Annotated in this window: 41 protein-coding genes and 1 tRNA gene (1 of these 42 running past the window's edge); 16 read left to right on the top strand and 26 right to left on the bottom strand. The window is 36.2% G+C overall.

Annotation, left to right across the window (positions count from 1 at the left end):
* From CCAND38_RS00210 to porG, 5 genes are all read right to left on the bottom strand, one after another.
* A protein-coding gene (locus CCAND38_RS00210) for an OmpH/Skp family outer membrane protein (protein ID WP_042008760.1) crosses the window boundary here: on the bottom strand, nt 1-233 show its beginning. 301 nt of this gene lie to the left of the window's left edge; 233 of the gene's 534 nt are visible here — the first part of the coding sequence; it begins with the start codon at nt 231-233; the stop codon falls past the left edge of the window.
* A 57-nt stretch (nt 234-290) separates the two neighbouring features.
* Nucleotides 291-1,109, bottom strand: a complete 819-nt coding sequence (locus CCAND38_RS00205) for an OmpH/Skp family outer membrane protein (RefSeq protein WP_042342883.1) — start codon at nt 1,107-1,109, stop codon at nt 291-293.
* Nucleotides 1,110-1,205: 96 nt separating this feature from the next.
* Entirely contained in the window at nt 1,206-3,749 is a 2,544-nt protein-coding gene (locus tag CCAND38_RS00200) for a BamA/OMP85 family outer membrane protein (RefSeq protein ID WP_042342881.1), read from the bottom strand.
* 1 nt (nt 3,750) lies between these two features.
* On the bottom strand, nt 3,751-4,479 hold the full coding sequence (gene uppS / locus CCAND38_RS00195) for an undecaprenyl pyrophosphate synthase (protein WP_042342879.1): 729 nt from the start codon (nt 4,477-4,479) through the stop codon (nt 3,751-3,753).
* A 4-nt stretch (nt 4,480-4,483) separates the two neighbouring features.
* Nucleotides 4,484-5,179, bottom strand: a complete 696-nt coding sequence (gene porG, locus CCAND38_RS00190) for a type IX secretion system protein PorG (RefSeq protein WP_042008747.1) — start codon at nt 5,177-5,179, stop codon at nt 4,484-4,486.
* Nucleotides 5,180-5,557: 378 nt separating this feature from the next.
* Here porG and rpe point away from each other — a divergent pair, with 378 nt between their 5' ends.
* Both rpe and CCAND38_RS00180 read left to right on the top strand, forming a co-directional pair.
* Complete coding sequence (gene rpe / locus CCAND38_RS00185; protein ID WP_042342877.1) at nt 5,558-6,202, top strand: ribulose-phosphate 3-epimerase; 645 nt, start codon at nt 5,558-5,560, stop codon at nt 6,200-6,202.
* A 46-nt stretch (nt 6,203-6,248) separates the two neighbouring features.
* A complete protein-coding gene (locus CCAND38_RS00180) occupies nt 6,249-7,031 on the top strand; it encodes a proline and serine-rich protein 1 family protein (RefSeq protein ID WP_042343004.1) in 783 nt (260 codons plus the stop codon).
* Between the two features lie 88 nt (nt 7,032-7,119).
* Here the strand turns inward: CCAND38_RS00180 and CCAND38_RS00175 are convergent, their stop codons facing one another.
* The 8 genes from CCAND38_RS00175 to ypfJ all read right to left on the bottom strand — a co-directional run bounded on the left by CCAND38_RS00175 (nt 7,120) and on the right by ypfJ (nt 21,054).
* Entirely contained in the window at nt 7,120-9,753 is a 2,634-nt protein-coding gene (locus CCAND38_RS00175) for a sodium:solute symporter family transporter (protein WP_042342874.1), read from the bottom strand.
* Between the two features lie 119 nt (nt 9,754-9,872).
* The gene (locus tag CCAND38_RS00170; protein WP_042342873.1) at nt 9,873-11,504 is read right to left on the bottom strand and encodes a RagB/SusD family nutrient uptake outer membrane protein; all 1,632 of its coding nucleotides are present in this window, start codon (nt 11,502-11,504) and stop codon (nt 9,873-9,875) included.
* 11 nt (nt 11,505-11,515) lie between these two features.
* Nucleotides 11,516-14,632 (bottom strand): SusC/RagA family TonB-linked outer membrane protein, encoded by a 3,117-nt coding sequence (locus tag CCAND38_RS00165; protein ID WP_052458036.1) that lies wholly within the window; start codon nt 14,630-14,632, stop codon nt 11,516-11,518.
* A gap of 314 nt (nt 14,633-14,946) precedes the next feature.
* On the bottom strand, nt 14,947-15,648 hold the full coding sequence (locus tag CCAND38_RS00160) for an LrgB family protein (RefSeq protein WP_042008736.1): 702 nt from the start codon (nt 15,646-15,648) through the stop codon (nt 14,947-14,949).
* Nucleotides 15,645-15,995, bottom strand: coding sequence for a CidA/LrgA family protein (locus CCAND38_RS00155; protein ID WP_042342869.1), 351 nt, complete (start codon nt 15,993-15,995; stop codon nt 15,645-15,647). Before CCAND38_RS00155 ends, CCAND38_RS00160 begins: the two co-directional genes overlap by 4 nt.
* A gap of 145 nt (nt 15,996-16,140) precedes the next feature.
* Nucleotides 16,141-18,240 (bottom strand): M3 family metallopeptidase, encoded by a 2,100-nt coding sequence (locus tag CCAND38_RS00150; RefSeq protein WP_042008731.1) that lies wholly within the window; start codon nt 18,238-18,240, stop codon nt 16,141-16,143.
* Between the two features lie 206 nt (nt 18,241-18,446).
* Complete coding sequence (pruA, locus tag CCAND38_RS00145) at nt 18,447-20,072, bottom strand: L-glutamate gamma-semialdehyde dehydrogenase (protein ID WP_042342866.1); 1,626 nt, start codon at nt 20,070-20,072, stop codon at nt 18,447-18,449.
* 121 nt (nt 20,073-20,193) lie between these two features.
* Nucleotides 20,194-21,054 (bottom strand): KPN_02809 family neutral zinc metallopeptidase, encoded by an 861-nt coding sequence (gene ypfJ / locus CCAND38_RS00140; protein WP_042008726.1) that lies wholly within the window; start codon nt 21,052-21,054, stop codon nt 20,194-20,196.
* Between the two features lie 179 nt (nt 21,055-21,233).
* Between ypfJ and ettA the strand changes: the two genes are divergently transcribed.
* Nucleotides 21,234-22,925, top strand: a complete 1,692-nt coding sequence (gene ettA, locus CCAND38_RS00135; protein ID WP_042008721.1) for an energy-dependent translational throttle protein EttA — start codon at nt 21,234-21,236, stop codon at nt 22,923-22,925.
* 113 nt (nt 22,926-23,038) lie between these two features.
* Nucleotides 23,039-23,536, top strand: coding sequence for a hypothetical protein (locus tag CCAND38_RS00130; RefSeq protein WP_042342864.1), 498 nt, complete (start codon nt 23,039-23,041; stop codon nt 23,534-23,536).
* 230 nt (nt 23,537-23,766) lie between these two features.
* Here CCAND38_RS00130 and CCAND38_RS00125 read toward each other — a convergent pair whose 3' ends face one another.
* The 4 genes from CCAND38_RS00125 to CCAND38_RS00110 all read right to left on the bottom strand — a co-directional run bounded on the left by CCAND38_RS00125 (nt 23,767) and on the right by CCAND38_RS00110 (nt 27,525).
* Nucleotides 23,767-24,792 carry a cytochrome-c peroxidase gene (locus CCAND38_RS00125; RefSeq protein ID WP_042342862.1) on the bottom strand — a complete coding sequence of 342 codons (1,026 nt, stop codon included), beginning with the start codon at nt 24,790-24,792 and terminating at the stop codon, nt 23,767-23,769.
* A gap of 356 nt (nt 24,793-25,148) precedes the next feature.
* Entirely contained in the window at nt 25,149-26,294 is a 1,146-nt protein-coding gene (gene hemW, locus CCAND38_RS00120; protein WP_082024920.1) for a radical SAM family heme chaperone HemW, read from the bottom strand.
* 11 nt (nt 26,295-26,305) lie between these two features.
* Nucleotides 26,306-26,851 (bottom strand): crossover junction endodeoxyribonuclease RuvC, encoded by a 546-nt coding sequence (gene ruvC, locus CCAND38_RS00115; RefSeq protein WP_082021472.1) that lies wholly within the window; start codon nt 26,849-26,851, stop codon nt 26,306-26,308.
* A 149-nt stretch (nt 26,852-27,000) separates the two neighbouring features.
* Nucleotides 27,001-27,525, bottom strand: coding sequence for a hypothetical protein (locus CCAND38_RS00110; protein WP_042008711.1), 525 nt, complete (start codon nt 27,523-27,525; stop codon nt 27,001-27,003).
* A gap of 343 nt (nt 27,526-27,868) precedes the next feature.
* Between CCAND38_RS00110 and pyrH the strand changes: the two genes are divergently transcribed.
* From pyrH to CCAND38_RS00065, 9 genes are all read left to right on the top strand, one after another.
* Nucleotides 27,869-28,579, top strand: a complete 711-nt coding sequence (pyrH, locus tag CCAND38_RS00105) for a UMP kinase (RefSeq protein WP_042008709.1) — start codon at nt 27,869-27,871, stop codon at nt 28,577-28,579.
* Between the two features lie 83 nt (nt 28,580-28,662).
* Nucleotides 28,663-29,217, top strand: a complete 555-nt coding sequence (gene frr / locus CCAND38_RS00100; protein WP_042008706.1) for a ribosome recycling factor — start codon at nt 28,663-28,665, stop codon at nt 29,215-29,217.
* A 221-nt stretch (nt 29,218-29,438) separates the two neighbouring features.
* Nucleotides 29,439-31,361: a DUF294 nucleotidyltransferase-like domain-containing protein gene (locus tag CCAND38_RS00095; protein ID WP_042342857.1), complete on the top strand. Its 1,923-nt coding sequence runs from the start codon at nt 29,439-29,441 to the stop codon at nt 31,359-31,361.
* Between the two features lie 66 nt (nt 31,362-31,427).
* Entirely contained in the window at nt 31,428-32,528 is a 1,101-nt protein-coding gene (gene dprA, locus CCAND38_RS00090) for a DNA-processing protein DprA (protein ID WP_042342855.1), read from the top strand.
* Nucleotides 32,529-32,771: 243 nt separating this feature from the next.
* Complete coding sequence (locus CCAND38_RS00085; protein ID WP_042342853.1) at nt 32,772-35,939, top strand: SusC/RagA family TonB-linked outer membrane protein; 3,168 nt, start codon at nt 32,772-32,774, stop codon at nt 35,937-35,939.
* 11 nt (nt 35,940-35,950) lie between these two features.
* Complete coding sequence (locus CCAND38_RS00080) at nt 35,951-37,948, top strand: RagB/SusD family nutrient uptake outer membrane protein (RefSeq protein ID WP_042343002.1); 1,998 nt, start codon at nt 35,951-35,953, stop codon at nt 37,946-37,948.
* Nucleotides 37,949-38,243: 295 nt separating this feature from the next.
* Nucleotides 38,244-39,530 carry a dicarboxylate/amino acid:cation symporter gene (locus CCAND38_RS00075; protein WP_042008698.1) on the top strand — a complete coding sequence of 429 codons (1,287 nt, stop codon included), beginning with the start codon at nt 38,244-38,246 and terminating at the stop codon, nt 39,528-39,530.
* An 80-nt stretch (nt 39,531-39,610) separates the two neighbouring features.
* A complete protein-coding gene (locus CCAND38_RS00070; RefSeq protein ID WP_042342851.1) occupies nt 39,611-40,855 on the top strand; it encodes a DUF445 domain-containing protein in 1,245 nt (414 codons plus the stop codon).
* Between the two features lie 167 nt (nt 40,856-41,022).
* Nucleotides 41,023-41,625, top strand: coding sequence for a thioredoxin family protein (locus tag CCAND38_RS00065; RefSeq protein WP_042008694.1), 603 nt, complete (start codon nt 41,023-41,025; stop codon nt 41,623-41,625).
* 171 nt (nt 41,626-41,796) lie between these two features.
* Here the strand turns inward: CCAND38_RS00065 and CCAND38_RS00060 are convergent, their stop codons facing one another.
* Both CCAND38_RS00060 and CCAND38_RS00055 read right to left on the bottom strand, forming a co-directional pair.
* Nucleotides 41,797-42,840, bottom strand: coding sequence for an isochorismate synthase (locus CCAND38_RS00060; RefSeq protein WP_042342849.1), 1,044 nt, complete (start codon nt 42,838-42,840; stop codon nt 41,797-41,799).
* Complete coding sequence (locus CCAND38_RS00055; RefSeq protein ID WP_042342847.1) at nt 42,837-43,247, bottom strand: PaaI family thioesterase; 411 nt, start codon at nt 43,245-43,247, stop codon at nt 42,837-42,839. Before CCAND38_RS00055 ends, CCAND38_RS00060 begins: the two co-directional genes overlap by 4 nt.
* A 187-nt stretch (nt 43,248-43,434) precedes the next feature.
* On the opposite strand from CCAND38_RS00055, the gene speB reads away from it, so the two are divergent.
* The gene (gene speB / locus CCAND38_RS00050; protein ID WP_042008689.1) at nt 43,435-44,298 is read left to right on the top strand and encodes an agmatinase; all 864 of its coding nucleotides are present in this window, start codon (nt 43,435-43,437) and stop codon (nt 44,296-44,298) included.
* A gap of 257 nt (nt 44,299-44,555) precedes the next feature.
* Nucleotides 44,556-45,698, top strand: coding sequence for a cysteine desulfurase family protein (locus tag CCAND38_RS00045; protein WP_042342844.1), 1,143 nt, complete (start codon nt 44,556-44,558; stop codon nt 45,696-45,698).
* Between the two features lie 5 nt (nt 45,699-45,703).
* On the opposite strand, the gene CCAND38_RS00040 is transcribed toward CCAND38_RS00045, so the two are convergent.
* The 7 genes from CCAND38_RS00040 to CCAND38_RS00010 all read right to left on the bottom strand — a co-directional run bounded on the left by CCAND38_RS00040 (nt 45,704) and on the right by CCAND38_RS00010 (nt 57,193).
* Nucleotides 45,704-47,176 (bottom strand): lipopolysaccharide biosynthesis protein, encoded by a 1,473-nt coding sequence (locus CCAND38_RS00040; protein WP_042343000.1) that lies wholly within the window; start codon nt 47,174-47,176, stop codon nt 45,704-45,706.
* 182 nt (nt 47,177-47,358) lie between these two features.
* Complete coding sequence (locus CCAND38_RS00035) at nt 47,359-49,053, bottom strand: putative transporter (protein ID WP_042342843.1); 1,695 nt, start codon at nt 49,051-49,053, stop codon at nt 47,359-47,361.
* Between the two features lie 229 nt (nt 49,054-49,282).
* A complete protein-coding gene (locus tag CCAND38_RS00030) occupies nt 49,283-51,235 on the bottom strand; it encodes a SusD/RagB family nutrient-binding outer membrane lipoprotein (RefSeq protein ID WP_172914866.1) in 1,953 nt (650 codons plus the stop codon).
* 13 nt (nt 51,236-51,248) lie between these two features.
* Nucleotides 51,249-54,350 (bottom strand): SusC/RagA family TonB-linked outer membrane protein, encoded by a 3,102-nt coding sequence (locus tag CCAND38_RS00025; protein ID WP_042342998.1) that lies wholly within the window; start codon nt 54,348-54,350, stop codon nt 51,249-51,251.
* Nucleotides 54,351-54,704: 354 nt separating this feature from the next.
* A complete protein-coding gene (gene pflA / locus CCAND38_RS00020) occupies nt 54,705-55,466 on the bottom strand; it encodes a pyruvate formate-lyase-activating protein (protein ID WP_042342838.1) in 762 nt (253 codons plus the stop codon).
* 71 nt (nt 55,467-55,537) lie between these two features.
* Complete coding sequence (locus tag CCAND38_RS00015; protein ID WP_042342836.1) at nt 55,538-56,959, bottom strand: lipopolysaccharide biosynthesis protein; 1,422 nt, start codon at nt 56,957-56,959, stop codon at nt 55,538-55,540.
* A gap of 160 nt (nt 56,960-57,119) precedes the next feature.
* Nucleotides 57,120-57,193, bottom strand: a tRNA-Ala gene (locus CCAND38_RS00010).
* A gap of 80 nt (nt 57,194-57,273) precedes the next feature.
* On the opposite strand from CCAND38_RS00010, the gene CCAND38_RS00005 reads away from it, so the two are divergent.
* The coding region (locus tag CCAND38_RS00005; RefSeq protein WP_042342834.1) for an enoyl-CoA hydratase/isomerase family protein at nt 57,274-57,671 on the top strand (398 nt) is incomplete at its 3' end.

Raw genomic sequence — 57,671 nt, 5'->3', positions numbered from 1 at the left:
TCATTTTGGTAGGTCTGAGCTTTGGTTTGAAGTTCTTTGATAGACGCTTGAATATCAGCGGTATAATTTTGCTCCAATTTTTTCAATTGAGCCTCTGCTGCTTTTCTCTCAGGCATTTCTTCAAGAAGTTTTTGTACGTCAATGTGTGCTACTTTCACTTGCGCAGTTGCCATTGATGTTGCTCCAAAAATAAGAGCTAATACTACCATAATTGTTCTAATGTTTCTCATCATCCTTAATAATTGTTAAATTAATAATTAGTCTTGTTTATTTTAAATCGTTTTTATTATTTATTTCGTTACTTGCTGTTTCCTTCTGGCTTCTCGTTCCTCTTGTTGCTTTTTGATTCGCTCCTCCCGTTCTTGCTGTTGTTGCTTCACCTTGGCTTCTCGTTCACGATCTCGCTGTGCTTTTTCTTCTGCCTTACGTTTTCGTTCTTGTTCGTACGCCTTTTGCCGTTCAGCCTGTAGCTTTGCACGTTCTTTTTCTATTTCACGTTGGCGTTTGGTTCGTTCATCGACAAACTCAAAATCGTAACTTTCTTTTAATAACTCCGTAAAATCCCGATTCCTATCCTCTGCATTATCTTTACGTTTTAAGACCCGCAACACTACGTTACTCAAATTGTGTTGATTGGCAGAGTAGAGCATCGACACTTCACTTTTTTCAAAAACCATGTCGTAATTTCTGAACTTTCCTATCTCTTGAACTATATTAAACACCTGATCTTGAATTGGTTTAGCTAACATAAACTTTTGAGTAAAGTACTCTCCTTCCTTTCCAAACTTCTGTTCCTTGTAGGCATTTAACTGATATTCTAATAAGGCGATTTCTTGCTCTTTATCCTTAATGAGTTCAGGCGTCAACAACGATTTTTCAGCGTCAAGTTTCTGTTTCTCTTTCTGAATATCGGCTTCCCGCTTTTCAATTTCAACCTGCCACTGAGCTACTTGAAGTGCAAATTGCTCACTTGCTACTTGGTATTCTTCCAAGTTGGACAGCACATAATCCATATCGACATACCCTATACGTGAACTTTTTTGTGCATAAAGCATCGTTGTTGCGATGAGCAAACCTAAACTGATTATATTTTTTACAATTTTATTCATCACTTACAAAATAGGAATGTGATAATCAAGCTAATAGTTTTGGATTATACATTTATTACGCATAACTTTTTCTACTACAGAAAATATCATGCCAAATTAGAATTGCTGTCCAAAAATAAAATGCGTTTGCCATCCCCCCACGGTATTTGACCCTAATGGTTTGTCAAATCCATATCCAAAATCAATACCCAGCATACCGAACATCGGCATAAACAAACGTAATCCTAATCCTGCCGAACGCTTCAACTGGAATGGGTTAAAATTAGAAAAACCTGTGTAGGTATTTCCTCCCTCAGCGAATGCCAGTCCATAAATAGACGCCATTGGTTTTAACGTGATTGGATAACGCAATTCTAATGAAAACTTATTGTATATATTATCTCCTCCATCGGATGAAAGCGAGTAATTAGTATATCCTCGCATCTGGATATTTTCACGCCCGTCCATCGTATAATAACCTAAACCATCTCCTCCCATAAAAAATCTTTCAAAGGGAACAATACCTCTGTTTTTGTCGTATGCTCCTAAGTATCCAAAATCTGCACCCAATTTTACGACAAATTTATCGACAATATTGGTATACCAAGTTCCTGAGGCTTTCAATTTGTAGTACTCCAACCAACGAAAACGCTCTTGGTCGATAGCTGCAACGGCTGCCATATCACCATTTGCGAACGCATTAACTCTTTGAGATGCCAAGGCTGCATAATCAACTCCATTGAAGATTGAATAAGGAGGTGTTATTTTGGCACTCACTGAGAAATTGCTTCCCGTCATTGGGTAGATTGGATTAGGGCCACTTGAGTTTCTTGAAAGGGAGATAGTGTACGAAAACGCATTCGAGTTTCCTTCTTGGAAAGAGAACAATCCTAATGAGTAATTCTTCAAATCATAGTTGTTGAAACTGAACAAATGTGAAATTTGAAAATAATCATCCGGTACTCGCAAACGCTTTGCTATTCCTAAATTAATCCCTGTAATATAAACTCGTCTACTTTTATCCACATCGTAGGTTCGATAGTCGTACCCGAACTGCTCAGTTCTGTTAAACGACAGTGAAAATTGAACTGGTTGTTTACCTCCTAACCACGGTTCCATAAAAGAAAATCCATAAGTTCTGTAGAATCTACTTGCTTGTAAATTAATTGATAAAGACTGCCCATCTCCCATCGGAAGCGGAACTTTTTGCATATACGCCTCTTTATCAAACAATTTTCTAATGGAAAAGTTATTGAATGAAAGTATCAAAGTCCCGATGAAAGAACCTCCTCCATAACCTCCTTGTAATTGTACTTGACTTCCACCTGATTCTGTTAGGTCATACTCTAAATCAACAGTCCCTTGAATTTCATCGGGATTTTTGATGTTTGGCGAAATATTTTGAGCATCAAAGATACCCAATTGACCTAATTCTCTTACAGTTCGGATAACAGCATCTTTGTTATATAAGTAGCCCGGACGCGTACGAAGTTCTCGATAAACTACGTGATCGTTGGTTCTTAAGTTACCTTTGATGGTTACCTTGTCAAAATAAGCGGGTTTACCCTCTTTAATTCTTAGCTCAAAATCAATAGTGTCATTTACTACAGAAGTTTCGACTGGAAAAACATCAGCAAACAGATAACCGCTGTTTTGATATAAATTGTAAATATCATCAGAATCAGGTTTTGAATTATCTCTAACCCGTTTTTTTAGCACCACTCCATTATAAACATCTCCTTTTTTTACACCTAAAACCTGATGTAAAGCGTGATCACTATAAATTGAGTTTCCGAGAAAACGAATATCTCCAAAATAATATCTACGACCTTCTTCCAATGCAATATTTACTTGAAGTTTTCCATCAGCATCATATCCAACGGTATCCTTGGTGATTCGTGCATCACGATATCCGTTTTCTTTATAGAAATCAATAAGCGACACCAAATCTTGATCGTATTCCTTAGCTACGTATTTAGAGCGTTTCCAAAAGCGTCCAAATAAGCGTTGTTTTGTTTTTTTCATTTTTCTTCGGAGAGTTGCATCCGAGAATTTTTCATTTCCTTCAAAATTAACGTTTGCTATTTTCACCTTGTTCCCTCTGTCAACATGGATGAGCATATTCACTCCGTTAGCATCAGTGGTATCAACCTTGGTATCAATAGTCACCTTAGTATCAAAATATCCCTCCTTTCTATACTTGGTAATAATGTAGTTTTTAGTATCAGCAATTAAACTTTCGGTCACTTTAACTCCTGGTTTGATTTTAGCATCTTCCAACAAAGTTTCGCCTTTTTTGGTTCGTACTCCCGTAACCTTAGCTGTAACTAAAGATGGTATTTCCTTGATTACCAACTCTAAAAAAGCTTTATCACCTTCCACACGTTGGATATAGATATCAATATCACTAAATAATTTATATCCCCATAATTTATGGATAATTGCACTGAATTTCTCGCTAGGGATAACTATTTCCTCCCCTACTTTCAACCCCGAGGACACTAAAATAGTCTGAGGATTATACCGCTGTGAACCAATCACTTCGACACCTCCGATAATATATTTTTTCCCTTCTTTCAACGTCAAACGCTCTTCTTCTTGTGCGTTTACTAACCCAACGATAGCTGACAGTGCTATGAATATATATTTTTTTAACGACATATTAAAGTTGTTCACTTGTTTTTCCAAATCTTCTCTCTCTCTGTTGATAATTTAAAACGGCCTCATTCAGATGTTTTTTTGAAAAATCTGGCCAAAGGACATCGGTAAAATACAGTTCTGCATACGCAATTTGCCATAGCAAAAAGTTACTTATACGACATTCTCCACTGGTTCTTATAAGTAAATCTACATCAGGCAAATCATGTGTGTAGAGATATTTCTGAATTGTTTTCTCATCAATATTTTCAATCAAAATGGCACCTTTTTTCACATCTCTTGCTATGTTTTTTATGGCAGTCTGCAACTCCTCGCGCGAACCATAGCCTAAAGCTAAAGTGAGTGTCAAACCTGTGTTATGTTCCAATTTAGCAATAGCGGTTAATAATTCTTCTTTGACTTTGGTGGGAAAACGGTCTAAATTCCCAATGGCGTTCAGACGGACATTATTTTTATTCAATTTTTCAAATTCTTTTTTCAAAAACTTGACTAACAACTCCATCAAACCATTGATCTCTTCTTTCGGACGATTCCAGTTTTCAGTTGAAAATGCATATAGCGTCAGAAATTCTATTCGATGTTCAACACAATATTCCACTGAATCACGAACGGCATCGACCGCATTTTGATGACCAAAAATACGCATCATACCTTTCTTTTTCGCCCAACGCCCATTGCCATCCATAATAATGGCTAAGTGTTTTGGATAATTTATGATTTGCTTATTTTCCATTTTGTTATTCTCTGCAATAGCAAGGTTTTCTACCGAATGTGTACGTTAGTGTAAACCCAGAAAAAGTATACCAGTCGTTGCTTGTTTTATTTCCAAATGACAAATTGCCTCCTGATGGAAGACTTCCATCCAAATTATTGGTAAACGTAAAGCGAGTGCCAATTTCAGCGGCTAAAATCCATCGAATTGCTATTTTCATTTTAAAGCCCATTACCACAGGAATCGCCCAAGCACGATGCCTATTAGGCATTTTTTGTGCTTCTAACGGACGTGTGGTTAGATTCTGAAAATATAATTCATCTCCATCAACATAAGATGCACCTGTAAAAAAATAAGGAGTCATTGGCATCTCCAACAAATTATCCATATTGAATTTGAAGAAGTTATATTCCAATCCTAACATAGTCTCCGTCAAATTATTGGAAAAAGCAAACTGTCTTTTAACCTTCGCTGCAATATCAGACTGTATATCATTGGCTCTCAAATTTGTTTTGGTTACTTGAAAACGCAACGATACTCGGTCATGAAAATTCCATTTATATATACCTCCATAAGCCAACTTATTGGGAAACACATAGTAAGTCCTACCTACATCGCTAATAGGGTTACTGCCTCCTAAAAAAACACCTATTTCGTGTCCCTGAGCATTCATTAACTGAATCCCTAAGAAAGCTAACAAACTACATAGATACTTATACATACATTAATGACAAAGTGCAAATATATGAGTTTTATAGAAAATCTACCCTTTTTTTTCGATATAATTTTTATTTAACTATTTCACTTTTGATAATATATAAAAAAACAACGCGTCAATAATCATTTAAAGTTTTGATTTTCATACATATAGAATTACATTGTAATTTAGAACGTTTATTTTTAGTTTTATTACATATTAACATTTTTTGAATCTAAGATTTTTGGCATTTTCACAAGTATCTATTACATGAAACAAAAAAACTTTACTCCCACAATTCGTAAAGAAATCAAGCGAATAAAATGCTAAAAATTTTAAAAAAGAGATGTCGATATGTTTTTATATTGTATTTTAGCCCCAAAATTAATTTAGTTACCAAAAATGATTTTAGCACCTTCAATTTTAGCAGCCGATTTTGGCAATTTACAACGAGATGTTGAAATGGTCAATCAAAGTTTAGCGGATTGGTTCCATATCGACATTATGGACGGCGTTTTTGTTCCAAATATTTCTTACGGAATGCCTGTACTTGAAGCTATTAATAAACACGCTACCAAACCTTTAGACGTGCATTTGATGATTGTTGATCCTGACAGATACATCTCAACATTTAAGAAGTTAGGAAGTCATATTTTAACAGTTCATTACGAAGCATGTACACATTTACACCGCAGTGTCCAAGCTATTAAGAATGAAGGAATGAAAGCGGGAGTGGCGTTGAATCCACACACACCTGTCAATGTTCTGGAAGACATTATCCAAGAAGTTGATTTAGTACTAATTATGAGTGTAAACCCTGGATTTGGCGGACAATCATTCATTGAAAACACCTATAAAAAGATTTATCAATTAAAAGAACTCATACTCAGAAACAAATCAGAAGCGCTGATTGAAGTGGACGGTGGCGTAACCAACAAAAATGCTCGTCAATTAATGGACGCTGGTGCAGATGCTTTAGTAGCAGGTAGTTTTGTTTTTAACTCATCGAATCCAATGCAAACGATTGAGGGAATGAAAAAACTTTAGGCTCATTTTGGCACGAATTTAGATGGCGTATAAAAAAAGAATCATCATGAGAAAGATTTTTTATGCCACTATAATCCTTCTTCCTTTTGTGGTAAAAGCACAGGAAATCGGTTCAGCTGGTCGCTGGTTACAGAATGAAAACCGAAGAAGTGAAGCTACTGATAGATACATACCCTCAAACCTGAGTTATCGATGGGAAATGACATACGATTTAGGGTATGCGGAAGTTTTTATACGCATCCCAGAATCGGGGCGTTTCACTCTGCAGTTGGGTGAACAAGAAATCACTAACAGTAATGGTATGTTCCGTTTTTTTGATGTACCTGCTATTAATCAAGAACTTAGCATATACTACGGCAGACGGTTGGTATATCGTGTAACCATCACTCCTCGCGACAATACGCGCATGGTCTTAGACTTTTTCTCTCGTCGAGGTTTATTCCTTTTGGAAGAAGTTAACTTAAACAATGTAAGGGAAATACATTATGGCAGACGATGGAACGATGTTTGGAATCATTCTTACGGAAGACGAAATAACATCTTGGATTTCAACGACTTTTTAAGAATGTTTGAACAACAAATGTTTGATAAAGATAAATTAAAATTCTTCCGTATGGAAAACGGAAATTCGTCATTTACAACAGCTCAAGTTGGAGAATTGATGAAGAGATTAAGTTTTGATGAGAATCGGCTAATTTTGGCCAAAGAGGCATATGATTGTGTAATTGACAGAGAACTTTACTACCAATTGTATGATATGTTTCAATTCCGAAGAACGGCTAATGAATTTTCTGACTTTTTAACGAATAGACGTTCTTTAAGGAGATAATAACAAAGAATGGAAGAAACCAATATAGGCTAACCTAAATTTAGGTCAGTCTATATTGGTTTTAACAAAAACAGCAACAAATTTCGTACTACTTATTTCTGTATTTCCATGTAATACCATTTACTTCTTTCTTATTCGGAATTAACATACTGATAATGAACGCTACAATGATAGACGATACCATTCCTATAAGCCCATAAAGAAGAAACGAAAGACTGGTGTATGATTTGACTCCGTAGAGAATCAAAACTCCAGAGATGAGTCCAATGAGAGCTACGGTACCATTAACTCTTGGAAAGAAAATTCCTAAAATAAACAACGCTCCCAAACCACTGGTCAACAACCCTAAAAAGGTATTGAACTGATCCCACAACGAAGCAATATTCCAAGTAGCTAACACAATTGCCATTGCTGTCCCTAACAAACCAATAACGACTCCTGACCAACGAGCTACATTCATCTGCCCTTTAAATGAAGTATTTTTAAAAATTGTTTTGTAAAAATCAGACGTAATGACAGCTGAAACCGAATTTATATTGGAAGAAAGCGTACTCATCGCTGCTGCAAAAATCGAAGCTATTAACAATCCCGACATTCCAACAGGCATCTGAGAAACAATAAACTGAGGAAAAATAGAGTCAATATTTGGGTCAGTAATCGACATCTGCTCGGGGTTCGATTTGTAGAATGCAAACAAACCTGTTCCAAGCAAGAAAAATAATATACTCACGGGAACACTCACAATTCCATTAAGCCATATGCTTTTTGCCGTCGCCTTTTCATTAACAGTAGACATGTAACGCTGTACCACCGATTGGTCACTGGTATAAGATATTAAAGTGTTTGCAAGGCCTCCGAAAACAACTACCCAAAATACAGGCTGTGAGAAATCAAATCGAAAATCAAACGTATCTAATTTATTGAAAGTAACAGTTGTATTCCAAAATTCACCAAACCCACCATCAATACCTACTACCATCACAATAAAAGCAACTATAGCTCCTCCTACCAATATAAACCCTTGGATCACATCGCCCCAAACCACAGCCTCCATACCGCCACTGGTGGAATAGATAATTGTTACAATACTCATTATCAAAATAGCATAATAAATATTGAACCCTGTTACTGCATTAAGAGCTAAAGATGGTAAAAACAATACAATAGCAATACGACTGATCATGAAAAAACTAAACAGTGCTGAAGCCACCCAGCGAACTGGTCGATTGAAACGCTTTTCCAAATATTCATAAGCTGTATCCAATTTAAATCTCAAAAAGAAAGGTAAAAAAAAGCGAATAATGAAAGGTACTGCCAAAATAATGGTCATATTAAACATTAACATACGCCAGTCAGTAGCATAGGTTTTCGCAGGAATCGAGATGAAAGTAATGGCACTGAGCATCGTAGCAAAAATACTAATCCCAGCAGCCCACCACGGAATGCGTCCTCCACCTTTGAAGTAATCATCCGTATTTTTATTATTTTTCATGAAGAAAAATCCTAACATTAACATGCCGATCAAATACAATGCTAAAACGGCATAGTTTAACCAGCCAAATTCACTATCCTTGGAAAACGATAGTTTGGTAATATAAGGTGAACGAATTCCTGGTTTCTGCTCTCCTCCCGCAACATAAACTTCCTGTTTTTGAGCATCATAAAAAACAGAAGCTACAGCAACCGCTTTATCTGTACTACCTAAATTAAACCACTCATCGGTAATGGTGTTATAGACCAAAACGTCAGTTTCAAAACCTTTGTGGGTTTGCCAAAGTTGATTACGAAGTTCTATATTTTCATCATAAATAGCTTGTTCCACTTGATTAAAAATAACTCCTGTGTCACCTCCAAAAAGTAAAATACTCGATGCTCCAATTTTTGAAGCATTCGCAACGGCCAATGGTAAAACTTCTTTATTTTTTTGAATATCTTTAATTGGAAACCACTCGTTTAAAGAAGGTTTAAAAGTATATGCCTGATGGTAAAATTCTGTAAGATTTCTCCCATTTTGATTTCTTCCTCCAAAAGCAAATAAAGCGATTTCTGTACCATTCTGTTGTGCTACCATAGCTGCTCCTGATACTTTTTGAGGATAAGCAGGTAAAGTTTCCCATGTTGCGTCTGTTTTTTGTAAATCTAATCTCAAGAATTGGTTTAACGAACCGTTATCAGCAGTTTGCCCTCCTAAAAGATAAACACTATTTCCAACAACCTCAGCTACAGCACTTTTTACAGGGATTGGCAAATCGGCATAATGTTTTAGGATTATTTTCCCGTTGTTATATGAAATAGAAAAAACTTTGGACGACAATCCTTCGGAAGTTTGTCCTCCAAGACAAAGCAAACCATCTGAAATAGTGACATATGCTCCTTCTGCAATGGCTTCGGGGAGGTCTTCGGCTTGATAAATAGAGGTTAAATTACCATCTGATTCAACCTGAAACACAAAAACTGTTTTTGAAAATTGCTTTTTCCCTCCTTGCCAAGGTTTTTCAGTAGGAAAGTGAGACCCTCCAGCTAAAATGAAGTATGAGGCATGTTTACCAAAATAGGTTCCTGCTAAGCCTTCATGAAGTTGTGGTAGTTTTTCTAAACTTTGTGTATCAAAAATAGTAGTTTGATGAAATTGTGTGGCTGTTTTCTTATTTTCTTGCGAAAAAATGGCACTACTGCAATGCAAAAAGAGTAGCACTAAGCATAATTGAAACTTGTTTATCATAAAAAATCATTTTGGAAACGAACAAAAATACACTATTTTCCAACAAAAACAAAGGTTTTAGAAATAAAAAGGCTGCCTAATTTCTCAGACAGCCAATTATTGAATTATAATTACATCACTTAAAAATTAGGAGTTCCTGTATCCCACCACAAACGTGTACCAGGAGAGTCTTTTCCTTTCAAGAACTGAACTGCTTTGGCCACTTCTTCTTTATTAGTTCCTGTGCGTTCATTTTCAGGAAAACGCAAACGACGAATCATAACGTTAGAGTCAATTTCACCACCACTATTATTCACCTCAATAGGGAAAAGTTTTGGATAACCCGTTCTACGGAATTCAGCCCAAGCTTCTGCTCCGTCAGGGAACATAGCAATCCATTTTTGAGTGATAATTTTCTCCAATTTTTCTTCGTTGGAAGCACCCTCATCCCATTTTACAGTTACAGTTGAAACAGCAGGTTTATCATACAATTTTTCTTTAGGATCTGTATAATCCGCTGGTTTGTTTGTATCGTTTTCAATATAAGCATTTGCTCCAGAAACGCCCCATTGTTCAATGGAAAGTTCAATACCTTTCTTATAAAGATTTTCAGCCGTATCTCCCATGTTCCAACCTCTTAGAACTCCTTCTGCACGTAAAAAATACACTTCCGCAGCGGTCATTAAGGTAATAGGAGTGATGTTTCTTTTTGACATATCGAAACGAGCTCCCAAAGTGGAATAACCTGAACGTAAATCTTTAGCTTTCATATTGATACCTTGACGAATACCTTTATATTTTCCATTCACGTTTTCGTCTTTATCAGTAGCTTTTGAAAAATATTCGGACAAACGAGGGTCTTTCAATCCTGTTAAAATAGATTCCATATCAGCACTCATACGTGAATCATTATAATCATTAGCAACAACGATAAGTGGATGTCCTATATTGATTGTAGGAACTAAAACGTTATCTGCATTCGTTGTAAAAACTCCATACGCATTGTTGATTGCTTTTTCAGCCTCCTTTTGTGCTAATGAAGGATTAACTTTTGACACCCTCATTGCAAGACGCAAACGCAAAGAGTTCGCCCATTTGAGCCATTTTGTGTGTACACCTCCGTAAATCAAATCCGAATCACCCAAACTATTCACATCTTTATTTGGCCCTGCTAAGTGGGCTTCCAAATAAGAAACGGCTTCATCCAATTCAGTGAAAAATTGGTCGTAGATTGCCTCTTGTGAATCATAAGGAGTCGTAGTTCCTCCCAAACCATATTTTGAATATGGAATCGGCCCGTAAAGGTCTGTTGACTTATGCATACCTGCCACTTTGAGAATCAATGAGATGGCATATACGTTCAACGACTCTTTCTTATCCAAGGTCTCAGCCTTCACATTGAACCAAGGCTTCATGATGTTATTATTATACATACCAAAAGCAAACTGATTCCATCCCTCCATCATATGGTAGTTGATATTATTCTTATCTCCATTAAAAGGTGTTGGAGGGGTTAAATAACCGCCGAACATATCAGCATTTAAGTTTTGTGCTATTTGGAATTCCCAGTTTCCCTTACTGTTATTATAGTAAATAGACTGTTCCATTTGTGGGAAGAAAGCCTTTAAGTGCATCCAATCGGCTTTTTTTAACTCCTCAGTGAGCGCGAACGTATCACGATTGTAGTCTTCAAATTTATCTGTACAACCTCCTAATGCAGTTGCTAAAGCTAAAAACGCCAATGATTTTACGGATATTATATGTTTTTTCATAGTGTTTCTAATTAAAAGTTAATATTAATACTAAATCCTACACTTCGTGAAGCTGGCATAGTGAATAAGTCTGCATTAGACAATCCGTTACTACTTGTTGATAGTGTAATTTCAGGGTCGTAAGGAGCCTCATTGTAGAAGAAACCTAAATTACGTCCTATAAGAGACAATCTAACACTTTCTACGTATTTCACACGCTCTACAAGTGATTTTGGAAGAGTGTAAGACAGTGAAAGCTCTCTTAAACGAACATTAGTTGCTGAATAAACTGAAGTTTCTCCCGCAGGTGCTACTTTGTAGTAAGTTTGAGCGTCTATTTTTTGATTGAAAGCTGTTTGTGTTACTACGTCTGGGCTTCCTGTTACTTTTGTTGTAGTTACAAGTGTTCCTGTTAAAGGAATACCTCCGTTATCGCGAGCTTCTGCTGAACGTTGGCTACGTCCGAAACGGTCAAGGATGTTTTGTGTTGATGAAATGACATTTCCTCCAAAACGTCCATCAATTAACAATCCTAATGAAAAGTTTTTGTATGAAAACTCATTTTTAAATCCTATCAAGAATTTTGGATTAACGTTTCCGATATACTCAAAATCATCGCTTTGTTGCAATTGAATTCCTTTATCTACACCATTTTCGATAGTCTGCGTAAGAAGAATATTTCCTTGATTGTCTCGTTTAAGACGTTTTTCGTACATACGTCCCCATTCCTCTCCTTCTTTAAGACGGAATTTATACCCAACAGATGATATTTCAAATCCTTTATCCAAATATTGAGATGGCAATGAAAGTACAGTATTTTTGTTGGTTGAATAGTTTAAATACCCATTCCATTGGAAATCATTTGTTTTGATTGGAGTGAAACCTAAAGTAAGTTCAAATCCTTTATTTTCAACTTCTCCAGCATTGATGTAGTATTGTGAATACCCCGAACCAGAGGTGTTATCCACTTTAAAGTACTGATTTTCAGTAACTGTTTTATATACAGCTGCATCAAAAGTAAAGCGTCCACCCAAAAATCTTAGATTGACCCCTGCCTCAAGAGAACTAGAGCGTTCTGGTTTTAAATCATCGAAAGGTTTCACGGTATTAGCTTCGATAACCCCTCCTTTTTGCAATTTGTCATAAGGCTCTGTTAATCCCCATGGCATATCGTTACCTACTTGTGTCCAAGAGAAACGAAGTTTACCGAAATCAAGCCACTCTGGTTTTGCTTCATTTTGGTCCAACATTTCTGTAAAAACGAAAGATGTACCTACTGATGGATAGAAATAGCTTCTATTATTGGCAGGTAAAGTAGAAGACCAGTCATTACGTCCTGTCACATCTAAATAAAGCATTTCATTATAACCTAATGACACGGTTCCGAATACAGATTGCAATTGTCTATGTGTTCTCTTATTATCGGAACCTCCTTCTATTCCAATGTAGTTTCTCAAGTCAAAAAGATTTGCTATTGCCAAGTTGTGAATTTGGATTTCATTAGTAGTCTCTTTTGTATCAGAAATACTTGTCCCCAATGTGGCACTTATTGAGAATTTTTCATATGATTTGTTTGCAGTCAAAAGAGCGTCCGCGTACATCAAAGCATAATTTTGGGTTTTATGATCATAACGACCTCCTTTTCCTGTTAGGGTAGTCATTCCTGCATGTACTTTTCGTTCTCCTAAAGTAGCTGTTTTATCATAACTTCCTCGCAATTGAAGATTTAACCAACTTGTAAAATTAAATTTAGTATTTAATTTTACAATCGCTTTCTCTACGTTGTATGAATAATTATGACGATTGATTAACCAGTATGGGTTTTTATAAACATCGGTTTGGTTTGCCCAGTTCATGGTCATTAATCCATTCCGTGAAGGATCAGGCACTTCATAAACATCTCTGTATGAATTAAATGCTGTTGTTCCTGCAGGGAAAAGATATAATCCTAAGATAGGGTTAAAATACTGTCCTGGAGCAGCAGGTGCATTTCCTGTATCTTGATGCGTAAGTGCAACACTTCCGTCTACTTCAATAAAATCATCAAAAAGAGAAGTCGTAGAACGCAAACTCAAATTATGTTTATCGAACGTATTATTAGGCATAATACCTGTTGCGGTAGTATTTTGATAGGAAAGAAAATTTTTAGTCACTTTATTCCCTCCGCTAACAGAAACCCCATTTTGTGACATGAATCCTGTGTTGAAGAAATTTTTCACAAAATCATTGCTCAAATCTTGATTGGTACGTGGCGCTCCCCAAGCATCCATTGATGATTGACTCACACCATCAACTCCCATTGTATAACGATCTTGGAATTTATAAGTCAAATAAGGAATATCTGCTTGAACAGAAGAAGTAACTGACACTGCTATCTTTTCAGAATTACCTCTTTTAGTGGTAATCAAAATTACACCGTTAGCTGCTTGGCTACCGTACAAGGCCGCAGCCGTAGCACCTTTTAAAACGTTGATACTCTCAATATCTTCTGGGTTAATACCTGCCATACCATCTCCGGCATCAATACCTCCGCCGTAGCCATCACCAATAGAAGAACCTGAAAAAGCTCCACTGCTAATAGGCGTTCCATCCACTACGTAAAGAGGTTGGTTGTTCCCTTGAATAGAACGATTACCACGCAACACTATTTTTACAGAGCTACCTACTCCTGAACCTGAACCTGAAACAGACATACCTGCCGTTTTTCCTGCCAAAGTGTTCAAAACGTTGCTCGAAGGGACATCCGTCAATTCCTTACCTGAAACAGTTTGTGTAGCATACGACAAACTTTTTTCTTGTCGCTTGATACCCAAGGCCGTAACCACCACTTCTTCCAATTGCTCTGCCTCTTCTTTTAGTAAAACGTTGATTATCAAATCTTTACCCCCCCCTGTCACAATCTTCTCTTGAGAGGTAAAACCTAAGGAACTAAAAACCAAAACATCACCCGAATTGACTTTGATTTCATAGTTTCCATCGAAGTCTGTGGAAACTCCACGAGAAGTATTTTTGACTGAAACACTCACTCCCGCTAACGGAATTTTATTTTCATCAGTAACGACTCCTTTTACTGATACAGTTTGTGCTAATAACGAACTGGAACACCAGCCTAACACAAAGATAAACAATGTTAAAATTTTTACTTTCATAAAATCACTCTGTTTGTTAATAATAGCACAAAATTACATCTTTTTTTGAGAATATAAAAATTTTCATGCTGTTTTTTTAATATATCATTAACAAAACAGGCTTAAAAAAACACATCATCAAATTTTAACATGCTATAACACAATAGTATATAACCTTTTAAATCCGAAAACAAAAAGAAATAAAAAAACGAAAAGTTAAACAAAAACAAATATTTAACGAAATAAAATAATAAAATTCCAAATAAACTGAATGTAAAACAGGAATTAAAGAGAAGAGTCTTGAAAAAAAAGAATTAAAATATTGAATATCAAAACTATAACCAAGGTTCAATAAGTAAAATAATAGGATATGCCAATATTGCTGTAAAAATCCCGTTGAAAATCATACCCAAACTGGCATACGTAGCGTGTTTTTCACTAACATCAAAAGCTGCCATAACTCCCAGTCCATGGGAAGCCGTCCCTAAGGCTATGCCTCGCCCCATTGGACTTTTAACACCAAACCACTGCAAAATTTTAAATCCAAAAAGACTGCCTAAAATCCCTGTAATGATTACAGAAGCTACGGTCAAAGCTGGAATTCCTCCGAGCGTATGTGATACCTCTATGGCAATAGGGGTCGTTACTGATTTTGGAGCTAATGATAAAATAACCTCTTTATCAGCTCCTAAAATTTTAGCAAAAAAACAAACAGAAAGCAAACCCAACACACTGCCTACCAATTGAGAAATCAGTAATGGCACTAATTGCTTTTTGATTTTTGAAGTTTGTAAGTACAAAGGAACGCCCAAAGCTACAATGGAAGGTTTTAACCAAAATTCGATAAAACCGCCCGATGCTGAATAAGTTTCATACGAAATATTAAAGACCAACAAATAACCTATCAACACCGAAACCGTAATGACTACTGGACTCAACAGTGGACTTCTATATTTCCTTTGTAACATTTGCCCACCGTAATAGATAGCAAAAGTGAGGGCTAACAACCATAATGGATTTTCTAAGAAGTTTTTCATTGTTGCTTAATTTTTTTTCTCAAAAATTGATATACATGTCCTGTGCCGACAATAACAATCAATGTACTAACAACAACTGCAATAGTGATTGGCCAAAAACTATTGCGGATAAGATCGAAATAAACCAAAATAGCGACACTGGGAGGTACAAAAAACAATCCTAAGTTTGCTAATAAAAGGTCTGAAATAGCTTTAACCCAATGAATTTTTACCCATCCCAAATGCAAGAAAAGCGTGAGCAGAAGCATTCCGATAATGCTCGAAGGAAAGGGAATGTCGGTAAAATAGACTACCAACTCACCCAACGCCAAACAGCCAAAAATAATTGCACAATAACGAATTAACATTGTTTATAAAGTTATGTGATTAAATTTAAAAAATAATTTATGTGGTCATAATAAAGGGAACAAAACCCAAGCTACAAGTAAGGATTAAATCTATACTTGAAACTTGGATTTTGATACTCATTACTTAATTATTTAAAACTACAACCTATTTCTTGAATCCTCTTGCCTTTAACATAGGCTCAATAGAAGGTTGTTTTCCTCTAAAATCTAAATACATTTTTTCGTAGTCTAAGGTATTCCCTCGAGAAAGAATCATATCTCTAAAACGTTGCCCGTTAGAACGGGTTAAGCCTCCATTTTCGAGAAACCACATGTACGCATCATGGTGTAACATCTCTGTCCATTGATATGAATAGTAACCAGCTCCATATCCTCCACCAAAAATATGAGCAAAATAAGATGAACGATAGCGAGGAGGTACTTCATTGAGAAATAAACCTGTTTTTTTCAATGCTTCTATTTCAAAAGCAGTTACATCTTCAATATGAGTATCCGCTGAAATGGTATGCCATTGCAAATCTAAATTAGCGGCTGCCAACACTTCAGTAAAAGAATATCCTTGATTGAAAGTACTGGCTTTCATTATCTTATCAACTAATGCTTGTGGAATTGGCTGTTTAGTTTCATAATGAACTGCATAGTTACTTAAAATTTCAGGATGCAAAGCCCAGTTCTCATGGAATTGCGAAGGTAGCTCTACAAAATCACGAGCTACAGCAGTCCCTGAAAGCGATGCATATTGCTGATTAGCAAAAAATCCGTGGAGAGCATGTCCAAATTCATGGTACAGAGTCGTCAATTCATCGAAAGTAAGCAATGCAGGAAGTCCGTCAGCAGGTTTCGGATAGTTACAAACATTGTAAATCACAGGTTTTTTACCCAATAATTTCGACTGTTCTACAAAGTTGCCCATCCATGCACCGCCTCGTTTGCTCTCTCGTGCAAAGAAATCACCATAGAACAATCCCAATTTGGAGCCATCTTCCTCAAATAGCTCATAAACAAGTACATCTGGATGATATACGGGGATGTCCTTACGCTCTTTGAATTTAATCCCATACAGACGCTCAGCAGCATAGAAAACTCCTTTTTCTAACGCATTTTTTAATTCAAAATAGGGTTTTAGTTCATTTTCATCCAAATCATATTTTGCTTTACGGACTTGCTCAGCATAAAAATTCCAGTCGTAGGGTGTTAAAACAAAATCTCCGCCAGTAGCCTTAATCTGAGCTTGAATCTCTTTAGCTTCGTCTTTCACTTTACCTACCGAAGCTGGTACTAAATCTTTGAAAAACTGATATATGTTTTCAGGAGTTTTGACCATGGTTTGCTGTAACGACCATTCTGCGTAGTTTTTGAACCCTAACAAATTTGCTTTTTTAGCTCGTAAAACGGCTATTTTTTTAACAATTTCATTAGTATTATGCTTTCCTCCATCGGTTCTGCTCCAAGCAGCTTCAAAGATTTGTCTGCGAGTTGCTCGGTTTTTCAAATCAACAAGGGACGGCTGTTGGGTAGTGTTAAAAGTAGGTACTTTCCATTTCCCGTCGTTTGCAATGCTTTCTAAAGTTTCATTACTTAATCCATCCAAAGCATCTTTGTTGTCAAAGGTTTGAGCTGATGCTAAATTTCCTTCTAACAAAGTTTGATTGAATTCAGTTTGTAGCGAAGCCAACTCGGCATTGTATTGTTTCAAAATTTCTTTGCTTTCTTTTGACAAATTAGCCCCTGAAATTTCAAAATTTTCATAGTAATACTCAAGTAACTTCTTAGATTCAGCATCCAAATTTAGTGATTCACGTTTTCCATGCAACTCCTTAATACGCTGGAATAAATTATCATTCAGGAATATAGCATCGGAATGTGCTGCGAATTTTGCTGATAAATCTTTTTGAATAGCTTTAATGGTATCGTTGGTGTGAGCCGATGCTAATGCGGAAAACACACGTCGAGCTCTACTGAGTTCCTGACCACTTTGCTCCAAAGCGATAATGGTGTTTTCAAAAGTAGGTGCTTCGGTACTATTAGCGATTTTTTCAACACGTTCCACCTGCAATTCCATACCTTTTAACAAGGCAGGACGAAAGTGTTCATCTTTAATTTTCGAAAAGTCGGGAGCAAAATATTCTAATTTACTCTCCACCAACAAAGGATTTTCTTCCATAGGAATTGTCTGTTTTTTGGAGTCATCACAACTTACTAAGGCAAGTACCAAAGCTGTTGTCAACAGATGATTTTTTTTCATTGTGATATATTATTTTTGAGTAAGTAACACATTAAATATTAACGAAAAAACACATTTATACTTTAACCACATAAATACACAATTACGACAGAAATAGTTATTTAAAAAGGTCTAAAAAAAATCGTTTCCATGCTTTGATTAAGCACGAGCGTAACCATTCTTAATAATTCTACCAAAATCGCGTATTTATGTGGTAAACTAAAACGCTATCCTAAAAAAGGATATCTGTAATCCACTGGCGGAACAAATGTTTCTTTAATCAATCGCGGTGATACCCAACGCAATAGATTTTGAGCTGAACCAGCTTTATCGTTTGTTCCAGAAGCTCTTGCTCCACCAAAAGGCTGTTGCCCTACCACAGCTCCCGTTGGCTTGTCGTTAATGTAGAAGTTTCCTGCCGCATCTTCTAAAGCTTTAATTGCCTCATTTAAAGCGTATCTATCTTGTGAAAACACAGCTCCTGTTAATGCGTACTCGGATGTTTCATCTACCAATTTGAGGGTTTCTGTCCATTTTTCATCCTCATAAACATATACCGTAACCACAGGACCGAAAAGTTCAGTTTCCATAGTTGTATATTTAGGATTGGTAGTTACGATTACTGTTGGCTCAATGAAATACCCCTTCGATTTATCATAATTCCCACCTACAAACACCTCTGCATCAGAATCTTGCTTAGCTTGATCGATATATTTTGCTAATTTATTAAAAGAACTTTCGTGGATAACAGCTGTAATAAAGTTTTCCATATTTTCGGGTGAACCCATTTTGAACGAAAGTACATCTTCTTTTACAAAATTAAGGATTTCAGTAGCTTTTGATTTTGGCAGATATACACGTGAAGCAGCACTACATTTTTGTCCTTGGTATTCAAAAGCTCCACGAGTGATTGCCGTTGCCACTTGTTTTGAGATAGCTGAAGGATGAGCTACGATAAAATCTTTACCTCCTGTTTCTCCTACAATTTTCGGGTAAGTTTTGTAATTGTGAATATTCGTACCTATTTTTCTCCAGATATCTTGGAAAACACCTGTAGAACCTGTGAAGTGAATTCCCGCAAAATCAGGACTTGCCAATAAAGTTTCTGTAATCATCGCTGCATCTCCGTTGATGAAATTGATAACTCCGTCAGGAAGCCCCGCTTCTTTGAAAACTTCCATAATTACGTTAGCTGAAAACACCTGTGCATTACTCGGTTTCCATACTACTACGTTGCCCATCAGAGCGGCACTCGCTGGTAAATTTCCTGAAATTGCAGTGAAATTAAACGGAGTTACAGCATAAATAAACCCTTCCAAAGGTCTGTATTCCACACGATTCCAAATACCTTCAGAAGAAATTGGTTGGTCATTGTAGATATTTGCCATAAACTCTACATTGAAACGCAAAAAGTCAATCAATTCACAAGCCGAGTCAATTTCCGCTTGATGAATGGTTTTAGACTGGGCAATCATGGTAGCGGCATTCATTTTTGCTCTGTAAGGCCCTGCAATGAGTTCTGCCGCTTTTAAGAAAATAGCCGCACGTTCTTCCCACGGCATGGCAGCCCATTTTTTACGAGCCTCCAAAGCTGTTTTGATCGCTTTTTCAACATGTTGTTTTTCAGCTAAATGATACTTTCCTACCACATGTTGATGATCGTGAGGAGCGGTCATGTTTTTAGTGTTTCCAGTTCTTATTTCCTCCGAACCGATGTATAGTGGAACATCTGCCTGACTGTTCCAAAGCTCTTTGTATGCTTTTAAAACAGCATCACGTTCAGGCGTTCCTTTTGCATATGACTTTACAGGCTCATTTACAGCCTTTGGTACATTAAAAAATCCTTTTCCCATAAGTTACTTTTTTTGAAAATTTATTTATTATGTCTTACTTTACTTCTTTTCGATTATGTTTTAAAGATTACTCACCTAATTTTGACAAAACAAAATCCTTTTGGTAAGTAAATACAAAAAACTAATTTATTTCATCAAACGTGTTTCCTTGACGGATATCTCCCGTATTGTATCCCTTCATAAACCATTTCACACGCTGTTCAGAGGTGCCATGTGTAAAAGAATCAGGCTCCACATGCCCACGAACACGTTTCTGAATAGCATCATCTCCTACGGCATGGGCAGCACTCATCGCCTCTTCAATATCGCCTTCCTCTAAATATTTCCGATTGTGATGAGCCCATACTCCTGCGTAAAAATCAGCTTGAAGTTCTTGAGCTACAGACAGTTTATTAGCATAAGCTTGGCTTTTCCCTTGCTGTGCTTGTCGTACTTTTTTAGACGTACCAAGCAAAGTTTGTATATGGTGCCCTACCTCATGAGCCATTACGTAGGCGATAGCAAAATCGCCTCCTTTCGCTCCAAATCGTGTACGTAACTCCTCAAAAAAACTCATATCCATATAAATCTTGTAATCCGCAGGACAGTAAAAAGGCCCTACAGAAGCCGTTGCTCTTCCACAAGCAGACTCAACAACATCGGTAAACAACACCAAAGTTGGTTTTTGATATTCACCTAAACTATTTTCTTTAAATATCTTATCCCAAACATCTTCCGTATCTGCCAAAACCGTTGCCGCAAAAGCTCCAATTTGTTTTTGTTCTGGCGTAAGTTCCACATTTGCATCTGCTTGTTGCACTTGTTGGCTTTGGTTAAATTGTTCTAACATAGGGGCTATTGTTTGTCCTGTTTCGCCTCCAAAAACCTGCAGAAGCAGAATAATGATACCTAAAATACCTCCTCCTGCGATGACCTTTTTACCTGCTCCTGAGCCTCTACGGTCTTCAACATTCCCACTTTGCCGTCTGCCTTCCCATTTCATAGATACATAAATTTTTAAAATATAGATGACAAAAATACGATTCTCATCGGTAATATTCAAATTTTTTTGAGAATAATATTCTACCTGAGTAGTTCTATTTGCTTCAACGAAAAAATATACTACCTTTGCAACAAATAATCTTAATATAGTGTCATATTATAAGTTTAAAATAACATAAAATGTCAGACGATAAGAAAGTAATTTTTTCAATGTCGAAGGTAAGCAAAACGTACGCTTCGACTAATAAACAGGTGCTTAAAGACATCTATTTAAGTTTTTTTTACGGAGCTAAAATCGGTATTTTAGGATTGAATGGTTCGGGAAAATCATCTCTTTTAAAGATTATAGCAGGTGTTGATAAAAACCATCAAGGCGAAGTAGTGTTTGCCCCAGGTTACACAGTTGGATATTTGGAACAAGAGCCACAATTAGATGAAAACAAAACCGTGATTGAAGTGGTTCGCGAGGGAGCTGCCGATGTAATTGCCATTTTGGACGAGTTTAACAAAATCAATGATATGTTTGGCTTGGAAGAGGTTTACTCCGACCCTGACAAAATGCAAAAATTGATGGACAAACAAGCTGAATTACAAGATAAAATCGACGCTTGTGGTGGTTGGGAAATCGATAACAAATTAGAAGTGGCAATGGATGCCCTTCGTACGCCTGACCCTGACACTCCTATAAAAGTGCTTTCGGGAGGAGAACGTCGTCGTGTGGCGTTATGTCGTTTATTGTTACAACAACCTGATGTTCTGTTACTTGACGAGCCTACTAACCACCTTGATGCCGAATCGGTACTTTGGCTAGAACAACACCTACAACAATATGCAGGAACGGTCATCGCCGTAACGCACGACCGTTATTTCTTGGACAATGTAGCAGGTTGGATCTTGGAACTTGACCGAGGTGAAGGCATTCCGTGGAAAGGAAACTATTCATCATGGCTTGACCAAAAAGCAAAACGTTTGGCACAAGAGCAAAAAACAGAATCCAAACGCCAAAAAGTATTGGAACGTGAGTTGGAATGGGTACGACAAGGAGCTAAAGGACGACAAGCCAAGCAGAAAGCCCGTTTGCAAAATTATGACCGATTACTCAACGAGGACCAAAAGCAACTAGAAGAAAAACTCGAAATCTACATTCCGAACGGACCTCGTTTAGGCACTAATGTCATTGAAGCAAAAGGAGTTGCTAAAGCCTTCGGGGATAAACTTTTGTATGATAACCTTAATTTTGTGCTTCCACAAGCTGGGATTGTTGGAGTAATTGGTCCTAACGGAGCAGGAAAATCCACAATTTTCAGAATGATTATGGGTGAAGAAACTCCTGATTCAGGAGAATTTATAGTGGGTGATACAGTAAAAATTGCTTATGTTGACCAATCCCATAAGAATATTGACCCTGAAAAATCCATTTGGGAAAATTTTTCTGATGGGCAAGACCTTATTATGATGGGCGGACGGCAAGTTAACTCCCGTGCCTACCTCAGTCGATTTAATTTCAGTGGAAGTGAGCAAAACAAAAAAGTAGCTACGCTTTCAGGTGGAGAACGCAACCGTTTGCATTTGGCAATGACCTTAAAAGAAGAAGGAAACGTACTTTTACTTGATGAGCCTACTAATGACTTAGATGTTAATACATTACGTGCTTTGGAGGAAGGTTTGGAAAACTTCGCAGGTTGTGCAGTAGTCATCTCGCACGACCGTTGGTTCTTAGATAGAATTTGTACGCATATCTTAGCTTTCGAAGGCGATTCACAGGTATATTTCTTTGAAGGAAGTTTCTCTGAATATGAGGAAAACAAACGTAAACGCCTTGGAAAAGAAGTTACTCCAACACGTATTAAGTATAAAAAATTGGTTAGGTAGTCAAGATATTCATTTTTTCAAGAAAAAGAAGGGGATACGAAGTTACGGAATATTTTACATCCCGCTCTGGATCCCCTTTCTTGGTGTGAGATAAATTCAAAAACTCTACAATCATGGAACAGCTTATTGTTATAGCCATTGTACTTTTCTCGACTTTTATTTTCTACAAACTACACAAAGCCTCACACAAAGCGGACAATAAGCTTAAAAAACAAGAGGAAATCGATGAATTATCCTTTTACAAACGAGAAGGTAAACATTTTAGGAAAGCTTTTGATGAATGTTTCATCATACAAGAAAAGGTAAAAGAAGATGTTTTAGACGTGGAAGCTAAAGATTTTAGGGACTACATGACACGACCAGGAAGCAAGTACCGAGACGAGGTTTTTATTGAAAGCAATAAAACTCGCATTTCGTGCTATGCTGAATTGCTTGGAAAAGAACGTTTGCTCTACAAAATTGTAGATTATGACTACACCGTTGTTCAAATGAAAGCTCGAATGCAAGGCTACATCGACTTGTATATCATTGAGGAAACTTATGAAGACGGCGATTATGTGTACGGCTGGTTTTTCGATACAACTTTTTTAGAAAAGGATTTATTTGAATAGTTATTAACACTACTCCTAGAGTATGTAGAGCTAAAAAAACAGGCTAAAACTTTATAAATTAAATCTTTGTACGAATAGAAGCATAGTAATAACCTAACCCCCACTTGAATTATTTTATTGATTATCGGTCTGTTATCACCAAACCTTTCAAAATCATCTCAAAATAATTCAAATGGGGGTTAAACGATTCTACTATTTGTTAACTGAAGTCTATCGGATTTCCTTATTTGTTACAATCTTTTCTGCGTATCGTCAATATCGGCAGTAAGAGTTTTCAAAAAAGCTACTATATCATTCACTTGCTTATCTGTCAGCTCTTTATCTGATTGCAGTTTTGCCATTATCCTTACAGCATCTTCTAATTTTTCTACAGATCCATCGTGGAAATACGGAGCTGTTTTTTCTATGTTTCGCAATCCTGGAACTTTAAAGAAGTATTTTTCTCCTTCATTTTTATTCAAGTCAAACAATCCCGCATCAACTTTTTTACTTTTGGTATGCTCCCAGTAATCCCCAAACAATCCGAATTTTTGGAACATTTGTCCTCCAATGGCTACCCCTGAATGACACGTAATACAACTATTATCTACAAAAGCTTGAAGCCCGTCTTTCTCTTGCTGAGTTAAAGCATGTTCGTCGCCATCCAAGAACTTATCGAATCGTGATACAGGATTTAGCGTACGCTCAAATGCCCCAATAGCATTAGCTATATTTTTAAACGTGATTGGTTGTTCTTGGTCAGGATACACTTTTTTAAACAACGTCTGGTATTCGGCTACCTTTCGCAATCTATTTTCTAAAAATTCTGCATTAGGGATATTGTGTTCCACAGGGTTTAGAATAGGCCCTTCAGCTTGTTCCTCGACATCTTTTGCCCTTCCATCCCAAAACTGCATCGCGTGTAGACTGGCGTGAAATACTGTAGGCGAGTTTCTACCTCCAAGCTCTTTGGTATCCCCTGGTGAAAATGCCAAGTTATCCACACCAAAAGTTTCTAAATTGTGGCAAGAATTACAACTGATGTTCCCATCCTTTGATAAGCGTGTATCGAAATACAGCTTCTTACCTAAAGCGATTTTTTCTTCCGAAATTTCTGGTTTAGGAACAGAGCTAACGGATTTGAAGAACGTTTCAGCTGTTTTTAATAATTCAGATTTTGTTTCTTCAGGATGTACTTCATTGACAACCTGTTTTTTAGGAGCGTTGTTGCAACTTACAAGCACTCCCAGTGACAATAAAAAATAAATTTTACGCATACTTGTTGTTAGATTTGTTAGTTGCTACAAATTTCGTTCTTTTTTTTTGATTTTCCTATTATTTCGAATTGTTTTTCCTACTCAATGAACAAACAAAATTTTAGACCAAATCCAAAAAAAATACGTTTTATTTTTAACTTATAACTAATTGATTATCTTGCTTAAACAAAAAATAAGGGTAATTGCTTCCGAAAATAAACAACGAGAAAATTTGCAACTTCACCAAAAGTAGTAAAACATCTTAACACTTATATTTTTTACTGAAGAAAAAGATTAAAAATCAACCATTTGTACGCGAGTAAAACAACCTTATCCCTGCTTACATTTAATTTTTACACATCGTTTAAAAGCCAAAACTACTCTACCATAAATAAATCAGATGCTATACCATCGGATAGAAATTTTCCTTTTGGAGTGACCCGAAGATAATAACCTTCTAAACGTAAGGTAGCCTCAGCAAAATGTCTTTGGGCTTGTTGCAATAAATAGGTATAATATTTTTCCCCAAACTCTTGCTTCACTTCAGTGATTGAAATACCAATCATTGTACGTATGCGAGTGATTATCAATTCATTATATCGATCGTTTTGCGAAAGCACCTCTTTTTCAGCAGGAAGTTCACCCTTTGCAATCGCCTGTATGTATTTAATATTGTGAGCGATGTTCCAACTGCGTTCACTTCCATTAAAACTATGTGCCGATGGCCCAATTCCCATATATTTTTTCCCAAACCAATAAGCCGTATTGTTTCTACTAAAATATCCTTCTTTGCCAAAATTTGAAAATTCGTAGTGTACAAAACCTGCTTTTATCAAAACTTCAATCATCTTTTGAAAATGGGATAACGACTGATTATCATCAACTTGGGTTATTTTCCCTATTGCGATAAATTTATGCAATGCCGTTTGTGGTTCTACTGTCAGTGCGTAGGCTGATATGTGTGGAACATTGTAAGACAAAGCCTTTTCGAGATTTTGTAGCCAACGCTCATCACTCATATTAGGAATTCCATAAATCAAATCAAGAGTAATATTATCAAAAAAATTCGGTGCTTCCGAAAGCAATCTGTGAACTTGCTCTGTAGAGTGAGCTCGGTTCATCATGCGTAGATCTTCCTCAAAAAACGACTGCACACCAACGCTCAATCGATTAATTTTAAGAGATTTAAATACACATAAACGCTGTTCGGGAGTCTTTCCATCTTTGAAAAAATCGTCGGGATTCGCTTCTATGGTAATCTCTGCATCATCACTAACACAATAATTTTCAAAAACGGTTTGTAGAATACGCTCCAACTCCTGATCGGAGAGAATACTGGGAGTTCCACCACCAAAGTAAATGGTCTGAATAACGGAATTTTCAGCTTCTTTTTTTCTAATTATCAACTCCTTACACAAAGAGTCTACCATCTCACTTCTGCGTTTCAGAGTCGTGGAAAAATGAAAATCACAGTAATGGCATGCCTGTTTGCAAAAGGGAATATGTATGTAAATGCTATGCAAAATTGCTATTTTTATCGGATGCGGTTTTCATTTTGTTTTACAAAAGCTGCCCAACTATTGTATGATTTTTGGGTAGTTACTTTACCGTTATTAAAAAAGTGACATACGGCGACAGCGAGTCCGTCAGTAGCATCAAAATATTTAGGTAATTCTTTTATTTTCAGTAGCTGTTGCAACATTTTTGCAACTTGTTCCTTAGAAGCATTTCCGTTTCCTGTGATTGCCATTTTAACTTTTTTAGGTTCATACTCGGTTATAGGAAGTTGCCGAGAAAGCCCAGCTGCCATTGCTACTCCTTGAGCTCGACCTAATTTGAGCATTGATTGGACATTTTTACCAAAGAAAGGAGCTTCAATTGCTAATTCATCAGGATGATACGTGTCGATAAGTTCTATAGTTCTGTCGAAAATTACACGAAGTTTGATATAGTGATTATCATATTTTTGAAGATGTAACTCATTGACCTGCAACAATTCCATCTGCTGATTTTCAACTTTGATAATACCAAAACCCATAATGGTTGTGCCAGGATCTATTCCTAAAATGATTTTTTCCACAAATTTCTATTGTTTATTTCACACAGACTTTAAACTGCACCTTTTATTACTTGAAGAAGAAATTATCAAAGTGCAATTGTTCAAAAGAAAAAAGAACTGGTTCAAAAAATCCCTGTAAGATTTAGAATTCTTATGTAAAGAATCATCTCCTACTTTACATTCATCACAATTGGAACTCGAAACTGTACACTAATACTAACTCCGTGTTTTGTAGCGGGTTGAATAGGATTTATAGTTGCAATCTCATCTAAGTTATCTGCTAAATCTTCATCAAGAGTAGGCAATAACTCTTTCGTTTTCGCCTTGGCTTCAGTATTTTCCAGCACAGCCTTTCCGTTGTTATCAATTTTAATATTTACAAATATAGTATCCAAAATAGGTTCGGTAACCTCTATTTTTTCGTTTTCCAATCGTTCTTGCAAAAACTTAGAAAAATGTTGTACAAAGCACTGTTTTTGCTCCTCCTTAGACGCTGATTCTGAGCATAATCCTTTAAAAATAGGATATGTATCAACCTCATTCATATCAATCTCAGCAAGTCTAAGATCGGCAATGGAATCCAACTTAGCTTGTTTTATTTTTTCTTTTTCCTCTTCTGTTAAATTAGCTCCACCACCTCCACAGGCTGTTACCAACGTAAGCGATAGATATAAAAACCAAAAGCTATATTTCATAAATAAACATTTACTGCATGATTCAGGTTTCAAAAGTAATATAAAAAATTGATACAAAAAAATAAAACAGGTTTTTTTATTTTATTTATAAAATGTATATATTTGTGGATTATTTAATGTATGGTCGATATAGGGAGTAGTTCTTACAAGATTATTTTCGATTTTCGACCTACATAAACATTTAAAATACAGTTGTATACACCAAATTTTCCAACAACGGTAAGCAACGTAAGTGAATAAAAATCGTTTTATTTGTTTCCTGCAGGTTTGTTTTGCGTTATTCAATGGGCAATTGAAAACTGGGAGCAAATTAATCACTATTATTTTGAAAAATATATATTTTATGAAATACAAAAGAATATTATTGAAATTAAGTGGCGAAGCTCTGATGGGAAGCCGTCAGTATGGCATTGACCCTGCCCGTTTAAAAGAGTATGCTTCTGAAATCAAGCAAGTTGTGAAAGAAGGCGTTGAAGTTGCTATTGTGATAGGTGGCGGAAACATTTTTAGAGGTGTTGCTGGAGCAAGTAATGGAATGGACAGAGTTCAAGGAGATTATATGGGAATGCTTGCAACAGTAATCAATTCGTTGGCATTGCAGAGTGCTTTGGAAGATGAGGGTATTTATACGCGTTTGCAAACGGCTATTAAAATGGAAGCTATTGCGGAACCTTTTATCAAACGCCGTGCGGTTCGCCACTTGGAAAAAGGACGTGTCGTAATTTTTGGTGCGGGTACAGGAAATCCTTATTTCACAACCGACTCAGCAGCAGTACTTCGTGCTATTGAAATCAATGCTGATGTGATTTTGAAAGGTACTCGGGTGGACGGAATTTACACTGCCGACCCAGAGAAAGATTCAACCGCAACCAAATTTGAACGTATTACATTCGATGATGTGATGGATAAAGGTCTGAAAGTGATGGATATGACTGCTTTCACACTGAGCCAAGAAAACAATCTACCGATTATTGTTTTCGACATGAACAAAAAAGGAAATTTGATGAAGGTTGTAACTGGCGAAAATGTGGGTACCACAGTTGATGTGAAGTAACTTCTCTTTGTCAGAGCCATAAAAATCGGAATTGATAGAAAATAAAACACTTAAAAAAACAAACAATTTTTTATATTATAAATATGAACGAAGAAATTAACATTATTCTAGAAAGTACTGAAGAAGCAATGCAAAATGCCTTAGCTCATTTAGAAAAAGCTTTAGTAAATATTCGTGCAGGAAAAGCAAGTCCACAAATGTTAGGGAGCGTTTTTGTAGATTACTACGGTTCACAAACTCCTCTAAGCCAAGTAGCTAACGTAAGCACACCCGATTCTCGTACGATTACTATCCAACCGTGGGAAAAAAGTATGATTCAGCCTATTGAAAAGGCAATTTTGGTTGCTAACTTAGGTTTTAACCCTATGAATAACGGTGATTATGTAATCATTAGCGTACCTCCTTTAACCGAGGAACGCCGTAAAGATTTGGTAAAACAAGCTAAAGGAGAAAGCGAAGATGCTAAAATTAGTGTACGCAACGCCCGTCAGGAAGCTAACAAAGAAATCAAAAAAGTAGAGACTTCAGAAGATATCAAAAAAGATGCTGAGGAAAGGGTACAAAAACTAACGGATAAATACATCAAAAAAGTAGATGAAGTTTTAGCCGTTAAAGAATCTGAAATCTTAAAAGTCTGATTCCTTCATCTTACGAGTAAAGATAAAATAGTTTTTAATCTCACACATACACGAAGCATGAAACCGTAATGGATTCTTTCTAAATGAAAACAAGACAGTTACACTTTGAATGTTTGGCTACAAGATTAGAATAAAAAAATCAAAACTTTGTCAAATAGCCTATATTTTGACAAAGTTTTGAAATAAAAAAACTCAGCGAAAACCTGACATGATCTCTCCGAATGAAAAATACAATCGCCAATAGAGTTAATGATTTTCTAAAAAAATTCCCTCCCTTTGATATTATTGATCAAGAAAACTTACTTAATTTATCCAAAGAGGTTACCATTATTTATTTGGAAAAAGGGAAAATAGTATTCAATGAGCAAGACCATCCACACGATTATTTTTATATCGTAAAAGAAGGTGCCATTGAAATGCGACAAACAGTGAATGACAATTTTGAGATGGTCGATATCTGTGATGAAGGTGATGTTTTTGGGGTACGTCCCATAATTACGAACACACCTTATCAAATGAGTGCTATTGCTCAAGAAGAATCTATTATTTATGGCATCCCATCCAAGGATTTCAGACCTCTGATTGAAAAAGATACCAAAATCGGATTGTATCTGATCGAAATATTCGCTTCAAAAACTCGGAACCCATATTCAATAGATCATACGAAGTATTTATATCAGAATTTTGATAGAAACATGCTTCAAAAGGATTTTTTTGAACTTCAACCAGCTGTTTACGTCAAAAAAGTGGTCAAAGCCAGTCCCGAAGAATCTATACAACAAATAGCAACCTTGATGACCGAAAAAAGGGTGAGTAGCATCGTAATTGTGGATGCTGACAAAAAACCCTTGGGAATTGTTACGGATAAAGATTTGCGAAAGCAAATTGCTACCAGTTATTTTTCATTGGACATGCAAGTTTCACAGGTAATGAGCAGTCCAGTGCGTACCTATCCCAAACAGATGACTATCGCAAAAGCTCAATTCGAGATGATAAAAAATAACATTAATCATCTGATTATCACTGAAGACGGTACAAATAACACTCCTACGATTGGTATCATGACTCAGCACGACATCGAAACTGTTAAAGGAGATAGCATCCCTGAGTTGATGAAAGCGGTGAAACGCTCCAAAAAGTCAAAGCACCTGAAAAGTATCCGCCAACAATCCATTAATTTATTAAAGGGATACGTAATCCAAAACATACCTTTGGGATTGATCACCGATTTGTTTCATCAGTTGTTCGAGGCAATTACTTCAAAAGCTATTGAATTGTGTATCAAACGTATGCCGACACCTCCACCCGTACGTTTTGCATGGGTTAGTTTAGGGAGTTTAGCACGAAAAGAGCAGTTTCTCATCACCGATCAGGACAATGCCATTGTCTTTGAAGATGTTACTGAGGAACACTATGAACAGACTCAAACCTATTTTTTGCAATTAGCAAATAAGATAAATACTATGTTAAACAAGATTGGTTATGACTATTGTCCTGCAAATATGATGGCAAAAAATCCGAACTGGTGTTTGAGTTTATCAAAATGGGAAGAACAATTCAAATCATGGGTATCAAATGCGAACGATGCTGATTTACTAATGTTTTCAATTTTTTATGATATGTCGTTTAGCTTTGGAGAGGCTACATTAGTGAATAAATTAAGTGATAAAGTGTTCGAATTTACACAAACCAATGAACGATTTATGGCATTGTTAGCAAAAAGTGCTTTGGAAAACCCTTCTCCATTAGGATTTTTTAGAAATTTTATCGTAGAACACGATGGAAAATACAAGGATCAATTCGATCTGAAGGCCAGAGCTTTAACTACCATTAGCGATATTGCACGATTGTTAGCTTTGTCACACAAAATCAAAAATATAACTAACACTGCTGAGCGATTTGAAAAATTAGCCGAACTTGAACCTCAAAATAAAGAAATATTCCTAGCCTGTGCCTATGCTGCCAAAGCCTTACTTAAATTCCGTATAAAAAGTGGATTAAAAAATGATGACAGCGGTAGATACCTGAATATCAAAAATTTAAATAAAGAAGAAAAGACAAAACTAAAACGCTGTTTCAAAACGATTTCCAACGCTCAAGAATTGATAAAACTGCGATTTAAATTGAATTTAACGTATGTTTAGGTCAGTCGTTAATAATATCAGGGGTTAGCATATAGCGTATAGCTTACAGCTTAAAAAAACAAAAACATGCAGGAAGAAGAATTATTATACACGATAGCTTTGAAAAAAATTCCGATGGTAGGCGACATTACAGCTAAAAAACTACTTGCTCACTTTGGAAGTGCCAAAGCTATATTTTCAATCAAAAAACATCATTTGGAGCGTGTTAGCGGTATTGGAGAAAAACTCTTACAAAATTTTTCCTCCTCTGCTGACTATCTACGTCAGGCAGAAACTGAGCTTGAATTTATCCTGAAAAATAACATCAAAGTTTGTCACTACAACGACACTGACTACCCTACTCTATTGAAACAATGCGTTGATAGCCCGATTATATTCTACCAACGTGGAAACATAAATTTGGCTAACAAACGTATTTTAAGCATTGTTGGAACTCGAAATATAACTCCGTATGGAATTGCTTTTTGTGAAAAAATAATTGAAGAACTATCTGATTTAGACATAGTTATTGTTAGTGGATACGCCTATGGCGTAGACATTCTGGCTCATAAAACGGCTATGAAGCACAATTTACAGACAATCGCTTGCTTAGCTCATGGATTGAATACTATCTACCCTAATCAACATGCTAAATATATGGCAGAAATGGAAGCTAATGGCGGATTCATTACTGATTTTGGTATTGATAGTAAATTCGATCGAAAGAATTTTCTAAGCCGTAATCGGATTATTGCTGGTTTATCAGAGGCTACTATCGTAATTGAATCGGGAATCAAAGGTGGAAGTTTAGTTACTGCAGACATTGCTTTTTCATATAACCGCGAGGTCTTTGCCGTTCCTGGAAGAGCTTCCGACCCTTATAGCTTGGGATGCAATATGCTGATACGCAATGAAAAAGCTCGAATTTTACTCTCTGCTCAAGATTTATTATATCACCTAAATTGGGATAAACCTAAAGCCAAAACCATTCAACAAGAATTATTCGTTTCTTTAACTCCCGAGGAAGAAAAAATACATAATCACCTGAAAAACAACGGAAAGCAATTATTGGATTCGATAGCTATAGACTGTCAACTTCCTATTTACAAAGTATCTTCCTTATTATTTCAATTAGAAATGAAAGGAATGGTTCGTCCGTTTCCTGGTAAACTTTTTGAGGTGATATAAGTGAAGATTCCATATTTATACCAAATCATCTCTGTCTGCATATATAGAAAATCTATAATGATATTTTCAAAATTTAAAATCGTTTTATTTTTATTCTAACAGAAAAAGTTAACTCTTTACTTCTGAATACTTTAAAAACAAACATTTTTTTATTTAATAATATGTTAAAAAAAAACAACCTTTTCTTTGCTTTTAGTAAATATATACATATCTTTGTGCCATTATTAACAAACACATAAATTTATGAAAGTAAAAATTTTAACCTTGTTTATGTTTGTGTTAGGATGGTGCTTCAGTCCGCTATTAGCACAGACAGTATCAGTAAAAGGAGTTGTTACTGATGAAAGCAAAATTCCGTTAGCAGGAGTAAGTATTTCTATCAAAAACACCTCGCGTGGGGTTTCTACTGATTTTGATGGAAACTATGAAATCAAGGCTAATCCAGGTGATGTTTTGGTTTTTAGCTCTTTGGGCTTCACCTCTCAAGAAAAAACCGTGACAGGGGGGGGTAAATCACTAATAATCAATGTTTTACTAAAAGAAGAAACTGAACAACTTGAAGAAGTTGTGGTTGTTGGATTTGGGACTCAGAAAAAAGTAAATCTGACAGGTGCGGTTACTTCTGTGGATGCTAAAACATTAGAATCTCGCCCTGTAACTACAGTTACAGAAGCCTTACAAGGCGTAGCTCCTGGATTAAACATTTCTACATCAAACTCAGGAGGGCAATTAAATACCACTAAGGGAATAAACATCAGGGGAGCTGGTACAATAGGTACGGGCTCTACATCCGGACCCTTAGTTTTAATAGACGGGATGGAAGGAAACATGAATGCTTTGAATCCTAACGATATTGAAAATATCTCCATCCTAAAAGATGCAGCAGCAGCGTCAATTTACGGTTCAAGAGCTCCTTTCGGAGTTATACTAATCACTACCAAAAAAGGAAAAGCAGGAAAGGTTTCTGTTAATTACAGTTCTAGTCTTAGAGCGGATTCTCCCATTATTCGTCCTAAAATGGTAGATTCTTACACTTGGGCATTATATTTCAACGATGCCGATGTAGGGGGTACACAATTTAGAGAAGAAAAACTACAACAGATCAAGGATTTTCAAGAAGGTAAAAGAACGGAATATATGTTCCGAAACAGCTCTAACAAATGGGAAACTTGGGATGTACATGACTTGTTACCCGTTGCAAATACTAACTGGATTGACGAGCATTACAAAAGAGCTTCCTTCTCAACGGAGCATAACCTAAGTGTAAATGGAGGATCAGAAAAAGTACAATACTACCTATCAGCTAATTTTCTCAACAGAGATGGTCTTTTCCGCTATGCTCCAGAAACGTTCGATCGTTATACACTAACAGGGAAAATTAATGCGCAAATTAACGATAAATTGAAACTAGGATATAGCACCCGATTTGTACGTCAGGATTATGAAGCTCCTTCTTATTTAAGTAATAACGGTGTATTCTTTCATGATATTATCCGCTATTGGCCTATCATTCCTTTAAAAGATCCTAATGGGTTTTATGCACGTGAAAGTAAAGTAGCGTACCTACAAGATGGTGGACGTCAAAAATCTCAAAAAGATTGGTTATACACACAGTTAAACGCTTCTTATAAAATATTAGACAATTGGGATTTAAAAGTTGAATTCAATTACAGAACTCATAGTGAATTTGCACACACTGATTACTTGACAGCATATGCTCATGATGCAGATGGGATTCAATATCCTATCCATAATCAAACGTCTTCAGTAAAAGAATATGCCTATAAGCATAACTTTTTTAACCCAAATATCTATAGTAACTACCACCTTGATTTGGATAATGGGCATAATTTTAAATTTATGGTAGGTTTTCAGTCAGAAATTCTTAAAGACAGAAATTTGGGAGCTGAAAAACAAAATATAATTACTCCTCTCAACCCTACTTTAAATACAAGTGCTTCTAGTGATAAGGTAACCAATGGAGGGTATGGACATTGGTCAACTACTGGATTCTTCGGTCGTATAAATTACGACTACAAAGGAAGATACTTGTTGGAAGTAAATGGAAGATACGACGGAACAAGCCGATTCTTGAGAGATCAACGTTGGAACTTCTTCCCATCAGTATCTGTAGGATGGAATATTGCTCAAGAAAGTTTCTGGGAACCATTACAAGAAAAAGTAAGTACATTAAAACTTAGAGGTTCTTGGGGAGAATTAGGGAACCAAAATACACAAAACTGGTATCCTTTCTATTCAGCAATGGGATATCACCCTAATGCAGGAGCTTGGATTTTAGGAGACAAAAGACCTACAACATCATCGATGCCCGGATTAATTAGTACAGACTTAACTTGGGAAACCGTTCGTTCTTGGAACATTGGTTTGGATGTGACTGCTTTTAATAACAGATTCAACTTCTCATTTGACTATTTCAACAGAGAAACTCTTAATATGGTAGGGCCTGCACCTGAACTTCCTCAAACCTTAGGGACTGCTGTTCCTCGAACAAATAACGCGGATATGCTATCTTCAGGTTTCGAATTGAGCCTAAGTTGGAGAGATAAAATTGGCGAAGATTTCAATTATGGAGTAGGTGTTTTATTGTCTGATTCACGTCAAAAAGTGTTGAAATATCCAAATCCTTCTTTCGCTTTAAACAATTGGTATGAAGGAGAAATTGTAGGTGATATTTGGGGTTATACCACCATCGGTATTGCAAAAAGCCAAGCAGAAATGGATGCTCATTTAGAAAAAGTAAAACAAAATCAATTGGGTAGCAATTGGAGTGCTGGAGATATTATGTATGCTGATTTAGATGGTGACGGAAAAATTTCAGGAGGAGAAAATACTGTTAAAAACTCTGGCGACCGAAGAATCATCGGTAATAGTTCTCCTCGATATAATTTCGGTGTCAACTTAGATGCTTCTTACAAAGGCTTCGATGTCAAACTATTCTTGCAAGGTGTAGGAAAAAGAGATTTCTCTGCGGGAGGTTCTTACTTCTGGGGAGCTAATGGAGGTAAATGGCAAACTGTTGTATTCGAAGAGCATTTGGATTACTTCCGTGACGATGCAAGTCATCCGTTCGGTTTGAATATGGATTCTTACTACCCACGTGCTGATTGGGGCTCAAATAGAAATAAACACACACAAACTAGATACTTGCAAAACGCAGCTTATTTACGAGTTAAAAACTTGCAGTTTGGTTATACTATTCCTCAAGAGTATCTTTCCAACACTGGAATTTCAAACCTAAGAATTTATGTGTCAGGAGAAAATATTATGACTTTTACTAAATTGAGTAAATTATACGATCCTGAAATGCTTGGAATTGGTTATGGAGGAGAGGGAATGAAAACTTATCCGCTTTCCAAAACCTGGTCACTTGGTTTAAGTTTAACCTTATAATTTTGATAATGATGAAAAAATATTTCAAACATATTACGATAGTTTCAGGAGCTTTGTTAATAGCTTCTTGTAATGATTTTTTAGACAGAGAACCTTTGGATAAAATCACTCCCGAAGTGTATTTCAATAATGAAGCTGATTTAGCGTCTTACTCTATTAAGTTATATCCAGAAGCCGATTTTTCTACAATTAGCCCCGGTCAGTATGGACTTTCAGTTTTCAAATCAGATAATGCTACAGATAACCAAGCTGCTTCTGAAGGAAGTACTCGATGGCTTCCTGGTGAATGGCGAGTAGGTTCCTCTGGCGGAGGTTGGGATTTTGGCACAATACGCCAATGTAATTATTTCTTTGAAAACGTATTACCTAAGTACGAAGCAGGAAAAATTCAAGGGAACCAAGCTAATATTAAGCAATATATTGGTGAGATGTATGTACTACGTGCAAACATTTATTTCTCTAAATTACAGTCCTTTGGAGATTTTCCTATCATTACAGAAGTTCTTCCTGATAAAAAAGATGTCCTTATAGAAAAAAGTAAAAGAAGACCTCGTAATGAAGTAGCTCGTTTTATTCTTTCAGATTTAGACAAAGCAATTTCTTTTCTTGGAGAAAGCACCCCTAACGGAAAAAATCGTTTGAACATTAACGCCGCTTATTTACTTAAATCACGGGTTGCCTTGTACGAAGGAACTTGGTTGAAGTATCATAAGGGAACAGCTCAGGTACCAGGGGGAAATGGTTGGCCAGGAGCTTCTGCTGATTATTTAAAAGGATTCTCTATAGACATAGATAGTGAAATCAAATTCTTTTTGAAACAAGCAAAAGATGCAGCTCAGGTTGTAGCAGAAAAAATGGTTAACAACTTAACCAAAAATTCAGGAGAAAGAGTAGCTCGAGATAAGGATTTGGCATCTAAAAATGACTATTACATGATGTTTGCAGACAGCAATATGGAGGCTTACAATGAAGTTATATTTTGGAGAAAATACTCGGAAGGAGAAGGAATACGTCACAACATTCAAATGGAACTTGCTCGAAATGGTGGAGGTTCTGGATACACTAAAGGTTTGGTAGAATCTTTCTTAATGAAAAACGGGCTTCCTATCTACGCTGCTGGTTCAGAGTATGCAGGAGACGATTATTTAAAAGATGTTATCAAAGATCGTGACGACCGATTAGGTCTTTTTATGAAAATAGATAAAGATGTTGTGTATTACCACGAAGGAAAAGCTGTTGAGGCTAAACTTCCAGAAATACTTAATCCTGCTGAAACCAGAGCTTCTACTGGTTATCGTGTAAAAAAAGGTATGAACTATATCGAAAGAGATGCAATAACGCACCATGTAGGTGTTACAGGTTCTCTGGTTTTCCGCGGAGCAGAGGCTCTTCTTAACTACATGGAAGCTAACTATGAGCTAGATGGTTCATTAGATGGATTTTCTCAAAAATACTGGAAAGCTCTTAGGGAAAGAGCAAATGTAGATACTGACTTTAATAAAACCATAGCAGCTACAGATATGGAAAAAGAGAAATTAGGTGATTTTGGAGCTCATTCAGCTGGAAATCTTGTAGATAAAACACTTTACAACATCCGTAGAGAACGTAGAAATGAGTTTATAGCAGAAGGACTTCGTTGGATGGATTTAAAACGTTGGAGAGCGATGGATCAACTAAAAGCAACTCCATACATCGTTGAAGGATTCAAAATATGGGGACCAATGAAGGAATGGTATAAGAAAAAAGATGGAACATCTGCTTTAGTGGTTAGTGATACAGACAGTGGAAATGTGAACTCTGAATCTAGTAGCGTATATTTGCGTCCGTATCAAAGAAACAAGGTAAATAACTTATATTTCGAGGGATACAAATGGAATGATGCTCATTACTTGAATCCTTTACCTATGGATGCTTTTCGATTAACTTCTTTAACGGAAGGAAATTTAGAAACTTCTGTGGTTTACCAAAACCCAGGTTGGTCCAAAGTTTCAGGTGAAAGTTTAAAATAATGTTACAAGTTTTAAATTAAGCGAAAAAGAGGCTGTCTGATAGCCAGACAGTCTCTTTTTTATGTTAAAATTATATTACCTGACATAGATTTCAAATTTGTAAATTACTTTGATAAATCAAGTTGCCTCACAACAGAAAATAATTTTATATTTTTCATCAGAATCACTTGAGTTTTGTAAAAAATTCATATCTTGCACGATTATTAATATTTGTTATATATTGAGGTTTTCTTAGCCTTATTTGTATATCAATGAAAACAACATCAAATCACTTTATTTTCAACAACATACGTATATGAAAGATAAAAAGAAACTCGCGTTACATTGGCAAATTTTCATCGGAATGGTTGCAGGAGGATTACTCGGGCTACTCATGTTGCAATTTTCATGGGGAAAAGATGCCGTTTTAGATTTTGTAAAACCTTTCGGGAATATGTTTATCAAATCATTGAAAATTATAGCTTTACCATTAATATTAGCTTCTCTGATCAAAGGTATTGCTGATTTGAAAGACATTTCAAAAATTTCCTCTATAGGGATGAGAACTATTATTTTATACCTATCAACCACTGTTTTAGCGGTTTCCATCGGGTTGATGGTTGCAAATATCATCAAGCCTGGAGATATGCTAACTGAAGAAACTCGCACTGAACTCACAAGAGAGTACCAAACTCAGGCGAATACAAGTATTGAAGTCGCACACAACAAACAACGCGAAGCCCGTCCCTTGGATCCTATTGAGAACCTAATACCTGACAATCTTTTTCTATCAGCGACCAACAATAGCAACATGTTGCAAATCATTTTCTGTGCTATGCTTTTTGGATTTGCCATGATAATGATTCCGGAAGAGAAGACCAAACCTGTCAAGGCTTTTTTCGACAGCTTGAATGACATCATACTCAAAATCATAGATTTAATAATGAAAGTAGCTCCTTTCGGGGTGTTTGCTTTGATTGCGTCCCTTATTGTAGAGGTGCCAAATGCGGAAATGCTTTCCGCTCTCTTAGTTTATGCCTTGGCTGTAGTAATCGGATTGACCATTATGATGGGTGTGTACGGCCTTTTGGTATGGACTTTCACAAAAAAAACGCCAAAATTTTTCTTTAAAAATTTAGCTCCAGTACAACTATTAGCATTTTCGACAAGTTCAAGTTCCGCTACATTACCCCTGACAATGGAAACTGTTGAAAAGAAATTAGGAGTTGATGAAGAGGTCGCAAGTTTTGTTATTCCGTTAGGAGCAACTGTGAATATGGACGGAACAAGTCTTTATTTAGGTATTGCGGCATTATTCATCGCTCAGGCTTTTGGAATGGATTTGAGTTTCTCGGCTCAGTTAGGGATTGTTGCCACTGCCACTTTGGCGAGTATTGGAACTGCGGGAGTGCCAGGAGCCAGTATTGCAATGTTGGTGATCATTTTAGAACAGGCTGGTATCCCAGAAAGTGGTTTAGCATTGATTTTAGCTGTTGATCGCCCTTTGGATATGCTCAGAACCGTTGCCAATGTAACGGGTGATGCCTGTGTAACAATGATTGTCGGAAAATCAGTTGGAAAATTACACGAACCCGAAGAATAACTGTAAATTTAAATTAGAGATATCGCTATTTTAATTTTATAGCTAATAGCCATTATTTACCAATTACTATTCAAAAAAATATGAAAGATAAAGAACGTAAATTACGGTATCATAAAAGAATGGCAACTACCTTATTTTTGATAATGGTAGTACTTTATGTAACGATGGTCTTCCTACAGAAAAGATATCCCGAGACCTCCCTGATCGGATATATAAAAGCCTTTTCCGAAGCTGCGATGGTGGGAGCATTGGCTGATTGGTTTGCTGTTACAGCACTTTTTCACAAACCATTAGGTTTGCCTATCCCGCATACAAATTTGATTGAAAATCGCAAAAAAAGCATAGGTGACAACTTGGGTGGATTTGTAGTAGACAATTTTTTGAAGCCCGAAGGTATACGTCCGTATGTTGAGGAAGTGAAAATCACTCCTTTCCTTGCCGAGTGGCTAAGTAAAGAAAAAAATATCAATACATTAACTAATGAAATATCTGAAAAAATAGTACAGTTAGTCAATGGGATTGATGAAGAAAACGCTACCGATTTTATCACTCAAAAAAGCAAGGAACTACTCCATGAAATAGAGCTAAAAACATTGATAAGCAAATCTTTAGATTATATTATGGAGGAGAAAGAGCATCAAAAATTATTGAGTTTTATATTACAAAAAATTGAGACCTATATTTGGGAAAATAAATCCTTAGTCCAAGAAAAAGTCTCCTCAAAAAGTGCTTTTTTTATCCCCAAATTCGTTGATGACATTTTGGCAGATAAAATAACCGAAGGACTGGCAAATTACGTAGCTGAAATCATCAAAGATCCTGAACATTCCGTACGTAAAGAAGTTGACAGCCAACTAAACGCATTTAGCAAAGATATTCAAACATCTTCCGCATGGTCAACAAAGATAGAAAACATTAAAAGCCAAATAATTAACTCTAAATCTATCGATAAATACGCTTTACAAATGTGGAAATACCTAAAAGATTATATCAATAACGACTTAGCAAAACCTACTACCGACTCTACATTAAAGCAATACTTCTATAAATATATTCAAAAACTTAGTTTACAGCTACATACCGACGTAGAATTACAGCAAAAAATCAACCGACAAATACAAAAAACAGCATATCAATTCATACTCAAAAACCGCCATGAGGTTGGGATACTTATAAGCCGAACTGTAGGAAATTGGCAGGGTAAAGAACTCAGTCGAAAGCTAGAATTAGAGGTTGGCAAGGATTTACAGTTTATCAGAATTAATGGCACAGTTGTTGGTGGATTAGCAGGAGTGTTGATTTATGCTATTACGCAATTTTTGTAGAAATCAGTAAGTTGTAAAACTAAAAATCAATAATTTCACAAACGAGTTATGGGTATGTTTATCTATTCTATAAATAAAACTTACAAAAGTAAAAAGCATAGTTCTTAACTGACAAAATAACTCATTCGGTTTTTGATAAATACGAATCTCTAAAAAAATAAGTATATATGAATACAAAACAAATTATCGAACAAAGTTTACTAAACAGTATTACGTATCCGACATATCGAAGCCTACATCAACAATACGTCAATGAAAAGCGAACCAGTGGTGCCAACCAGAGCGAAGAGTATATAAAACACAGCACAGTGAACGAAAGTCGCTACAAACGATTGGACAAAACAATTGTAATCCCAGAAGAAAAGGCTACGTTTTTCAAAAACTACGACAAACAAATAACCTTGTTAGTAATAACTGAATTTTGGTGTGGCGATGCGGCTCAAATCATTCCTGTTATCAACAAAATTTCAGAATTGAATCCTAAAATCATGCTAAAACTCGTTTTTAGGGATGATAATGAAGAGTTGATGAATCTATTTTTAACCAATGGAGGAAAAGCAATTCCAATAGCGGTAGTCCTGGATTTAGAAAACAACGTATTAACACACTGGGGATCCAGACCTTCTGAGGCTACAAAAATGGTAGAAGATTACAAGGCAAAACATGGAGCATTGGATGCTGAGTTTAAGGAAAACCTACAAAAATGGTACAACCAAGACAAAGGAAACAATATCATTGATGATTTCGTGAAGATCCTTTCTGAAATTTAAATCAAAAACAGAAATATGAAGATTTAACAACAAGCGACCAGCTATAAACTTAAGCTGGTCGCACATTTGTTCGAAAAATCGAATTTCGGATAGCTACTTTCTAAAATAAGGCGTAAACGCCTAATATCAAACCTACGAAGCTATCATAAAAATTCGATTTTTCGTACAGTTCTATAAAATCCTGAACATTGTCTGTGCTTTATTTTGGGTCTCGTCCCATTCTGAATCGGGAATAGATTCTTTCAAAACGCCTCCTCCTACATAAATATACGCCTGATTTTCTTCAAGTTGCATACAACGTAGATTTACGTAGAAATCAAATTTCTGCTGCTCAACTACTCCGCAATAACCAGTGTAAAAAATGCGATCATACGATTCATTTTCTAATATAAACCGTTGTGCTGCCTCAAACGGAAACCCACAAACAGCAGGCGTAGGATGTAATTGAGTAACCACATCAAACGGGTTTTTATCGGCTTGTAAGTCGGCTGTAATGTGCGTACATAAATGAACCACTCCTCCCGCTCTGACTGTTTTTGGTTCACTAACTTTTTTATTTTCTGTATAGAATTTTATTTTATCAAGAATGTCATCCGTAACAATTTGCTGTTCTTCACGTTCTTTCTGTTGCCAAGTAATTATTCCTTCTTTAAAAGGTTGTGTACCTGCTAAAGCCATGGTATACAGCTGATTTTCTGAAAATTTCAACAAGGTTTCAGGTGTTGCTGCCAACCACACCCCCACTTTTGGATGTGAAAATAAGTAGCAAAATGCCGTAGGATAGTTTTCTATCATTTTCTGGAATATTTCCACAGGATTTTTATGATAAGGTGCAGCTATTTTTCGTGATAAAACTACCTTATGAAGCTCACTGTTTTGCATGGTTTGGACAGCTTTTTTGATTAATTTGATATGATTTTGCTTCTGTCCTTCGTCAAAGGGAAGTTTTCGGTCGGAAAACTGAAAATGAAAATCCTCTACATTTGCTACATATTTTTCTTCGGATTTTAAAAGTATTTTTTTATGTGTTATATTCTGAAAAGGAGCCAAGACAAATCCTTCATTTGCGAATGAATCTTCAAATATATATACTTGATTATCTATTTGATTGTATAAATTTATTTGCTTTTCATTCGGACGTCTAAATATCACAAAAGGAACTTCCGATTCTTGTAGTAAAATAGCTTTTTTTAGTATTTCTGAATAGGAAATCATATTTTTATTGTAGTAAATTTAAATGAAGAAATTAGTTTATCATGTTGATTGGTGGCTTTTATATCCCATAATTGCAAAGTTCCTCCATTATGAATGCAGGTAGCTTTGGCAAAAATAGTATCTCCTACTTTACCTGCCCGCAGATGATTACCACTTAGTTCAATCCCTCGAATACTTTCTCCTTGCTTTCGATAAAGTACGTAAGCTCCCACACTGCCAACGGTTTCGGCTAATGCAAAGGTGATTCCTCCGTGTAAAATACCATCAATTTGTGTAACTCTGGAAGTTACGGGCATTTTCAAAGTAATAAAATCCTTCCCAAATTCAACAGGCTCTATGCCTAAATAAGAAATAAGCTCATTTTCAGGCAATTCACTCCATATTTTTTGTAGTACTTCTTTATCCATAACTTGATGTTTCTAATATTAAATTTGTAAAGATATAAAAAATATCATATAGATAAATATAAAACAAAAAAAATACGTAAGTTTGCCAAAAATTTTGACATATCAACTTTCATTAGACAATAACATATTGTATGAGTTGTTGCTCAAAATATGATAACAACGATAAACATCTAAAAAAGAATATATTATGTGTAGAACATACGCTGGAATTCCAGATGAAAATGCTACTTTTGAAAACTCAAAGGTAATGTTAGTAACCGTTCCTTATGATGGAACATCCACGTGGGGAAAAGGTGCCGATAAAGGGCCTGAGCTTTTCTTGAATGCTTCCGAAAACATGGAACTTTATGACATTGAAACCGACTCTGAGCCCTTCCTGCAAGGAGTATATCTGGCAGGTGAAGTATCAGAAAACAGTTCACCTGAGGCAATGACCGAAGCCGTATATCAAAAGACTAAAGAATTGCTGAAACACGACGATAAATTGTTTACGCTTTTCGGGGGAGAGCATTCAGTATCTATTGGGGCGATTCGTGCTGTAGGTGAGAAGTACGAGAAATTAACTGTTTTACAGTTAGATGCTCACACCGACCTACGCCCTGAATTTCACGGGTCTACATCGAACCATGCTTGTGCTGTATTTGAAGCAAACGAAAAACATAAACTCGTACAGGTGGGTATCCGCTCTATGGACGCTGAAGAAAAAAAATACCTCCCAAAAGGGCGTGTTTTCTTTGCTCACGAAATCGCTAAAAACAAAAAATGGATTGATGATGTACTAGATAAAGTATCTGGAAATGTATACATTACAATTGACTTGGACGCTTTTGACCCTGCCATAGCACCTTCAACTGGAACCCCAGAACCAGGTGGATTACAATGGTATCCAACCTTAAAATTACTCCGTAAAGTTTTCAAGAAATGTAACGTTGTTGCTTTCGACATTGTAGAACTTATGGATAGCCCTATGGCAAAACCAACGGCGTTTTTAGCAGCAAAATTATACTATAAAATGTTGGCATACAACATGAAATACAGTCGTAAAAAATAATTTTTCACAAATATTTCTCTATTTAGTTTTTAAAAAAAAATCTATAAAATGAGACTGTTGCAGAATTGAATTTTATTGTTAAGATTAAAGGAATAAATCAAACTAATAAAAAACATCTATTTATAGTCAGTTTTTTTGTATTTAACTACTTTATCACATAACTTTGAGTTAAATAATAATCCTTAGTTAAACGAATACTTGAATTTTGGAACAGTCTCTTTTTAAATATTCTATTTCCGAATGAAACATCAACCGAAATGATTTACTTCGACAACGCTTCTACAACCCGTCCTTTTCCCGAAGTAGTTGAAAAGATTCAACAAACACTCACTTCACACTACGGAAATCCGTCATCGACCCACAGTCTGGGACGTTCAGCAAAATCACTCATTGAAAACGCACGGAAAAACATCGCTAAATGGTTAAACGTAAATGCTTCTGAGTTGATTTTCACTTCTGGAGGCACAGAAGCTAACAACATGATTCTCAGAAGTGCAGTACGTGATTTGGGGGTAAAAACCATCATTACTTCAAAAATTGAACACCACGCTGTATTACATTGCGTTGAGCATTTACAAAGAGAATACGGTATCGACATTCTGTACGTTCAGTTGTCCGAAGTAGGAGATGTAGATTTACACGATTTAGAATATTTACTACAAAGAACTGAAAATCAAAAAGTTTTAGTAAGTTTAATGCATGTGAATAATGAGATTGGGAATATGTTGCCAATTACCAAAGTGGGAGAACTCTGCAAAACTTACAACGCTTATTTTCATTCTGATACAGTACAATCGATTGGACATTTTCCGTTAGACTTAAAGGCTTTTCCTATAGATTTTATCACCGCTTCGGCTCATAAATTCCACGGAACCAAAGGAATTGGTTTTGCTTACGTCCGAAAAGGCATCCCGTTACGAGGATTAATTTTCGGTGGTGAGCAAGAAAAAGGAATGCGAAGTGGTACAGAAAATTTACATAACATTGTAGCTATGGAAACCGCTTTAAATGAGTCATATAAAAACTTAACAACCTCTACTGAACATATTAAAAGTATCAAAAAACACTTTATAGAATCGGTTCGTAAGTATTTCCCCGAAGCGAAGTTCAATGGTAATTCGGGAAATATGGAAAGTAGCTCGTACACTATCTTAAACGTAGCCTTTCCTTTTTCAGCAGACAAAGGTGTAACCCTACTTTTTACTTTGGATTTGAAGGGTGTAGCCTGTTCCAAAGGCAGTGCCTGTCAAAGTGGTAGCGTACAAAACTCTCATGTTTTATCGGCTTTTCTATCGGAAGAACAACTAAAAATGCCTTCACTACGATTCTCTTTTTCAGTATATAACACCAAAGATGAGGTCGATAAGGTCATTAATATTCTGCGAGAAATTCAAAAATAGCTTTGTCATCTCTTTCGATTTTTCATACTGCCTATTTGCTTAATCAATATTATGGCTTCTTCTGAAAGTTTGTATCTTATCAAAACAAAACAACTGAAAATCAGAAGTATTATGGATTTTAAAACGATATTCGATAAGGGTGAAATGGAAAAATCCCAAAAGTAGAAAATTAAAGTTGATACAACTCCGAATATGGTTATTCTTTGAGTTTCTTTAAAAAAAGGAGACAAGTGAAATTTTCGATAAACAAAACTGATTTTCAGAGCATTATAAATCAAAAAAGCACATAAGGTTGATAATCCAGCTCCATCAATCCCATATAATGGAATGAGCCACATATTTAATACTATTGTACATATAATCAACAATATACCAAGATAAAGGACTATCCTATAATATTTAGAATTGAATAAGATAGCATTGTTAACCCCTACCAAAGAATCCGAAAGTTTTACTAATGAAATAAAAACCAAAACCTTAATTCCTAATGCGTATTCTTTATCGGGTAGTAGATTGTAAAATTGGTTTGCGTTGACGATAATTAAGACAAAAACGATTATGCTTACCAAATAAATGTTAATAGTACTTTTTTTATAAAGTTCATGCAACCCAACTGTCTGATTAGTGCTGATAAACTTAGCTACAAGAGGACTAACCACCTGATACATTGATCTATAAGGAATAGCAATAACTGTAGCTGTAAATATAGCTACGTTGTAAATTGCTATCTCAGAAATGGGTAAATATTGATTAATCATAAACTTATCAATATCCATCAGTAGGTTTGCTACCGATCCCGAAACAACTATAAACAGACTGTAATAAAAAATTTCTCGCTTATTTTTCGGAAGCCCCCAGCTAAATGTGGGTAGCTTTATGGAAAAGGAAGATATTAGCATGAGCAAAGTACGAAGTGCATATGCAACAAACACTCCCCACACAAATTCGTGAAAATCAAAAACTTTATAATAAACACCTAACAACAATAAAGTAATGCAAATACGATGAAAAACCTCTTTCAAAAAATTTCCAAAGACAGTTTTGAGTTGTACTCTTGCCCACGAATAGAAAATCTCGAAATAGCCCATAGCAATGGCTGTAATGAAAATCAAAAAGACGTAATCCCTCACAACCTCATTTTCACCTGAAAGCCATTGTACCATATGCTCATAAGTAAAAACACCTATCAAACCCAACGGAAAAATTATCAAAAGTGGTAAAACGAACAACATTGTATTGAACTTCGATAATTCTTTAGAATCGGCATAGGAAAAATAATATCGAATGAAAGTGTTGTGTACTCCAAAAGCAATCAGTGGAGAAAGTATTGTAGCTGTGGAAGTTATATAGCTAACCAATCCATATTCTTCTTTCGAAAGGAAGTAAACAAATAAAAATAAGGTATTTACTGCTCCAAATCCGAAACCCAGATAAGTAGTTAAAATATTCTTTAACGATTGGCGAAATACAATACCCATTTTAAATAAATTATGGTACAAAAGTAATATTTTTTCAGGAAATAAAAGAGACTGCCCTAAGATGTATGTTTCTTTTTGAAAACTTTTATTCCAAATCCCTGAAGAGGAGGAACCCCTCATTCAAAGTTATTGGGGATTGGAAATGACATCTTAGGACAGTCTAATTTATAAAAATTTATTAACTACAAAAACATCACTATGAGTAGCTGTGCTACCATAATTCGCATAAAGGTTGTGAGTGGATAAACAGCAGCATACGTAACCGCTGGAGCATCGGATCCTGTTACGTCATGGGCAAATGCCAAAGCAGGAGGATCGGTTTGCGACCCAGATAGTAGTCCACAGATTTCTAAAAAGTTCAATTTATAGTAAAAACGAGCTACCAACGCTACCACAATAAGTGGCACCAAAGTGATAGCAACTCCCATCAACATCCATTGCAAACCTGCCCCTTCTGATAGGGTTTTAATGAAATTTTGCCCTGCTCCTAAGCCTACACTGGCTAAAAACAATACTATTCCAATCTCTCTAACCATCAAATTAGCACTATGCGACACATAGTGTGTAACCGAGAAGCGACCTCCGTAACGGCTTATTAAAATGGCAACAATAAGTGGCCCTCCTGCCAAACCAAGCTTCACAGGCGACGACATTCCTGGAATAGCAATCGGAATAGACCCTAAAATAACCCCAAGAACAATACCAAAAAAAAGCTCCGCTATGTGTGGATGTTGCATACGTTTTTTAGAATTTCCGAATACTTTTTCAACCAATTTGATATGCTCTTCATCTCCAACCACAGTGATAGCATCCCCAAATTGTAATTTAGTGTCTTTGGTAGGAACAAATTCAATCCCCGCACGATATACACGACTTACGGTTACGCCATACTGTTCACGTACGTTAATCTCTCCTAATTTTTTCGAATATGCCAGTTTGTTAGTAACATTCATTCGGCGTGAAACAATGTCATTTGCCTCTCCTTCAAACAGAGCTATACTTTCTTTCTTTCCTATAAGAGTTGACAATTTATCAAAATCTTTTGGATTCGCCACCAAAAGTAATATATCTCCCTGCTTTAAGATGGTATCCTTATCCACCATATGTATTTTACCTGTATGATAAACGCGTGAAATAACGAAGTCCATTCCTAAAGTTTCTTTTATAATTGCTACGTGTTTTTCAAATAACACTGGATTTTCGACACGAACAGCTACTTTATCAACACTTGAGTTGTTTTTATTAACTTTCCATTGATTCAGTCGTTTCTCGGCATCTAAATTCACTTTCAGGGCTGACTTGAGAATCATCATCACTAAAATAATACCTAATACTCCAAATGGATATGCCACTGCGTATCCGTTAGAAACGTTGGATAATGCTCCGTTGATAGTCTCTTGTGATTGACCTTCTGCTCTGAAAATGTCTACAATAGCTTGTTGAGCGGCTCCCAGACCTGGTGTGTTAGTCACTGCTCCTGACATAATCCCCACAAGATCAGCCATGCTAGTATCAGTAGCATAAAACAACACTATCACTGTCAGCACACATGTGAGAACTGAGAGTATTGCTAAACTATTAAGTTTTAAACCTCCTTGTTGAAAAGAAGCAAAAAAACCAGGACCAACCTGCAACCCAATGGTGTAAACGAACAAAATCAGACCAAACTCCTTGATAAAGTGCTGGATGTGTCCATCAACAGTAAAACCAAAATGAGCCACTCCAATTCCTGCGAAAAGCACACAAGCAATTCCGAATGAAATTCCCCAAATACGAACCTTCCCTAAGGCTACCCCTAAGGCTATCACAAAACTGTAAACAATGACTGTATATGCCACACTTTCGTGATTTGAAAATAGATTTACTATCCAATCCATATCGTAAAATATTTTAAAATTTTCCGAACGCAAAAGTACTATTTTTCTTTTACATATAAACAAAAAAATTAGTAAATTCTCATCTATAAAAGTCTTTTTTTATGAATTTGATTAATAATTAATGATTTAGCTATTAGTTTCTCTATTTTAGATATTTATGCGTATTTAAAAAGAAATCACCCTTATGTCTTTCGACTTGGGGTGATTTCCAACTTATGAAACGCTATACCTATCGTTTATGCCAAATCAGTGGAGTTTCGGGTTTATCCTCTCCTCCTAACAATTGTAAAGCTCGGTCATAACCAGCTTGGTTTTTTGTTTTCAAACTGATTGGATAACGAACTCTGCGATACACATTTTTAATGTCTGCAGCCGAATGATCAGTGTAAAATGGCATAAATGGCAATAATCCTTCCAAATACGGATTTTCAAAAAACGGCAATCCCGTTCGGCGGTAATCATTGGTTGCCTCGAACGGTTGCCAAGGATTCTGAGCGATATACTTCTGTGTCATAATCTTAGATAGTACATCATTATTAGTTGGATGTACTCCCTTCGGATAATTATAGGTCACGGTTTCTTCCGTTCCTGATGGGTAAATTTTTCGCGTCAGCTGTTTTGAAGTAATCTCGGTTGTATGGTCAAACTTTACCGAAGTTCCGATACGATTATAACTTTCACTTTCCAAATAAGCATCTGCATAGCGACCTATTTTGTGGTAATCAAAACTAGCTTTTACACCTAATTCATACCACTCCTTAGCTGTACGTCCTGTTTCCCATCCGTAGTGAGCTGCCTCTGCCAATAAAAAGTAGGTTTCCCAACATCCGAAATAGACGCGCCGTAAATCTCCTCCACGATATTGCTTACCGATAGCCGGCAAACGACCTAAATTCCTACGGAAACCTCTCAGAATCAAATCATTTTTCCCTGCATTTTCTCCGCAAGTGAATGATGAAAAGGTATATTTCGTACTGAATTTTTGCCCAGAATCTGCAGGAAGTTCAATTTCTTGATAATTAGTATTATTCTTTTCAGCATTTAAATCGCGCTGTACATAAAAATTTACCAATCCATCATGATGCCCAGGTATATGATAATTTACTAAAATACGAGGATCTATTTCTTTAGGAATATAATCATACAGATATCCTGCTGACTGAATATTTGTTTTTGTTGGCAAATAATCCGGCATATAAACTCCTAAGTATTCATTAGGTGAACGTAAATGATTGGTTAGTGCTTCTTGTGGCAAACCATAGGCAGATGTTCCAGGATATTGTGCCATTTCTGCAACTGAAATTCCTCCCAATCCAAAAGAAATGTTAGTCAATGTGGAAGTAATTTCCATTCCAATATAGCTAAGGGCAAAGATAGAACCTGCAGGATCCTCTAAGTCAGCAATACTTGATTGTGCAACGGAAGCATTATCTACATTATTGATAATGAATCCCGAAATATCTCCTACTTCTTGTAAGATGTTTTCAAAACGAGTTTTACCCACTGTACCTACATTTGAAAAACGCATTGCACAACGCAACCGTAACGAATTGGCATATTTTTTCCAAGCACCAATTTTCCCTGCGTAAAATGCATCAAAAGCATCATTTGAAGCCTCAGTACTTTCATCAAATTTGCTCACTGCCAATTTTAGTTCCTCTTCTATATAGGCGTAAATATCTTCAACACTATCATACTCAGCTACTTCCCCTTTGAATCCTTTTCGAGCTGGATAGGGGCCAAACATATCTGTAATCTCTGAAAGCAAATACGCTCGATAAACTCTTGCCATTTGCACATAATTATTGGTTTTGGCATCTGCCTTTCCTGTTCTGATGCGTTCCTCTCCTATTTCAATGGCTTGGCTAACATTGGTAATCCATTTTGCAGCAGAATTCCAATAGTCTGACATGTAATTATTTTGATCTTGCAACACCTGTGGCCCGTGAATAGGGCGATACGTGTACCGAGCTCCCCAAAGCCAAGTACGGTGAAAAAGAATATCCCGATTCCACCAGCTAAGCTGTGCATCAGCGACCGAAGCATTAAACAACCCTTCAACCAGTACCGAATTGCGATCAGCTGCATTGGGATCTTTGTTGATTTCCTCAAAGTCCGAACAAGCGTACGATGAAAATGCAACTATAGATATAATAGCGAATTTTAATATATATTTTCTCATAACACACATTGTTTTAAAGTCCGATAGTAATATTAAACGTAAACGTACGGCTTGTAGGTGGCGCTCCAAACTCCAATGCTGTTACGTTTGTGCCTGTTCCTGAAACTGATTCTGGATCAATTCCTGGAATGTTGGTGTGAATCAACCAAAGATTATTCGCTGTGAAGGAACACTTGAGATTTTGGATTCCAATGCTTTCCAAGTGTTTTTTACCAAACGTATACCCTAATGACAGGGTTCTTAAACGTACCGATGTAGCATCATACATGTTAGCTTCAGTGATTCCGATGTTGTTTTGGGCCAATGCTCCCCAATAACGTTGAGGTGTTACTTGTTTTGTGTTTACATCATATCCTCCTGAGCTATTGGCTATTACACCTTCTACAACAAATGAATCTCGCTTACCATCAACAGCTGTTTCTGCTGCCATTCCATAGCCTGTAAGCAAATTACGTGTCATAGAGAACATTTTTCCTCCTACACGAGCATCTACAAGAAAGTCTAAATTAATTCCTTTCCATGAGAAACTATTGCTAAAACCTAACAAGTAATCAGGTTGCTGATTTCCAAGATAATGTAATGCTACAGCATCTCGCTGAGGCAATCCTTCCGCAGTAAGAATCATCTTTCCGTTGTGAGGACTGTTCGCATCATTGACCCTACGGATAGCCGAGCCATAAATTGCTCCATATTCTTTACCTACTTCAGCAAGTACCATAATCTCATCAACTGTAAGCAATTCATAGGAAGCTACCCCTGGGTAAAGGTCGATAATTTGATTTTCATTCTTAGAAAAGTTTACCGTTGTATCCCAATTTAATCCTTCAGGATTTTGTAAAATACCTACTCCTAACGAAAGTTCAACTCCTTTATTTTCAATATTTCCTGCGTTGATTATCTTGAATTTATATCCACTAGTTTCATCCATCGGCAAACGCAATAATTGACGCATAGCATTGGTCTTATATACAGCTGCATCTAATCGCACTCGGTTATTAAAAAGTCTTAAATCGAGCCCAGCTTCATATGATTTTACTAACTCACTACGCACTGAATGGTCATACAAAATTTCATTAGTTGAAATTGTTGGCACACCCCAATAGTCTTTCGCAACTGAGTAACTGTTATACAACATATAAGGCTCTAAATCGTTCCCCACCTCAGCATAGGAAGCTCTTACTTTGGCAAATGTTACCCATTCAGGTAACTCTATCAATTCTGAAATCACCCCAGAAAAACTCAAAGATGGATAAAAATAGGAACGATTTACTTTACTCATGGTTGAAGACCAATCGTTACGAAAAGTTGCGTCCAAATACAAACTATTTTTCCATCCGATTTGTGCTGAACCGTATAATGAATTCATTTTTCGCTGTGTAATCAATGAGGTTACAGTTGGTTTTTCTTTACCATTGTTCAATGAGAATATGTTAGGAATCAATAAATCTCCTGATTTAGCATTCATCTCTGAAATATGCTGTGACATTAGATTTCCTCCAAAGGTCAACGTTCCGTTAAGATCTTTCAGTAAATCACTTTTTTCAGCAATCAACAGAAAGCTAAGGTTCTTTTCAGAAAATTCTTTGGAAGCCTCTGCATATTGTCCGTTTTTTGGCACTGATAAACTTCCCGAATGTTTGCGTTGATACATTTTTGTGTTGTAGTAGTCCAATCCTCCTTTTACTTCTCCTCGTAACCAATTTGTAAATTCGTAAGTTACCGCTCCAAAACTGATATAACGATTACGCACGTCGTTGTTTGTATTGTACTTAAGAGTCCACCAAGGGTTGTCGTCGGGCAATGTTTGCGTATCATACCACACTTGTTGTCCGTTAACTATCGGTGGATTGAATTCACGAATATCCAATGTACGAGGGAATATGGTCAAGGTTTTAAATACATTTGACTGGTTCAAACCTTGAATTGGACGATTATGAGCCTGAGTGTTCACATAATTGATCTTAAAATCTACTTTCCAACGATCACTTGCTCCTAAATTAGTTGTAGTTCGCAATGCCATTGATGTACGATTCATATCCGTTTCAGGCACCATACTGGTATTATCCATATAGTTAACAGAACCGTATACCGAAGTTTTATTTATTTGTTGCTGGAAAGAAAGAGCTTGTGTGGCTGTAATTCCTGTACGAAAGAAATTATTCATATTGTCATACGCCTCCAATTTCACTTGCTTGTTATTCCAATTAGTTACCGTCTGTCCTTCAATTCTTGGCCCCCAGTTTCGAGCTGTTTTAGGATCGTATAAATTATCAACCCCTTGTGCATAAGTATTTTGCAATGCTGGTTTAACAAAAATATCTTCAGTGGCAAGAGTCGTTGAAAATGTAATTCCAAGTCCTTTCTTTTCCTTTCCCGATTTGGTGGTAATCAGAATAACTCCATTTCCAGCACGAGAACCGTAAAGTGCTGCTGCCGAAGCTCCTTTCAAAACAGTAAGGCTTTCTATGTCTTCCGGATTGATATCGGAAAGTCCGTTCCCCATATCCATTCCGGAATTTCCCCAAATATCGGCAGCTCCACTGGCTTTATTGTCTATTGGCACACCATCTACAACAATCAGTGGCTGATTATCTCCTGTGAGTGAATTTTGCCCTCTCAACACAATTTTTGAAGAACCAGCCATACCTCCCGCTCCTTTAACAATCTGCAAACCAGATACTTTCCCTGAAAGAGCATTTGTTACGTTAGCATCACGAGCCTCAAGTAACTTTGTTCCGTCAATTTCCTGTAAAGCATACCCAAGAGCTTTTTCACTTCGTTTGATACCTAATGCCGTTACAACAACCTCTTCCAACTCTTCAGCGTCTTCTTTCAACATAACATTGAGTTTGGTCACGTTAGCTTTTTTCTCTTGCGTAACAAATCCCATGGAACTGAAAATAAGGATTTCTTCTGCTTGAGCTTGAATGTTGTACTTACCATCAAAATCGGTGGACACTCCTCGGGTTGTTCCTTTAACTAAAACGCTCACCCCTGAAAGTGGAATCCCTGATTCATCGGTAACTACACCACTAACCGTACGATTTTGTGCATACAACCAATGGAAACAAAAAACCATCGTTAGCACAAATGTTACTAAAAACTTTCTTTTCATATTGTACATGTTTTGGGTTAAGTAATTAAAATATCTTCCCTACAAAAATAAAGAAATTTATGTTAACAAAAAACTTTTTTAACTATTTTTCTACATAAATATAACAAAAAGATTTTAATGTGATTTTTTTAAACATTACATTTATCTGAAAATCAGCACTTTTAAAAAATACAAATGTTTTTCCTCCGTAAAAATTCTTGAACCCTATATAAAATTGATCAACCTAGTATAAAAATATATGTAAATTTTAGTTAACAGATTGTTTGGGATTTCAATATAAATTTAGAGGAAAACGTTTATTAGCTATGAAGAAAAATATCCGATATGTGGGAATGATGAGTTGTGGGCAGAAAATTAATCCAAATCATACCTGGCGCCTAAAATTTTAATCGCATTTTCAATGCGCTCTTTCGACGGACGCTCAATATCCTTCAACGGATAATCAATTCCCAATTCATCGTATTTGAATTTAGCCATATCGTGGTAGGGAAGAACCTCAACACGCTCTACTCCTTGTAAAGTGTCGATATAATCGCGAAGTTTTTGTAAGTATACATCATCATCGGTCCATTGAGGTACCAACACATGGCGAACCCACATTTTAGCTCCATTCTGGCTTAAAAAATCAATGAAAGTGATAATATTTTTATTATGTCGTTTGGTAAGACGTTGGTGTTGTGTATCATCAATATGTTTGATGTCCACCAAAAACAAATCGGTAAGAGATATTAACTTAAGAATTTTTTCATTGATAATCGGGGTATTAGCATAAAACCCACCACAGGTATCTACGCAAGTACTTATTCCTAACGACTTTAATTTTGTAAAAAGTTCTAAAACAAAATCTAACTGCAATAAAGGCTCACCACCACTGAGAGTCACTCCTCCTCCACTAGCTTGAAAGAAAGTTTTATACTTAACAATGTCGCTAACCAATTCATCCGTGGTCATCATCTTTGCATCGTCATTATGCAATTCCCAAGTGTCAGGATTGTGACAATACTTACAACGCAACATACACCCCTGAAAAAAAACAACATAGCGTATGCCTGGCCCATCAATATTTCCAAAAGATTCAACCGAATGAATAGCTGCTCGCAACGGATGTGTTTCCATAAAAAGGTGCCTATATTTACTTTAACATATTTTAGTCACAAATGTACATCTTTCTAACCTAAAAAACAAAATCAACGCTTTAAATGCCTAATTAGCTGTTTTTCCTGTTTTACAACTAATAGAACATAAAGCAATAAAAAGACAGTCCCTATATACATGTTTTTATCAAAAACATAGAATACTATAAATGAAGATATTATGCTAAATCCCAAATATATTCCTATTTTTTTAATATTATAGGGTATTGGATATTTTTTTTGTCCAACCCAAAAAGATACCGACATCATAACAAAATAGGTAGCAAGGGTAGCTAATGCCGAACCTTTGTAACTTATTAAAGGAATCAACAGGAAATTAACAATCACGGTAATAAACATCCCTAAAACAGATACATATGCTCCGAAATTGGTTCTATCAGTGACCTTGTACCACACCGAAAGACTGTGATAAATCCCCAAACAAAGATTTGCCAACAAAATGACAGGAACTATCCACAAAGCCTCCCAATACTCTGAATTTGATACAATTATATACTTTAATACATCTATAAAAACAGTAATAAATAACAATATGAAAGCTCCAAAGAGAATAAAATATTCCGTTACCAAAGCGTAGGTCTTTGGTGCATTTTTGTCTTGTGCGTTACTGAAAAAGAAAGGTTCAACACCTAATTTGTACGCTGTTACAAAAAGTGTCATAAACATCCCCATCTTGTAACACGCGGAATAAACTCCGATAGTAGCATCAGCAGTATCAACGGGAAGAAGCATCCGCAAAAAAACACGGTCAAAACCTTCATTTACAGCAAAAGCGATTCCCGCAATGAGTACAGGGAAGCCATAACGCATCATTTGTTTCCATAAAGCAACAGAAAAACTGAATTTAATTCGGAAATAAAGAGGAAGAAGCACCAAAAAAGTAAGTAAACTCGCTATGAAATTAGACATAAAAATAAAAACAACCCCTTCATCTGTCTTATCAATATGATTGCTTAACACCAAGAAAAAATACAGATTAAGTAGTAAATTTACCACTACATTTCCAATCTTAATCAAAGCATAAATCACCGATTTCCCCTCATTGCGAAGCCACGCAAACGGAATTACAACCAACGCATCCAATACCAATATGTAGATCGCCAATCGGATATACTCTACCTTGTAATTCAACCACTCGGCAATATGATTTTGCAAAAGGATAGCTCCCACTAAAAACAGAAAAGAACTAACTGTTACTGAGGTAAGCGCCGTAGATTGTACTTTCTTTTTATCGGTTTCCTTATTCACAAAACGGAAAAAAGCGGTTTCCATCCCATAAGAAAGCAACACATTCCCTAAAATCAAATATACGAACAACCCCGAATAAATACCAAAATCTTGTTTTTCAAGTTTATGTGTATAAAAATTTGTCAACAGAAGAGTTAAAACACGTGGCAGTACGGTAGCCAGTCCATAGACGAACGTATGTTTGAATAGTTTTTTCAGTTTACTCATGATTATAATTGAATATTTTTACTATCCGAGAATAGCCTAAGATATTCTCGCTTTCCTATTCAGGTTAATTGCTTATTTTACAAAAAAACAAAGACTAAAACCGAGTAGTCCCAGCATTAGTCCTTAATTAGTACATTTTCTTGATTTTCAACACTTGTTGTGGAGAAGATGGGGCTCGAACCCACGACCTTTTGGCTGCCAGCCAAACGCTCTAGCCAACTGAGCTACATCCCCTTTGGCGCAAAGGTAAAATTTTTTTTGGATAAATAATCTATTTTCGATATTTTTTTTTACTTTTGGGGAAAATTAAAATTATGGGAACTAATAGAATAAACGGTTCGTTATACACTAAAATAGAAAATCGCGTAGCAACCATCGAATTTGGACATCCTCATGCGAATTCTTTTCCGCTTGAGTTATTAGAACGCTTGGCTAAAGAATTTGATTTATTATCTGAAAACAAAGATGTCAGTCTGATTGTAGTCAAAAGCGAAGGTGACAAAGCTTTTTGTGCTGGAGCTTCTTTTGACGAACTTTTGACCATTGATAATGAAACCGAAGGCACTCGATTTTTCAACGGATTCGCAAACGTATTTTTAGCCATACGCCGATGTAAAAAATTGATTATAGGTCGGGTGCAAGGAAAAACCGTTGGCGGAGGAGTCGGGCTTGTGGCTGCTATGGACTATGTGTTCGCCACGGAAGCCGCAAC

This window comes from Capnocytophaga canis (genome assembly GCF_000827555.1).
Taxonomy (GTDB): domain Bacteria; phylum Bacteroidota; class Bacteroidia; order Flavobacteriales; family Flavobacteriaceae; genus Capnocytophaga; species Capnocytophaga canis.
Note: the sequence above shows the minus strand (reverse complement) of the source record. Positions and strands in the feature narration are given on the sequence as shown.

What these genes read in the sequence shown, in the direction of transcription:
- CCAND38_RS00205 (WP_042342883.1), bottom strand. Translation starts at nt 1,109, where the DNA reads ATGAATAAAATTGTAAAAAATATAATCAGTTTAGGTTTGCTCATCGCA.
- CCAND38_RS00200 (WP_042342881.1), bottom strand. Translation starts at nt 3,749, where the DNA reads ATGTCGTTAAAAAAATATATATTCATAGCACTGTCAGCTATCGTTGGG.
- uppS (WP_042342879.1), bottom strand. Translation starts at nt 4,479, where the DNA reads ATGGAAAATAAGCAAATCATAAATTATCCAAAACACTTAGCCATTATT.
- porG (WP_042008747.1), bottom strand. Translation starts at nt 5,179, where the DNA reads ATGTATAAGTATCTATGTAGTTTGTTAGCTTTCTTAGGGATTCAGTTA.
- rpe (WP_042342877.1), top strand. Translation starts at nt 5,558, where the DNA reads ATGATTTTAGCACCTTCAATTTTAGCAGCCGATTTTGGCAATTTACAA.
- CCAND38_RS00180 (WP_042343004.1), top strand. Translation starts at nt 6,249, where the DNA reads ATGAGAAAGATTTTTTATGCCACTATAATCCTTCTTCCTTTTGTGGTA.
- CCAND38_RS00175 (WP_042342874.1), bottom strand. Translation starts at nt 9,753, where the DNA reads ATGATAAACAAGTTTCAATTATGCTTAGTGCTACTCTTTTTGCATTGC.
- CCAND38_RS00170 (WP_042342873.1), bottom strand. Translation starts at nt 11,504, where the DNA reads ATGAAAAAACATATAATATCCGTAAAATCATTGGCGTTTTTAGCTTTA.
- CCAND38_RS00165 (WP_052458036.1), bottom strand. Translation starts at nt 14,632, where the DNA reads ATGAAAGTAAAAATTTTAACATTGTTTATCTTTGTGTTAGGCTGGTGT.
- CCAND38_RS00160 (WP_042008736.1), bottom strand. Translation starts at nt 15,648, where the DNA reads ATGAAAAACTTCTTAGAAAATCCATTATGGTTGTTAGCCCTCACTTTT.
- CCAND38_RS00155 (WP_042342869.1), bottom strand. Translation starts at nt 15,995, where the DNA reads ATGTTAATTCGTTATTGTGCAATTATTTTTGGCTGTTTGGCGTTGGGT.
- CCAND38_RS00150 (WP_042008731.1), bottom strand. Translation starts at nt 18,240, where the DNA reads ATGAAAAAAAATCATCTGTTGACAACAGCTTTGGTACTTGCCTTAGTA.
- pruA (WP_042342866.1), bottom strand. Translation starts at nt 20,072, where the DNA reads ATGGGAAAAGGATTTTTTAATGTACCAAAGGCTGTAAATGAGCCTGTA.
- ypfJ (WP_042008726.1), bottom strand. Translation starts at nt 21,054, where the DNA reads ATGAAATGGGAAGGCAGACGGCAAAGTGGGAATGTTGAAGACCGTAGA.
- ettA (WP_042008721.1), top strand. Translation starts at nt 21,234, where the DNA reads ATGTCAGACGATAAGAAAGTAATTTTTTCAATGTCGAAGGTAAGCAAA.
- CCAND38_RS00130 (WP_042342864.1), top strand. Translation starts at nt 23,039, where the DNA reads ATGGAACAGCTTATTGTTATAGCCATTGTACTTTTCTCGACTTTTATT.
- CCAND38_RS00125 (WP_042342862.1), bottom strand. Translation starts at nt 24,792, where the DNA reads ATGCGTAAAATTTATTTTTTATTGTCACTGGGAGTGCTTGTAAGTTGC.
- CCAND38_RS00110 (WP_042008711.1), bottom strand. Translation starts at nt 27,525, where the DNA reads ATGAAATATAGCTTTTGGTTTTTATATCTATCGCTTACGTTGGTAACA.
- pyrH (WP_042008709.1), top strand. Translation starts at nt 27,869, where the DNA reads ATGAAATACAAAAGAATATTATTGAAATTAAGTGGCGAAGCTCTGATG.
- frr (WP_042008706.1), top strand. Translation starts at nt 28,663, where the DNA reads ATGAACGAAGAAATTAACATTATTCTAGAAAGTACTGAAGAAGCAATG.
- CCAND38_RS00095 (WP_042342857.1), top strand. Translation starts at nt 29,439, where the DNA reads ATGAAAAATACAATCGCCAATAGAGTTAATGATTTTCTAAAAAAATTC.
- dprA (WP_042342855.1), top strand. Translation starts at nt 31,428, where the DNA reads ATGCAGGAAGAAGAATTATTATACACGATAGCTTTGAAAAAAATTCCG.
- CCAND38_RS00085 (WP_042342853.1), top strand. Translation starts at nt 32,772, where the DNA reads ATGAAAGTAAAAATTTTAACCTTGTTTATGTTTGTGTTAGGATGGTGC.
- CCAND38_RS00080 (WP_042343002.1), top strand. Translation starts at nt 35,951, where the DNA reads ATGAAAAAATATTTCAAACATATTACGATAGTTTCAGGAGCTTTGTTA.
- CCAND38_RS00075 (WP_042008698.1), top strand. Translation starts at nt 38,244, where the DNA reads ATGAAAGATAAAAAGAAACTCGCGTTACATTGGCAAATTTTCATCGGA.
- CCAND38_RS00070 (WP_042342851.1), top strand. Translation starts at nt 39,611, where the DNA reads ATGAAAGATAAAGAACGTAAATTACGGTATCATAAAAGAATGGCAACT.
- CCAND38_RS00065 (WP_042008694.1), top strand. Translation starts at nt 41,023, where the DNA reads ATGAATACAAAACAAATTATCGAACAAAGTTTACTAAACAGTATTACG.
- CCAND38_RS00060 (WP_042342849.1), bottom strand. Translation starts at nt 42,840, where the DNA reads ATGATTTCCTATTCAGAAATACTAAAAAAAGCTATTTTACTACAAGAA.
- CCAND38_RS00055 (WP_042342847.1), bottom strand. Translation starts at nt 43,247, where the DNA reads ATGGATAAAGAAGTACTACAAAAAATATGGAGTGAATTGCCTGAAAAT.
- speB (WP_042008689.1), top strand. Translation starts at nt 43,435, where the DNA reads ATGTGTAGAACATACGCTGGAATTCCAGATGAAAATGCTACTTTTGAA.
- CCAND38_RS00045 (WP_042342844.1), top strand. Translation starts at nt 44,556, where the DNA reads ATGATTTACTTCGACAACGCTTCTACAACCCGTCCTTTTCCCGAAGTA.
- CCAND38_RS00040 (WP_042343000.1), bottom strand. Translation starts at nt 47,176, where the DNA reads ATGGGTATTGTATTTCGCCAATCGTTAAAGAATATTTTAACTACTTAT.
- CCAND38_RS00035 (WP_042342843.1), bottom strand. Translation starts at nt 49,053, where the DNA reads ATGGATTGGATAGTAAATCTATTTTCAAATCACGAAAGTGTGGCATAT.
- CCAND38_RS00030 (WP_172914866.1), bottom strand. Translation starts at nt 51,235, where the DNA reads ATGAGAAAATATATATTAAAATTCGCTATTATATCTATAGTTGCATTT.
- CCAND38_RS00025 (WP_042342998.1), bottom strand. Translation starts at nt 54,350, where the DNA reads ATGAAAAGAAAGTTTTTAGTAACATTTGTGCTAACGATGGTTTTTTGT.
- pflA (WP_042342838.1), bottom strand. Translation starts at nt 55,466, where the DNA reads ATGGAAACACATCCGTTGCGAGCAGCTATTCATTCGGTTGAATCTTTT.
- CCAND38_RS00015 (WP_042342836.1), bottom strand. Translation starts at nt 56,959, where the DNA reads ATGAGTAAACTGAAAAAACTATTCAAACATACGTTCGTCTATGGACTG.